The 57671-nt window shown below is 75.6% G+C and carries 20 protein-coding genes and 1 pseudogene (1 of these 21 running past the window's edge); 10 read left to right on the top strand and 11 right to left on the bottom strand.

Annotation, left to right across the window (positions count from 1 at the left end; genetic code table 11):
- From ACFWIC_RS26875 to ACFWIC_RS26855, 5 genes are all read left to right on the top strand, one after another.
- A protein-coding gene (locus ACFWIC_RS26875) for a non-ribosomal peptide synthase/polyketide synthase (protein ID WP_380520191.1) crosses the window boundary here: on the top strand, nucleotides 1-6469 show its 3' end. It extends 8798 nt beyond the left edge of the window; the window shows 6469 of its 15267 coding nt (coding positions 8799-15267); its start codon lies off the left edge, out of view; the stop codon is at nucleotides 6467-6469.
- 72 nt (nucleotides 6470-6541) lie between these two features.
- Nucleotides 6542-6748, top strand: a complete 207-nt coding sequence (locus tag ACFWIC_RS26870; protein WP_329881456.1) for an MbtH family protein — start codon at nucleotides 6542-6544, stop codon at nucleotides 6746-6748.
- Between the two features lie 91 nt (nucleotides 6749-6839).
- Complete coding sequence (locus ACFWIC_RS26865; protein WP_380361359.1) at nucleotides 6840-8336, top strand: MFS transporter; 1497 nt, start codon at nucleotides 6840-6842, stop codon at nucleotides 8334-8336.
- A gap of 126 nt (nucleotides 8337-8462) precedes the next feature.
- The gene (locus ACFWIC_RS26860) at nucleotides 8463-9518 is read left to right on the top strand and encodes a MupA/Atu3671 family FMN-dependent luciferase-like monooxygenase (protein ID WP_329948502.1); all 1056 of its coding nucleotides are present in this window, start codon (nucleotides 8463-8465) and stop codon (nucleotides 9516-9518) included.
- Nucleotides 9515-10066 (top strand): NAD(P)H-dependent oxidoreductase, encoded by a 552-nt coding sequence (locus ACFWIC_RS26855; RefSeq protein ID WP_329948501.1) that lies wholly within the window; start codon nucleotides 9515-9517, stop codon nucleotides 10064-10066. Before ACFWIC_RS26860 ends, ACFWIC_RS26855 begins: the two co-directional genes overlap by 4 nt.
- Nucleotides 10067-10197: 131 nt before the next feature.
- Here ACFWIC_RS26855 and ACFWIC_RS26850 read toward each other — a convergent pair whose 3' ends face one another.
- The 8 genes from ACFWIC_RS26850 to ACFWIC_RS26815 all read right to left on the bottom strand — a co-directional run bounded on the left by ACFWIC_RS26850 (nucleotide 10198) and on the right by ACFWIC_RS26815 (nucleotide 46408).
- On the bottom strand, nucleotides 10198-10398 hold the full coding sequence (locus ACFWIC_RS26850; RefSeq protein ID WP_380520190.1) for an MbtH family protein: 201 nt from the start codon (nucleotides 10396-10398) through the stop codon (nucleotides 10198-10200).
- Nucleotides 10399-10466: 68 nt separating this feature from the next.
- Nucleotides 10467-11210 (bottom strand): 3-oxoacyl-ACP reductase FabG, encoded by a 744-nt coding sequence (gene fabG, locus ACFWIC_RS26845; protein WP_329948500.1) that lies wholly within the window; start codon nucleotides 11208-11210, stop codon nucleotides 10467-10469.
- Nucleotides 11207-22282 carry an amino acid adenylation domain-containing protein gene (locus ACFWIC_RS26840; protein ID WP_380520189.1) on the bottom strand — a complete coding sequence of 3692 codons (11076 nt, stop codon included), beginning with the start codon at nucleotides 22280-22282 and terminating at the stop codon, nucleotides 11207-11209. The genes fabG and ACFWIC_RS26840 overlap by 4 nt, the downstream gene beginning before the upstream one ends.
- A complete protein-coding gene (locus ACFWIC_RS26835; RefSeq protein ID WP_380520188.1) occupies nucleotides 22279-28284 on the bottom strand; it encodes an SDR family NAD(P)-dependent oxidoreductase in 6006 nt (2001 codons plus the stop codon). The genes ACFWIC_RS26840 and ACFWIC_RS26835 overlap by 4 nt, the downstream gene beginning before the upstream one ends.
- Nucleotides 28285-28292: 8 nt before the next feature.
- Nucleotides 28293-31646, bottom strand: coding sequence for an amino acid adenylation domain-containing protein (locus ACFWIC_RS26830; RefSeq protein ID WP_380520187.1), 3354 nt, complete (start codon nucleotides 31644-31646; stop codon nucleotides 28293-28295).
- Nucleotides 31639-35145: a type I polyketide synthase gene (locus tag ACFWIC_RS26825; protein WP_380520186.1), complete on the bottom strand. Its 3507-nt coding sequence runs from the start codon at nucleotides 35143-35145 to the stop codon at nucleotides 31639-31641. Before ACFWIC_RS26825 ends, ACFWIC_RS26830 begins: the two co-directional genes overlap by 8 nt.
- Complete coding sequence (locus ACFWIC_RS26820) at nucleotides 35142-40061, bottom strand: beta-ketoacyl synthase N-terminal-like domain-containing protein (RefSeq protein WP_380520185.1); 4920 nt, start codon at nucleotides 40059-40061, stop codon at nucleotides 35142-35144. Before ACFWIC_RS26820 ends, ACFWIC_RS26825 begins: the two co-directional genes overlap by 4 nt.
- 5 nt (nucleotides 40062-40066) lie before the next feature.
- Nucleotides 40067-46408: an SDR family NAD(P)-dependent oxidoreductase gene (locus ACFWIC_RS26815; RefSeq protein WP_380520184.1), complete on the bottom strand. Its 6342-nt coding sequence runs from the start codon at nucleotides 46406-46408 to the stop codon at nucleotides 40067-40069.
- Nucleotides 46409-47136: 728 nt separating this feature from the next.
- On the opposite strand from ACFWIC_RS26815, the gene ACFWIC_RS26810 reads away from it, so the two are divergent.
- On the top strand, nucleotides 47137-47742 hold the full coding sequence (locus ACFWIC_RS26810) for a response regulator transcription factor (RefSeq protein ID WP_329881444.1): 606 nt from the start codon (nucleotides 47137-47139) through the stop codon (nucleotides 47740-47742).
- A 165-nt stretch (nucleotides 47743-47907) separates the two neighbouring features.
- On the opposite strand, the gene ACFWIC_RS26805 is transcribed toward ACFWIC_RS26810, so the two are convergent.
- The 3 genes from ACFWIC_RS26805 to ACFWIC_RS26795 all read right to left on the bottom strand — a co-directional run bounded on the left by ACFWIC_RS26805 (nucleotide 47908) and on the right by ACFWIC_RS26795 (nucleotide 53730).
- Nucleotides 47908-48900: a LuxR C-terminal-related transcriptional regulator gene (locus ACFWIC_RS26805; protein ID WP_329881443.1), complete on the bottom strand. Its 993-nt coding sequence runs from the start codon at nucleotides 48898-48900 to the stop codon at nucleotides 47908-47910.
- Between the two features lie 1347 nt (nucleotides 48901-50247).
- Nucleotides 50248-50826 carry a hypothetical protein gene (locus ACFWIC_RS26800; protein WP_380520183.1) on the bottom strand — a complete coding sequence of 193 codons (579 nt, stop codon included), beginning with the start codon at nucleotides 50824-50826 and terminating at the stop codon, nucleotides 50248-50250.
- A gap of 102 nt (nucleotides 50827-50928) precedes the next feature.
- Entirely contained in the window at nucleotides 50929-53730 is a 2802-nt protein-coding gene (locus ACFWIC_RS26795; RefSeq protein ID WP_380520182.1) for a hypothetical protein, read from the bottom strand.
- Nucleotides 53731-54272: 542 nt separating this feature from the next.
- Here ACFWIC_RS26795 and ACFWIC_RS26790 point away from each other — a divergent pair.
- From ACFWIC_RS26790 to ACFWIC_RS26775, 4 genes and pseudogenes are all read left to right on the top strand, one after another.
- Nucleotides 54273-54737, top strand: coding sequence for an NUDIX hydrolase (locus ACFWIC_RS26790; RefSeq protein WP_380356650.1), 465 nt, complete (start codon nucleotides 54273-54275; stop codon nucleotides 54735-54737).
- A 168-nt stretch (nucleotides 54738-54905) separates the two neighbouring features.
- Nucleotides 54906-55166: a hypothetical protein gene (locus ACFWIC_RS26785; RefSeq protein ID WP_380520181.1), complete on the top strand. Its 261-nt coding sequence runs from the start codon at nucleotides 54906-54908 to the stop codon at nucleotides 55164-55166.
- 70 nt (nucleotides 55167-55236) lie between these two features.
- Nucleotides 55237-56691, top strand: a complete 1455-nt coding sequence (gene lysA / locus ACFWIC_RS26780) for a diaminopimelate decarboxylase (protein WP_380520180.1) — start codon at nucleotides 55237-55239, stop codon at nucleotides 56689-56691.
- 190 nt (nucleotides 56692-56881) lie between these two features.
- Nucleotides 56882-57334 (top strand): annotated as a pseudogene (locus ACFWIC_RS26775) (SRPBCC family protein); the annotation flags it as partial.
- Nucleotides 57335-57671 lie beyond the last annotated feature (337 nt).

Raw genomic sequence — 57671 nt, 5'->3', positions numbered from 1 at the left:
CGGCACCGTCCCGCTGCGCATCGACGCCGGGCTCCACCGCCGGATCCAGGAGGTGGCCCGGGAGAACGGCGCCACCGTGTTCATGCTGCTCCAGACCGCGCTGGCCACCCTGCTCACCCGGCTCGGAGCCGGCGAGGACATCCCGATCGGCAGCCCGATCGCGGCCCGCACCGACGACGAACTCGACGAGCTGGTGGGCTTCTTCGTCAACACCCTGGTGCTGCGCACCGACACCTCCGGCGACCCGGCCTTCACCGAGCTGCTGGACCGCGTCCGCACCCACGACCTCGCCGCGTACGCCCACCCGGACCTGCCGTTCGAGCGGCTGGTCGAGCTGGTCAACCCGGCCCGGTCGCTGGCCCGCCACCCGCTGTTCCAGGTGATGCTGGCCTTCCAGGAGAGCCTCACCGCCGAACTCGACCTGCCGGGGCTGACCGGTCGCGCCGAGATCGTCCCGCTCGGACTGGCCAAGTTCGACCTCGCACTCGACCTGGTCGAGCGGCGCGGCACGGACGGCCTGCCGGCCGGGATCGAGGGCGTCGTCGAGTACAGCGCCGACCTGTTCGACCGCGGGACCGCCGAGCGGTTCGCCGGACACCTGCTGCGCCTGCTGGAGAGCGCGGTCGCCGACCCCGGCCGCCGCATCGGCGAGCTGGAGGTCCTCGGCACCGACGAGCGGCGGCTGCTGCTGCACGGCTGGAACGACACCGCCCGCGAGGTCCCGGCCGCGACCCTGCCGGAGCTGTTCGAGGCCCAGGCGGCCCGCACCCCCGACGGCGACGCCGTGGTCTTCGGCGACACCGTGGTCTCGTACCGCGAGCTCAACGAACGGGCCAACCGGCTCGCCCACCGCCTGATCGGCCTCGGCGTCGGCCCCGAGCAGTTCGTCGCGCTCGCCGTGCCCCGCTCGGTCGAGATGGTCGTGGGACTGCTCGGCGTGGCCAAGGCCGGCGCCGCCTACCTGCCGATCGACCCCGGCTACCCGGCCGACCGCATCGCGTACATGCTGGCCGACGGAGACCCGGCGCTGGTGCTCACCACCGGGGCCGTCGCTGACCGGCTGCCCGCCGCGGACCGCCCGGTGATCGTCCTCGACCACCCGGAGGAGGACCGGTCGCAGCCGGCCGTCGACCCGACCGACGCGGACCGCACCGCGCCGCTCACCCTCGACCGGCCCGGCTACGTCATCTACACCTCTGGCTCCACGGGCCGCCCCAAGGGCGTGGTGGTCACCCACCGCGGCATCGCCTCGGTGGCCGGCACCCACGTCGACCGGCTCGGGCTCGGCCCCGGAAGCCGCTTCCTGCTGGTCGTCTCGATCAGCTTCGACGTGTCGATGGCCGACATCGTGATGACGCTCTCCTCGGGCGCCGCCCTGGTGGTGCCCGGACCGGACCAGCAGGCCGCCGGCCAGGAGCTGTACGACCTGATCAGCCGGCACGGCGTCACCCACACCGACCTGGTCGCCCCGATGCTGGCCTCGCTGCCCGACGGCGACCTGCCCACCCTGCGCGGCTTCGTGGTCGGCGGGGAGGCCCTGCCCGCCGACATGGTCGAGCGCTGGTCCCCGGGCCGCACCGTGATGCAGGTCTACGGCCCCACCGAGACCACCGTCGTCGCCACCATGAGCGACCCGCTCAGCCCCGCCCCGCAGGCCCCGCCGATCGGCCGCCCGATCTGGAACACCCGCACCCACGTCCTGGACGCCGGCCTGCGGCCCGTCCCGGTCGGCGTGCCGGGCGAGCTCTACATCGCCGGATCCGGCCTGGCCCGCGGCTACTGGCAGCGGCCCGGCCTGACCGCCGAGCGCTTCGTCGCCGACCCGCACGGCCCGGCCGGCAGCCGGATGTACCGCACCGGCGACCTGGTGCGCCGACGCCTGGACGGCAACCTGGAGTTCCTCGGCCGGGTCGACCACCAGGTCAAGGTGCGCGGCTTCCGGATCGAGCTCGGCGAGATCGAGACCGCACTGGCCCGCCACCCCGGCGTCGCGGCGGGCGCCGTGGTCGTCAGCGAGGGCGCCGGCGGCGTCAAGCGGCTGGTCGGCTACGCCGTCCCCGCCACCGGCGCCGGCCTCGACCCGGCGGAGGTGCGCGCCTTCCTCGGCGGCGCCCTGCCCGACTACATGGTGCCGACCGTCGTCGTGGTCCTGGACGCGCTGCCGCTGACGCCCAGCGGCAAGACCGACCGCAAGGCCCTGCCCGAACCGGACTTCGGCACCGCCGTGTCCGGCCGGGAGCCCCGCACCCCGCAGGAGGAGGCGCTCTGCACCCTGTTCGCCGACCTGCTCGGCCTGCCCAGGGTCGGCATCGACGACAGCTTCTTCGACCTCGGCGGCCACTCCCTGCTCGCCACCCGGCTGGCCGGGCGCATCCGCACCGTCCTGGGCGTGGAGGTCGGCATCCGCACGCTCTTCGCGGCGCCGACCGTCGCCCGCCTGGCCGAGGAGCTCGGCGCCGCCGAACAGGCCCGCCCCGCGCTGACGGCCGGCCCGCGCCCGGAGGTCGTCCCGCTCTCCTTCGCCCAGCGCCGGCTCTGGTTCCTCAACCGGCTGGAGGGACCGAACGCCACCTACAACATCCCGCTCTCCTTCCGGCTGCGGGGTCCGCTGGACCGCGCGGCGCTGCGGGCCGCCCTGGCCGACCTGACGGACCGTCACGAGAGCCTGCGCACCGTCTTCCCCGACCACGACGGCACCGCGCGCCAGCACCTGCTGGCGCCCGCCGACGCCGCCCCGGACCTGGAGGTCCTCGGGACCGACGAGGACGGGCTCGCCGGCGCGGCCCGCGCCGCCGCCGCGCACGCCTTCGACCTGGCCACCGAGATCCCGCTGCGGGCCACCCTGTTCGCCCTCGGCGACCAGGACCACGTCCTGCTGCTCACCCTGCACCACATCGCCACCGACGGCTGGTCGATGGCCCCGCTGACCCGCGACCTCGCCACCGCCTACGCCGCGCGCAGCGCCGGCCGGACCCCCGGGTTCGCACCCCTGCCGGTCCAGTACGCCGACTACACCCTCTGGCAGCAGCGGGTGCTCGGCGCCGCCGACCGGCCGGGCAGCGTGCTCGCCGGCCAGCTCGACCACTGGCGGCGGGCGCTGGACGGCCTGCCGGAGGAGCTCGCGCTGCCCACCGACCGGCCCCGGCCGGCCGTGGCCGGCCACCGCGGCGAGGGCCTGGACTTCCGGGTCGACGCCCCGCTGCACGACGCCCTGGCCCGCCTGGCCAGGCAGCAGCAGGCGAGCCTCTTCATGGTCCTGCAGGCAGGTCTCGCCACCCTCTTCGGCGCCCTCGGCGCGGGATCGGACATCCCGTTCGGCACACCGATCGCCGGGCGCACCGACGAGGCGCTCGACGACCTGGTCGGCTTCTTCCTGAACACGCTGGTCCTGCGGACCGACACCTCGGGCGACCCGACGTTCCGCGAACTGGTCGACCGGGTCAAGGAGGCCGACCTGGCCGCCTACGCCCACCAGGACCTGCCGTTCGAGCACCTCGTCGAGGCCCTCAACCCCGTCCGCTCGCCCGCCCGGCACCCGCTGTTCCAGGTGCTGCTGACGGTGCACAACAACGCCGAGCCGGCCTTCGAGCTGCCCGGCCTGCGCACCGAGCTGTACGACACCGAGCAGAGCGGTGCCAAGTTCGACCTCGCCGCGCACTTCAGCGAGCGCTTCCACCCGGACGGCACGGCGGCCGGACTGGACGGCACCCTGCAGTTCGACGTCGACCTCTACGACCGCGCCACCGCCCGCGGGCTGGTCGACCGGCTGATCCGGCTGCTGACCCAGGCCGTCGCCGCGCCCGACCGGCCCGTCGGCAGGCTCGACGTGCTGGAACCGGTCGAGCACGAGCTGCTGCTCCACGACTGGAGCGGCGGCGAGCGGCCGGTGCCCGTCGTGCCCGTCCCCGAGCTGTTCGAGGCGCAGGCCGCCCGGACGCCCGACCGCCCCGCCCTGCGGGTCGCCGGGCAGACCCTCACCTACGCGGAGCTCAACGCCCGCGCCAACCGCCTCGCCCGGCTGCTGGTCGAGCGCGGCGCCGGCCCGGAGCGGCTGGTCGCCCTGGCCCTGCCGCGCTCGGCTGAGCTGGTGGTGGCGCTGCTCGCGGTCCTCAAGTCCGGTGCCGCGTACCTGCCCGTCGACCCCTCGCACCCCGAGGACCGGATCGCCTACACCCTGGAGGACGCGGCACCGACCCTGCTGCTCACCACCCTGGAGGTGGGCGCCGGACTGCCGGTCGTCGACGGCCCCGAGGTCTGGGAGCTGGACCGGCCCGACGTGACCGGCCTGCTGTCCGGCCAGCGGGACACCGACCTGACCGACGCCGACCGGCTCGGCCGGCTGACGCCCCGCCACCCCGCGTACGTCATCTACACCTCGGGCTCCACCGGCCGCCCCAAGGGCGTACTGGTCGAGCACCGCTCGGTGGCGGACTACCTGGGCTGGACGGCGGCCGACTACCCGAGCGCCGGCGGCGCGGCTCTGGTGCACTCGCCGGTCTCCTTCGACCTGACGGTGACCGCGCTGTGGACCCCGCTGGTGGTCGGCGGCTGCGTGCACCTGGCCGCCCTGGAGGAGGACCCGCTGACCTCGGCCGCGCTCGCCGAGCAGCCGGTGACCTTCCTCAAGGCGACCCCGAGCCACCTGCCGCTGCTGGCCGCGCTGCCCGACGCGTTCTCGCCCGCCGGGGAACTGCTGCTCGGCGGCGAGGCGCTGACCGGCGCGGTGGTCGCCGACTGGCGGCGCCGGCACCCGGACGCCACCGTGGTCAACGTGTACGGGCCGACGGAGGCGACGGTCAACTGCACCCAGTACCGGATCGCCCCCGGCGAGCCGCTGGCCGACGGCGCGGTGCCGATCGGCCGGCCGTTCGCCAACACCCGGGCGTACGTGCTCGACCCGCAGCTGCGGCTGGCCGCCCCCGGCGTCTCCGGCGAGCTGTACGTCGCCGGTGCCAGCCTGGCCCGCGGCTACCTCGGCCGCCCCGGGCTGACCGCCGAGCGCTTCACCGCCGACCCGTACGGCCCGCCCGGCAGCCGGATGTACCGCACCGGCGACCTCGCCCGCTGGACCGCGGACGGCCAGCTGGTCTACCTCGGCCGCGCCGACGACCAGGTGAAGCTGCGCGGCTTCCGGATCGAGCCCGGCGAGATCGCCGCCGCGCTGACCGGCCGTCCGGACATCGTCTCCGCCGCCGTGGTGGTGCGCGAGGACGTCCCCGGTGACCAGCGCCTGGTCGGCTACGTCGTCCCGGCGGCCGGCCCGCTGGACGGCTCCGCGATCCGGGCCGCGCTCGGCCGGACGCTGCCCGCCTACATGGTGCCGTCCGCGCTGGTCGAGCTGGAGCGCCTGCCGCTCACGCCCAACGGCAAGCTGGACCGCCGCGCCCTGCCCGTACCGGACGCGGCCCCGTCGCTGCCCGGGCGCGCACCGCGGACGGCGCTGGAGAAGGAGCTGTGCGCCGCCTTCGCGGAGGTGCTCGACGTCCCGGTGGTCGGGGTCGACGACGGCTTCTTCGACCTCGGCGGCCACTCCCTGCTCGCCGCCCGGCTGATCGCCCGGCTGCGCGGGACCACCGGGGCCGACCTGGGCATCCGCGCCCTGTTCGAGGCGCCCACCGTCGCCCGGCTGGCCGAGCGGGTCACCGCCGGCGCGGCGGGGACGCTCACGCGGTCGGACGACTTCGCCCCGCTGCTGCCGCTGCGCGCGGAGGGCACCCTGCCGCCGCTGTTCGCCGTCCACCCGGCGGCCGGCATCGCCTGGGTGTACTCCGGCCTGCTGCGCGAACTGGAGCCCCAGCGCCCGCTGTACGGCCTCCAGGCCCGCTCGCTGACCGGACCGGACGGCGCGCCGGCGACGCTCGCCGAGATGGCCGAGCAGTACCTCGCGCTGATCCGCGAGGTCCAGCCCGAGGGTCCGTACCACCTGCTGGGGTGGTCGTTCGGCGGCACGGTCGCGCACGAGATCGCCGTCCGGTTGTGCGAGCGGGGCGAGCAGGTCGCGCTGCTGGCCCTGCTCGACAGCTACCCGGCTCCGCGCCCCCAGGGCGGCCTGACGGATGATCAGCAGGCGCTGGCGGATCTTCTTGACTCGCTAGGTCACCCGGTGCAGACTGGCGCCGTTGAGGCGCTCACGCCAGAGCGGGCGCTGGACCTGCTCAGGGCGCGACAGAGCCCGCTCGCCGAGCTGACGCCCGGACAACTGGTGGACCTGGCCCGCGGGTTCGTCCGGAACCTGGACCTGGCGAGCCGGTTCACGCCCCGCCGGTTCGACGGCGACCTGCTGTTCTTCACCGCCACGGCGGACAAGTCGGCCGACGACCCGACCGCCCACGACTGGGCGGCGCACATCACCGGGACGGTCCACGACCACCCGGTGGACTGCGAGCACGGCGCGATGACCCGTCCGCAGCCGATCGGCCGGATCGGCTCGGTGCTCGCCGCCGAGCTGCGCCGGACCGCGACCGGCTGAACCCCGCAACCCGCCGGGCCGGTCACCCGCGGCCGGCCCGGCTCCGCCCCGCTCCACCGAGAGGAACGCCCGATGAGCACCAACCCGTTCGAGAACGCCGACGGCAGCTACCTGGTCCTGGTGAACGAGGAGGGGCAGCACTCCCTCTGGCCGGTCACCGTGGCGGTCCCGGCCGGCTGGGACACCGCCTTCGGCCCCGACAGCCGCCAGTCCGCCCTCGACCACATCGAGGCCAACTGGACGGACCTGCGCCCGCGCAGCCTGGCCGAGCACGCCTGACCGGCGGACGCCCGACCGGCGCACGCCCGGCCCGCACGAGGGGCCGGGCCACCGAGGAGAGAACGATGAGCGAGCGAAACGAGGCCGGCCGATGAGCGCCACCGACACCGACCCGGAGACCGGCCGACCCGGCGTGCCGGAGCGGCTGCGAAACCCGTGGGTGGCGATGTTCGCCATCTGCTTCACCCAGGCGGTGGTCCTGCTGGACACCACGGCGGTGAACGTGGCCGTGCCCTCGCTGGCCGAGGGCCTGGGCGCAGGCGTCGACCAGGTGCTCTGGATGATCAACGCCTACCTGCTCTCCTACGCGGTGCTGCTGGTCACCGGCGGCAGGCTGGGCGACCTGTACGGCCCGCGCAGGATGTTCCTGATCGGCCTGGCCGTGTTCGTCCTCTCCTCGGCGGCCTGCGGCATCGCGCAGACACCCGGCCAGGCGATCGCGGCCCGCGTCCTCCAGGGTGTCGGCGGCGCGCTCCAGACCCCGCAGGCGATGGCCGTCATCACCCGGATGTTCCCGGCCGACCGGCGCGGCGCCGCGATGGGCGTCTGGGGCTCCTTCGCGGGGATCGTCGCCGCCGCGGGACCCACCCTCGGTGGCTTCCTGGTCTCCTGGCTCGGCTGGCGGGGCATCTTCTACATCAACATCCCGGTCGGGGTGATCGGCGCGATCCTGGTGCTGACCTTCGTCCCGGCCCTGGAGCCGAACCGCAAGCACCGGATCGACGTCCTCGGCTCGGTCCTGCTCACCGTCGCCGTGTTCTGTGTGGTGTACGGCCTGATGGAGGGCGAGTCCCACCACTGGGGCCGGCTCTGGGGGCCGCTCACCGTGCCGATGCTGATGGTGATCGGCGTGGTGGTGCTCGGACTCTTCCTGGTGGTCGAACGGGGCCGGCAGGACCGCGACCCGCTGGTGCCGTTCGCGATCCTGCGGGACCGCAACTTCACCGTGATGGCCGTGGTGGTGGGCGCGCTGCCGTGCGGCCTCGGCGGCATGCTCCTGCTCACCCCGCTCTACCTCCAGGAGGTGCAGGAGTTCAGCGCCTTCCAGGCCGGTCTGCTGATCGCCGTCGCCCCGCTGGTCTCGATCTTCGCCGCGCCGTACTCCGGCCGGTTCTGCGACCGCTTCGGCGGCAAGTACGTGATGGTGGCGGGTCTCACCCTCTTCGCGGTCGGGATCGCGCTGCTGGCGGCCCTGATCCGCGCCGACTCCGGCTGGACGGCGCTGCTGCCCGGCCTGGTCTTCGTGGGCCTCGGCATGGGCGTGGCCTACGCCCCGGCCGGGGTGGTCGCCTTCGAGAAGATCGAGCCCGCCATGTCCGGCGCCGCGTCGGGCCTGTTCAACACCACCCGGCTCTGCGGCAGCCTGCTCGGCAGCGCCTCGGTGGGCGCGCTCCTGCAGGCCCGCCTCGTCGGCGGCGACACGACCGGCGCCGTCCGCGCCACCTACCTGCTGCCGGTCGGCTTCCTCGTGGCCGGTGCGCTGGTCACCCTGCTGGTCCGGCGCTCGCGGCCGGCGGCCGCGGACGCCGGCGACGGTCCCGCCGGCGCGGCGCCTGCGCGGGCCACCAGCGGGAGCGGCAAGTCCTGACCGTCCGGCACCGCCCAAGCACGACCGACTTCCACCGGAGCTCCAGGCTCCACCGGAGCTCCAGGCTCCGCCGGGCCACCGGCACCCGCCCGGGCCCGCATTCACCTTCGCCAGGGGGGCAAGGCAGTGCACTTCAGTCTCTTCTACTTCGCGGACGGCCAAGGTCGTGGACGGGAGCAGTACCGGCTGCTGCTGGAGGGCGCGCGGTTCGCCGACGCCCACGGCTTCAGCGCGGTCTGGACGCCGGAGCGGCATTTCCACGAGTTCGGCGGCCAGTACCCCAACCCGGCGGTCATCGGCGCGGCGCTGGCCTCCGTCACCGAGCGGATCGGCATCCGGGCCGGCAGTGTCGTGGGCCCGCTGCACCACCCGGTGCGGATCGCCGAGGAGTGGTCGGTGGTCGACAACCTCTCCGAGGGCCGGGTGGGCCTCTCCTTCGCCTCCGGCTGGCACGCCAACGACTTCGTCCTGCGCCCGGAGAACTACGCCGGCCGCAAGGAGGTGCTGATCGAGACCATCGACACGGTCCGGCGGCTGTGGCGCCAGGAGGAGGTCACGCTGCCGAACGGTGACGGCAACCCGGTGGCCGTGCGCAGCTACCCCGCGCCCGTCCAGTCCGAGCTGCCGGTGTGGCTCACCAGCGCGGGCAGCCCCGACACCTTCCGGCAGGCCGGTGAGCAGGGCCTCGGCCTGCTCACCCACCTCCTCGGCCAGGACCTGGAGGACCTGGCCAAGAAGATCGCCGCCTACCGCGCCGCCCTGCCCGGGGGCGCCGGGGGAGCGGCGGGCCAGGTGGCGCTGATGCTGCACACCTTCCTCGGCACCGACCGCGACGCCGTCCGGGAGACCGTCCGCCGGCCCTTCACCGACTACATCCGCAGCTCGATCGGCCTGATCATGAAGGCGGCCGGGGACATCCTGCCGGGCGTCAACCCGGACGAACTCGACGCGGACGACCTGGAGTTCCTGGTCGAGCGCTCCTTCGACCGGTACTTCGACACCGGCGGCCTGTTCGGCACCGTCGAGGACGGCCTGGCCACCCTGGAGCGCCTCGACGCGCTCGGCATCGACGAGGTGGCCTGCCTGATCGACTTCGGGGTGGACCCCGACCAGGTGCTGGCCGGACTGGAGCACCTGGACCGTCTCAAGGACGCCTGGGCCGCGCGCGGGGCGGGATCGTGAACCTCCTGCTGGTCACCGGCACCGTCGCCGGAACGTCCAGCTGCCACGCGCTCACCCGGCTGATCGGCGAGCGGGCCGAACTCACCGGACAGCTCACGGCCGGTGAGCTCGACCGGTCGCTGCTGGCGCTGCCCCCCCTCGACGCGGACCGCTACCGCAGCGGCGAACTGCTGCGGGAACCGGCGGTCGACCGGCTGTACAAGGAGGTGGCCGCCGCCGACGCCGTCGTGCTGGCCACGCCGGTCCAGCACGGCAGCCTCTCGGGGGTGCTCAAGAACCTCCTGGACCACCTGCCGGACGGCTCGCTCGCCGACCGGCCCGTCCTGGTCGCGGCCACCGCGACCAGCCTGCACAACGCCTCCGGCGCCTGCGACCACCTGCGGACGGTGGTCCGGGCCCTGGACGGCTGGGCGGTGCCCACCCACCTGGTGGCGCAGCGCAGCGACCTCGCCGACCCGGTGGCCCGTGCGGCGCTCACCGCCCGGATCGACGTGGCGGTGGCCGAACTGGCCCGGTTCGCCTCGGCCCTGGGGCCGGCGGTCCGCTGACCCCGGGGCCGTGCGCCCGTACCGCGTTCACCGGCCGGTGCCGGGGTCGAGAGGACCCCGGCACCGGCCGGATCGCCGTCCGTCCTTCGCCGTCCGTCCTTTGCCGCCCGCCGCCCGCTGCCCGCCCCGCTCTAGGACGGCCCCGGGCGGCGCAGGCTCAGCGGACGGAGATCGGTCCAGTGCGCCTCGACGTAGGACTCGCAGGCGTCCTCGGTGCCGGTGAAGCCGGCCGGGTGCCAGCCGGCGGGCACGGGGAGATCGGCGGGGAAGAACCCGTGCTGCAGCTCGTCGTTGACCAGCACGGTCCAGTGCGCGGCGGGGCGGTCGTCCACGGGTGCTCCAGGCGAAGTCGGGGAGTCGGGCGGGTCGGGGGGCCGGGAATCGGGGGCCGGGCGGGTCGTCAGCGGAAGCCGCCGTCGATGCGGAGGACCTCGCCGGTGATGTAGGCGGCCCGGTCGGACACGAGGAAGGCGATCAGCTCGGCGACCTCCTCGGGACGGCCGAGCCGGCGCAGCGAGACCTGTTCGAGGGCGCGTCCGACGGCCTCGTCCGGCAGCCGGGCCACCAGATCGGTGTCGATGTAGCCGGGGGCCACCACGTTCGCCCGGATGCCGAACCGGCCGACCTCCTGGGAGAGGGACTTGGTGAACCCGATGATGCCGGCCTTGGTCGCCGCGTAGTTGCTCTGCCCGGCGTTGCCGCAGATGCCGGCGACCGAGGAGAGGTTGACGACGGCGCCGGACCGGCGCAGCACCATGCCGTCGATCACCGCACGGCAGGCGTGGTAGACGCCGCTGAGGTTGACCTGGAGGACGTCCTGCCAGTCCTGGTCCTCCATCAGCAGCAGCGGTGCGTCCCGCAGGATCGCCGCCGAGGTCACCAGGGCGGTGATCGGGCCCAGCGCGTCCTCGGCGCCGTCGACCAGCGCGCCCACCGCGGCGGCGTCGGACACGTCGGCCCGGCGGACGTAGGTGTTGCGGCCGAGGTCCAGCAGCTCCTTCTCCAGGGCCCGGGCGGACTCCGCGTCCGCCCCGTAGCACAGGGCGACGTCGAAGCCGTCCCGGGCCAGCCGCAGTGCGGTGGCGCGGCCGATCCCACGTGTCCCACCGGTGATCAGAGCCACCGGCCCGGCCGTCCTGGTCATCGTGTTCCCCTCTCCTGTCGGGTGCGGTGCTCGGTCTGCCCGGCCGAGTCCGGGGCGGGGGGTGGCGGTGCCGTGCGCTGCCGGACCAGGCGCCTCAGCTCGGCGATCCCGAGCTCCGGCCGCTGCGCCAACAGTTCGAGCAGGAACGGCCACTGGCGCATCATCACGGCCATCGCCCGCGGCTCGATCCGCGCCGGGGAGTACAGCCACAGGCCGCGCAGGCCGCCGTCGGACTCGTGCATCATCAGGTACAGGTCGGCGTTGTGCGGCCGCATCTCGGTGATCAGCTCGGGGATCACCCCGTCGTCGCCGACGTTCAGGTTCAGCGGCGCCGACTTGAGGCCGTGCAGGTCCAGCGGCTCACCCGCGACGTTGAGCAGGTTGAACAGCAGCCGCAGCGGGTTGCGGTCCTCCCCGGCGTCCCGGCGGAGCCGCCGCAGCGGCACCTCCTGGTGCAGGTGGGCGTCCAGCACGCCCGCGCGGACCGCGGTGATCAGGTCCCGGACGGTCGCGTCCGGCGAGGGCCGAGGGCGCACCACCACCGGGTTGATGAAGAAGCCGATCATCTGCTCGGTCTCCGGGTGCTCCCGCCCGGCCAGCGGGAAGCCCACGGCGAGGTCGCCGTCCGCCACCCCGCCGTCCGCGCCGCCGCCGTCCGGGCCGCCGTCGGCGTAGGTCTGGAGCAGCAGGTGGAACGCCGAGAGCAGCACGATGAAGAGGGTGACGCCCTCCCGCTGCGCGGCGTCCCTCAGAGCCCCGGTGACGGCCGGCTCCAGGACGAAGCCGGTGGTGAACCCCTCCGCCGCGCCGGCCTTCTGGTGCTCCGGCGCCTCGAACCTCGGCAGCGGCGGCAGACCGTCCAACAACCGCTCCCAGTAGGCGACGTGCTCGTCCAGCGCGCCGTCGGCCAGCCGCCGCCGCTGCCACGCCGCCCAGTCCGGGTACTGGACCACCGGCTCGGGCAGCGTGGACTCCCGGCCCAGGACCCGCGCGGCGTACAGCTCGCGCAGTTCGCGCCCGAGCAGCGCGTAGGACCACAGGTCGACCACGATGTGGTGCAGCACCAGCACCAGCACCCACTCGTCCGGGGCGGTGGCGACCAGGGTGCCCCGGACCAGCGGCCCCCCGGCCAGGCTGAACGGGCGGCTCACCTCCGCCTCGACCAGCCCCCGCAGCTCCTCCTGCCGGGCCTGCTCCGTCCCGGCCCTCAGGTCCGCGGTGGCCAGCGGCCAGCCCCCGACCGGATCGACCAGCTGCCGCCACTCCCCGGCGCCGTCGTCGACGATCCTGGTCCGCAGCGCCTCGTGGCGCCGCACGATCTCGTCCAGGCCGTGCCGCAGCGCCTCCCGGTCGAGCTCTCCGCTCAGGACGGTCGCGGTGATGACGTTGTGGTGCGCCTCGTCCGGGTCCACGGGCTGGTACATGATGTCCAGCTGGGCGAAGGACAGCGGGACGCCCCCGCGCCGGTCGGCCGGCGGGACGGCGCCGCCCCGCCGGTCGCCCCGGCCGAGGTGCCGGTTCCGGCGCCGGTCCGTCGGAGCGGGCCGGGCGGCCGGCGGACCGCCCGCCCCGGGCAGGGCGGCGCAGGCGGCGACCGCCCGCAGGGCGGCGAACCAGGTCCCGGCCAGCTCGCGCACGTCCCGCTCGTCCAGCAGGTCGTCCGCCCAGGTCCAGCCGGCCGCCAGCTGCGGGCCCCCGGGGCCGTCGTAGGTGACCGCGTTCAGCTCCAGCGGGTGCGCGAGCAGGGTGACCTCCGCCTCGTCCCCGCCCGGGGCGGCTCCGGCGTCGGCCGTGACCGGTGCCCAGGGCGCGCCCTGCCCGGTGCCGGTGAAGCGCCCGAGGTAGTTGAAGGCGACCTCGGGGACGGGGAGCGCGGCCAGCGCGGCGGCGGTGTCCGGATTGAGGTGCCGCAGCAGGCCGAACCCCAGACCGTCGCCGGGCAGGGCGGCCAGCTGCTCCCTGATCCGGACCACGGCAGCGGCCAGCTCCGTCCCGGACTCCTCCACCTGGGCCCAGCCCAGCGGGCCGGAGGCGAGCCGGACCGGCTGGACGCCGGTGAACCAGCCCACGGTGCGGGACAGGTCGACCCCGGGCGCGAGGTCCTCGTGCCGGCCGTGGCCCTCCACGTCGACCAGCACCCCGCCGTCCGGTGCGCCGGGGCCGGGCCCGCCCCGGCGGTGGCGCCACTCCTCCAGGGCGATCCCGAAGGCGGCCAGGAGCACGTCCTGGACTCCGGTGTGGAAGGCCCCGGGGACCCGCCCCAACAGGGGCGCGGTGTCGTCCGGCGGCAGGGTCAGGACCAGCCGCCCGATGCCGGTCCCGGCCCGGGCGACTGGTCGGTTCCCGGCGGGTCGGTTCCCGGCGGGTCGGTTCCCGGCGGGTCCGTTCCCGGCGGGTCCGACGGCGGCCGGTCCGCTCCCGGGCAGCGCGTTCTCCGGCCGGCGAGCCAGGAGCGGCGGGGCGCCGGCCAGCAGCCTCGTCCACTCCGGGAGCTCGGCGACGCGGTCCGGGGCGACCGCGTCGGCGGCCAGCAGACCGGCCCAGCGGCGCACCGAGGTCCCCACGGGAGCCAGCACCACCGGCCGCCCCGCGAGCACCGCCTCACCGGCGACCCGCAGGTCCGGCAGCAGGATCCGCCAGGACACCCCGTCCACCACCAGGTGGTGGAGCACCAGCAGCAGCCGCCCCGGTTCGCGCGGCCCGGCGTCGAACCAGACCGCCCGGAGCACCACCCCGGCGACGGGGTCCAGCAGCCCGCGGGCCACGGCCGCGTGTCCGGCGACCCGCGCCCGCAGCCCTGCCTCGTCCGGTACGGTCCCGCCCGGCCCGGTGACGTCCACCCGGTGCAGCCGGTCCTCGACCCGCACCGAGCCGTGCGGCCCGGCCAGGAGCGACCAGCTGCCGTCCGGCCGGACGGTCAGCCGGGAGCGGAGCACGTCGTGGTGGTCGACCAGCGCCTGCAGCACCGCGGTCAGCTGCCCCCGGCCGGTGCCCGGGGGGACCGCGACCACCGCCTCCTGGCTGAACCCGTCGATCGGGGTGTCCAGCCCGCGCAGCCACTCGACGATCGGGGTGGGGGCGATCTCGCCGGTCCCGATGTCCTCGGGACCCTCCGCCGCCTCCGCGTCGGTGGCCACCGTGGCCAGGCCGGCGACGGACTGGTGGGCGAACACGTCCCGCACGGTCACCGTCAGCCCGGCGGTCCGGGCCTGGGAGACGACCTGGATCGCCTGGATGCTGTCGCCGCCCAGGTCGAAGAACCTGTCCCCGGTCCCGACCTCGGGAAGCCCCAGCACCTGCGCGTAGATCCCGCACAGGGTCTCCTCGACCGGCGTGCGGGGCCGCCCGGAACCGGGCGCCGCCGGGAAGTCGGGAGCCGGCAGCCGCTCCCGGTCCACCTTGCCGTTGGCGGTGAGCGGCAGGTCGTCGAGGACCACCACCGCGGCCGGGACCAGGTACGGCGGCAGCCGGCGGGCGAGCGCGGCCCGTACGGCCGCGGGATCCGGCCGCGCCGCCGGGCGCGGGACCACGTAGCCGACCAGGATCCGGGTGCCGGGCCGGTCCTCACGGACCGTCACCACGGCCCGGGCGATCCCCGGCAGGGCGGCCAGGGCGGTCTCGATCTCGCCCGGCTCGATCCGGAAGCCGCGCACCTTCACCTGGTGGTCGGTCCGGCCGAGGAAGTCCAGCTGCCCGTCCGCCCGCCACCGCACCAGGTCCCCGGTGCGGTACATCCGCGCCCCGGGCGGCCCGTACGGGTCCGGGAGGAAGCGGCGTGCGGTCAGGCCGGGCCGGCCCAGGTAGCCCCGGGCCAGCCCGGAGCCGGCGACGTACAGCTCGCCCGGGACACCGACCGGCACCGGCCGCAGCCCCTCGTCCAGGACGCGCACCCGGGTGTTGGCGATCGGCCGGCCCACGGGCGGGACGCCGCCGCCCGACAGCGGCCCGGTCATGGTGGCGCACACGGTGACCTCGGTCGGGCCGTACGCGTTGACCATCCGGCGCCCGGCCGACCAGCGGGCGGCCAGCCCGGCCGGGCAGGCCTCGCCGGCGACCACCAGGGACAGCCCGGCGGGCAGTCCCCCCTCCGGTACGGCCGCCAGCACGCTGGGCGGCAGGGTCACGTCCGTGACGCCGTACGCGGCGCAGGTCCGGGCCAGCGGCTCGCCCGGGAGCAGCTCCTCCTTCGGGAGCACGATCAGCGCGGCGCCGGACAGCAGCGCGTCGCACCGCTCCGCCACCGAGGCGTCGAAGCTCGGCGAGGCGAACTGCAGCAGCCGGCTGCGCCCGTCCAGCCCGAAGCCCTCGGTCTGGGCCGCGACCAGCGCGGGGATCCCGGTGTGGGTGACCACCACGCCCTTGGGCGTCCCCGTCGAGCCGGAGGTGTAGATGACGTACGCGGCGTGCGCCGGGGTCAGGGGTTCCGCGCGGTCGGCGTCCCCGGGCGCGGTGGCGGGGCGGGCGTCGAGCTCCCGGAGCACCTCCGGCCGGTCCAGGAGCAGGAGCGGGACGCCGGTGTCCGGGAGCACGCCGCTCAGCTCCCCGGTGGTGAGCAGCAGGACCGGGCCGGCGTCCCGGAGCAGGAGGGCGATCCGCTCCGGCGGGTAGTCCGGGTCGACGGGCAGATAGGCGGAGCCCGCCTTGACCACGGCCAGCATCGCGACCACCGACCGGCCCGAGCGGGGCAGGGCCACCGCCACCGGCCGGTCCGGACCCGCGCCGCGGTCGATCAGCAGCCGGGCCAGGCGGTTGGCCTCCGCCTCCAGCCGGGCGTACGTCAGCTCCCGCTCGGCGTCGACCACCGCGGTGCTGTCCGGGGTGCGGGCCACCTGGGCCTCGAACAGCTGCGGCAGGGTGGCCGACGGCAGGTCGCGGTCGGTGTCGTTCCACTCGGTCAGCAGCCGGTGCCGTTCGCCGGGGGTGAGCAGGTCCACGGCGCCGATCGGCACGTCCGGGGCGGCGCAGACCGCCAGCAGCAGACGGCGAAGCCGGTCGGCCAGGACCTCGACGGTGTCCGGGTCGAAGACGTCGGCGTTGTACTCGACCACGCCGTCGATCCCGGCCGGTGCGCCGGCGCCGGGGCCGCGTCGCCCGGTCAGCGCGAACACCAGGTCCATCCGGGCGGTGCCGGTGCTCACCGGCACGACCTCCTCGGCCAGGCCCGGCAGGCCGAGTTCGGCGTCGGGGAGGTTCTGCCAGGCGAGCATGACCTGGAAGAGCGGGTGGTGCGCGGTGGACCGGGCGGGCCGCAGCGCGTCCACCAGGAACTCGAACGGGACCTCCTGGTGGGCGAACCCGTCCAGGCTGCGTTCCCTCACCCGGGCGAGCAGCTCCCGGAAGGTGGGGCGGCCGGACGCGTCCACCCGCAGGACGAGGGTGTTGACGAAGAAACCGACCAGGTCCTCGGTGGCGGCGTCGGTGCGGCCGGCGACGGTCGCCCCGATCGGGAGGTCGTCCCCGCCGCCCAGGCGGTGCAGCAGGGCGGCCAGGGCGGCGTGCACGACCATGAACTCGCTGGTGTCGTGGCGGCGCGCCAGGGCGGCGACGGCGTCGTGCAGTCCGGCGTCCCAGTGGAACGCGACCGTGCCGCCGCGGTGGCTCGCCTCGGCCGGGTGCGGCCGGTCGACGGGCAGCGCGATCCGCTCCGGCAGGCCGTCGAGCGCCCGCCGCCAGTGGTCGAGCTGCCGGGCCCGGACGCTGTCCGGATCCTCCGGGCCGCCGAGGAGCCGCCGCTGCCACAGCGTGTAGTCGGCGTACTGGACGGGCAGCGGTGTCCAGTGCGGCGGCCGGCCGGCCAGGCGGGCGGTGTAGGCGGTGGCCAGGTCGCGCCCGAGCAGGGCGACCGACCAGCCGTCCGCGGCGATGTGGTGCACCACCAGGACCAGCGTGTGCCGCTCCGGGCCGTGGACCAGCAGTTCGGCGTGGAGCGGCGCCTCGCGGGCCAGGTCGAAGCGGTACCGGGCGGCGGCGGCCACCGCCTCGTCCGCGCCGGGGCCGGGGACCTCGGTCACGGCCAGCCCGGGGCGTCCGGCCGCGGGGTCGAGGACGTGCTGGCGCGGCGCGCCGCCCGTGTCGGGGAACGTGGTGCGCAGCGGCTCGTGTCGGTCGGTCAGGTCCGCCAGCGCCGCCCGCAGCGCGTCCACGTCCAGGGCGCCGGTCAGACGTACCGCCATCGGGATGTTGTAGGTGGCGGAGGGGCCCTGGACGCGGTCCAGGATCCAGAGCCGCTGCTGGGCGAAGGAGAGCGGCAGCTCGGCGGGCCGCGGCCCGGGCCGCAGCGCGGGGCGGGGTTCGGGGCGCGGCGCCGGGGCCGCGCCGTCGTGTCCGACGACCTCGGGGTCGGTGCCGTCGGCGTCGGCGGCGAGGCGGTGGGCCAGGCCGGCCACCGACGGCGTCTCGAACAGCGCGCGGACCTGGACCTCCACGCCCAGGGCGGCCCGGATCTGCGAGACCAGCCGGGTGGCGAGCAGGGAGTGGCCGCCCAGGTCGAAGAAGCTGTCGTGGACGCCGACCGCGGGCACCCCGAGCACCTTGGCGAAGAGCTCGCACAGCGCCTCCTCCCGCGCGTCGCGCGGCGCGACGAAGGCCGGGCCCAGGTCGCGGCGGTCGCCGTCCGGCGCGGGCAGGGCCCTGCGGTCGGTCTTGCCGTTGGGCGTCAGCGGCAGGGCGTCGAGGAGGACGAAGACGGACGGGACCATGTAGGCGGGCAGCCGCGCGGCCAGGGCGGACCGCAGGACGGGGGTGAGCCGGCGGGCCAGGCGGCGCCGGGCGCCGTTGACGTGGCGCGCCGGGTCCTGGTCGCCGGGCGGCGGCCCGGCCGCGGGCGGCAGCCCGACGGCGGGCTCGCCGTCGGCGCCGACGCGGCGGGCGACGAGGTCCAGGGCGCCGTCCGGGCCGTGCCCGGACCAGTCGAGGTCGATCCGGTACCCGGTCCGGTCGGCGAGGGACCACAGCTCCTCCGGGTCCACGGCCCCCTGGGCCGGGGGGACGGGGGAGGCCGGAGGGTCCGCCGGGTCGCCGGCGGGCGCGGCGCCGAGCCGCCCGAGGGCGTCGGCGAGCGCGCGCACGCGGGCGTTGGGCACCCCGCGGACGGCGAGCAGGGACGGCCGCTCCGACGCCAGCCGGTCCTGCAGCGACGCCACGGTGAGCCGCTCGGCCTCCCAGTCCAGCCACGCGAAGTCCGCCGGCGGGGCCGCCTCTGCCTGCGCCTGGGCCTCCGCCCGGGCCCGGGCCTCCGCCGGCGGGTCCGTCCGTGCGGTGGTGAGGACCACGTCGTAGCGGAAGCGGGTCAGCTCGTTGTCGCAGTCGGCCCGCTTGGGCAGCACGCGGACCTCCTCGACGGCGGGGAACCGCCCCGGCAGGGAGGTGAACAGCCGCGGGTCGATCACGAGTTCCTCGTCCTCGTCCACGTGGCGCCGCACCCGCGCGAGCAACCGGTCCGCGGGGAGCCCGGGTTCGGCACGGGACAGCTGGACCGAGAGGTGGAACGACTCCAGCAGCGGCAGGCTGCGGACGTCGCCGAGGAACACCGACCCGCCCGGTGCGAGGCGGGCCAGCGCGGCTTCGACCACCCGCAGCAGGTACCGCTCGTCGGGGAAGTACTGCACCACCGAGTTGAGCACGACCACGTCGAAGAGCCCGTCGGGCAGCCGGTCCAGCCGGTCGGCCGCGCAGCGGTGGAGTTCGACCCGGCCGAAGGGGTGACCGGGGGCGTCGACGGCCGTCCTCAGGCCCGCGAGCGCGACCTCGGAGATGTCGGTGCCCCAGTACCGTTCGCAGTGCGGCGCGACCCGTTGCAGGATCAGCCCGGTGCCGCACCCGATCTCCAGCACCGAGCGGGGACGCAGGCCGAGCACGCGCTCCGCGGTGCGGTCGGCCCACTCGCGCATCTCCCCGGCCGGGATCGGTTCGCCGGTGTAGCTGCTGTTCCACCCGCGCAGGTCCTCGACGGGGATCGGCGCCGGTGCGGGGGAGCCGGCGCCCGCGAGGCCGGCGGGGGAGCGCCCGGGGCCGTCGGCGCCGGTGGGCGGCCGGCTGCCGTCCTCCTCGTCGTAGGCGGTGTCCCAGATCCGGCGCCACTCGTCGACCTGGTCCGGCCACTCCTCCGCCGGGCCGGAGCCGTCGTCGACGGCGGGCACCACGTACGCCACCAACCGCTGGTCACCGGGGACGTCCTCGCGGACCGTCACCACCGCGACCCCGACCTCCGGCCGTCGGGCCAACTCGCTCTCGACCTCCCCGAGTTCGATCCGGAACCCGCGCAGCTTCACCTGGTGGTCCAGCCGGCCCAGGAACTCGATGCCGCCGTCACGCCGCCGGCGCACCAAGTCCCCGGTGCGGTACAGCCGCTCCTGCGGCCCGGCCCCGAACGGGTGCGGGACGAACCGTTCGGCGGTCAGCCCGGGCAGACCCAGGTAGTCCCGGGCCAGCCCGGCGCCGCCGATGTACAGCTCACCGGGGACACCGGCCGGCACCGGACGGCCCCGGTCGTCGAGCACGTGCAGTTCGGTGTTGGCGATCGGCTCGCCGATCGAGATCGGGCCCTCGCCCACCTCGGCCACCGCCGACCAGATCGTCGTCTCGGTGGGGCCGTACATGTTCCACAGCGTCACGCCGGTGGCCAGTAGCCGCCGGGCCAGCTCGGCCGGCAGCGCCTCGCCCCCGGCCAGCACCCGCAGACCCGGTGCGCCCGGCCAGCCCGAGTCCAGCAGCATCCGCCAGGTGGACGGCGTCGCCTGCATCACGGTGGCCCCGGAGGCGGTCAGCAACCGGGACAGCCGCTCGCCGTCGGCGACCGCCTCGCGTTCGGCGACCACCACCCGCGCGCCCTCGGCCAGCGGCAGCAGCAGCTCCAGCAGCGAGATGTCGAAGGAGTGCGTGGTGACCGCGAGCAGCGTCTCGTCCGGTCCGATGCCCGGCCGTTCCGCCATCGAGTACAGGAAGTTGCCGAGCGCCCGGTGCGGGATCCGGACCCCCTTCGGCTGCCCGGTCGAGCCGGAGGTGTAGATCACGTAGGCGAGGTCCTGCTCGGCCACCGGCTCGTCGAGGCCGTGCTCGGGCTCGACGAGGAGCCCGTCGTGGAGCTCGTCCAGGCACAGCACCTCGGCGCCGGTCCCGGGCAGCCGCTCCGCGACCGCCCGCCGGGTGAGCAGCACCGGCAGCCCGGAGTCGGCCAGCACGAAGGCGATCCGGTCCGGCGGGAAGTCCGGATCCAGCGGGACGAAGGCACCGCCGGCCTTCAGCACGGCCAGCATCGCCACCACCAGCTCGACCGAGCGCTCCGTGCAGATGCCGACCGGCACGTCCCGGCCGACACCGTGCCGCTTCAGCCGGTGGGCCAGCCGGTTGGAGCGCCGGTCCAGTTCGGCGTAGCTCAGCGCCTCCCGGCCGCAGCGGACGGCCTCGGCGGCCGGGGTGCGGGCGGCCCGGTCTTCGAAGCGACGGTGGGCGAACCCCGGGTCGGGCCACTCCCGGCGGGTGTCGTTCCACCCGTCGCGCAGCCGCCGCTCCTCCTCCGCCGCGAGCATCGGCACCTGCCCCACCGGGAGGTCCGGATCGGCGAGCAGGTTCTCGACCAGCAGCCGGAGGTGGCCGGACAGCTGGTCGACGGTGGCCGCGTCGAACAGGTCGCTGTTGTAGTCGAACCGCCCGCTCAGACCCTCCGGGCGGTCGAACACCTGGAGCTCCAGGTCGAACCGGGCGGCGGTGCTGTCCACCTCCAGCGGTTCCAGGCGCAGCCCCGCGGCGTCGAAGGAGGGCATGGCGATGTTCTGGAAGACGAAGGAGACCTGGAAGACCGGGGAGCGGGACAGGTCCCGCTGCGGGTGCAGCTCCTCCACCAGCCGCTCGAACGGCAGCTCCTGGTGCGCGAAGGCGCCCAGGCACACCGGCCGTACCCGGCGCAGGAGTTCCCGGAACGTCGGGGCGCCCGACAGGTCCGTCCGCAGCGCCAGCGTGTTGGCGAAGTACCCGATCAGCCGCTCGACCTCGGGACGGCCCCGGTTGGCGACCGGCACCCCGACGACGACGTCCTCCTCGCGGGTGTAGCGGTGCAGCAGGACCTGGAAGGCCGCGAGGAGCGTCATGAAGGGCGTGACCCCCTCGCTCCGGCTGAACGACCGCACCCGGTCCATCAGGTGCGCGGGGAGGGCGAACGGCCGCGAACCGCCCCGGGTGCTGCGGACGGCGGGCCGGGGGCGGTCGGTGGGCAGCTCCAGGGCCGCGGGCGCCCCGGCGAGGGCCTGCTTCCAGTACTCCAGCTCGGCCGCCGCCCCCTCGCCGTCGAGCCGCCTGCGCTGCCACACCGCGTAGTCGGCGTACTGGACCGGCAGTTCGGGCAGCGCGGCCTCGGTGCCGGTGGCGTACGACCCGTAGAGGGTGACCAGCTCGTCGAGGAAGACCGAGGTGGACCAGAGGTCCCCGGCGATGTGGTGGATGGTGAGCAGCAGGACGTGCTCGTCCGGGGAGAGGCGCAGGAACCGCATCCGCAGCAGCGGGCCGGCCTCCAGGTCGAACGGGCGGGAGAACTCCTCCTGGGCCAGGGCGCGGATCCCCGCCTCCCCGTCCGGCCCGTGCAGGTGCTCGCAGGGCACGACGGTGAGCTCGGGCGCGGAGCCCTCGGTGACCACCTGCACGGGCTCGCCGTCCACCTCGCGGAAGGTGGTGCGCAGTGCCTCGTGGCGCCGGGCGATCTCCCGGACGGCGCGCTGCCAGAGGTCGAGGTCCAGCGGGCCGCGTACCCGGGTCGCGCCGGAGACGTTGTAGGCGGTGTCCCCGGGCGTCAACTGGTCGAGGAACCACATGCGTTGCTGCGGGAACGACGCGGGGAAGCGGTGCTGCCGCCGCCTCGCCGCCGACGGCCGGGCGGTCTGCTGGGGAGTGGTCCGGTGCGGGGCGGTCTGCTGCGGCGGTGCGGCCTGCTGGGGGGCGGGCCGCTGCCCGGCCTTCCTCCGGCGCAGGTGCTCGGCCAGCAGGGCCCTCTTCTCGGCGGCCGAGAGGGTGGCGGGGTCGGGGGTGGTCATCGCGCGTCCGTCCTCGTGTGTCCGGTGGCCGGCCTGCTCTCGCTCGCTCATGCCCGGTCCTCCCGGGCCCCGAGGTCGTCCGGCTCCTCGGCGAGCAGTGCCCGGAGCTGCGCCTCGACCTCGTCGTCGGACAGGTCGTCCAGCCCGTCCAGCTCGTCGAGCTCGTTCAGCCCGTCCAACTCGTCGAGTGCGTCCGGTTCGTCGAGTGCGTCGAGGTCGCCGGGCCCGGTGAGGTCCGCCTCGTCGCGGCTCAGGATCTCGATCGCGTCCCCGTCGCGGCCGTTCCCCGCGCCCTCGCCGCCGGTCGCGGCCAGCAGCCCGACGGTGTGCGCGACGGTGGGGGTCTGGAAGAAGTCCCGCAGGTCGAGTTCGGTGCCGAACCGGCTCTGGATCCTGCTGTTGATCTGCACGGCCGCCAGCGAGTGGCCGCCCAGGGCGAAGAAGTCGTCGTCGACGCCGACCTCCTCGACGCCCAGGACCTCCCGCCAGACCGCCGCGACCGCCTCCTCCTGCTCGGTGGCCGGGGCCAGGAACGGGGTGGGGAGGTCGGGCCGCGGATGGGTGCCGCCCAGTGGCGCCAGCAGGTCGATCTCCCGCGCGAGGAGGGCGGGGGTGATCGACCGGGCCAGCCGGCGGAGCGCGCCGAAGTCCTTCGGCGTGACCACCAGGTGGGCCGGGAGTACGGGTTCCGCGAGGATCCGGGCGAAGGCCGCCCGGCCGTCCTCCTCGGCGAGGCCCTCGCCGAGCGCCCGCAGGGTCCCCGCTCCGGCGGGTGCCTCCCCGGGGCCGGCCGCCGAGGGGCCCGCCGTCGAGGCGTCGGCCGGCCCGGCCGTCGGTCCGGTGCCGGTGTCGGCGCCGGTCTCCGTCTCCGCCTCGGCCTCCGCGACGGTCTGCCGGAGCTGCTCCAGCAGGGCCTCGACGTCGTTGATCCGCTTGACCGTGAAGTCGGTCACCTGGACCAGCAACCGGCCGTCGGGGTCGAGGAGTTCGAGGTCGCAGGTGAGGGTCTCGCCGGACGACCCGTCGGGTTGCCGGATCTCCACGCCGACCAGCACGGTACCGGTCAGCGGGTGCAGGACCCGCAGGCTGCGGTAGGTGAGCGGGAGGTAGTACGGGTCCTGCGCGTGCAGCCGGAAGACCCCGCCCGCCATGTCGAGCAGGGCCGGGTGCAGCGGGTAGCCGTCCAGGTCGGCCAGGAAGGCGTCGTCCAGCCGGAGGGTGGCGAGCATCCGCCGGCCGCCGGTCCGGATGGTCTTCAGCACCTGCCAGCGCGGCCCGAACCAGAACCGGAGCGGTCCGCCGCCCTCCTCGAAGCGCTCCACCCCCAGCCGGCCCCGGATCTCCTCCTCGGTGGACAGGACCTCGGTGACCTCGCAGCGGGCCAGCACCTCGGCCAGGTCGCGCACGGTGTCCGGGCCGCGGTCGTGGAACGTCGCCCAGCCGACGGCGTGCTCCCGCCACCGCGCGCCGTCGCCGGTGCGGCTCCGGACCGTGAAGTGCGGCCGGCCGTCCCGCTCCTCGATCGTGGTGTAGATCGTCCTGGTCCGCCCGTCGGGCACGATCACCGGCGTCATGAACAGCACGTCGTGGAGTTCGATCTCCCGGTCGGCGGCCTGTTCGGCCAGTGCGGCGCGGACCAGTTCGAGGTAGGCCGTGCCCGGGACCAGGCCGTGGCCCATCAGCCGGTGGTCGGCGACGATCCAGTGGTCCGCGGTGTTCAGGTCCGTGGCGTAGGTCCGGGTGGTCCCCTCGGACCCGACCCGGCGGAGCAGCGGGTGTCCGGTGTCCTGCCCGGCCGGGTCGACCGTGCCCGGCCGGGAGAGGAGCCCGGCCGCCATGCCGACGCCCTCCCAGGTGCCCCAGGCGACGGAGGTCACCGGCCTGCCCTGCTGCCGCCTGCGCAGGGCGAAGGCGTCGAGGAAGGCGTTGGCTGCGGCGTAGTCGCTCTGGCCCGGTCCGCCCAGGACGGCGGTGACGGAGGAGCAGAGCAGGAAGAAGTCCAGCGGGTCGTCCTCGCAGAGCCGGTCCAGCAACAGGGTGCCGCGGGTCTTCGCCGCCAGCACCCGGTCCGCGTCCTCGCGCGTCTTCCGCGCGATCATCCCGCTGGACGGGGCTCCGGCCGCGTGCACGACGCCGTTCAACGCGCCGAACGCGGACCGCAGTTCGTCGATCCGGGCGGCGGTCTGCTCCGGGTCGGTCACGTCGGCCCGCAGCACGGCGACCCGGGCGCCGAGCTCCCGCAGCCGGGACAGCCGCCGGATCCGGACGCCGGTCGGGTCCTGCTCCCCGTGCGTCTCCAGCCACGCGGCCCAGTCCTCCTCGGCGGGGAAGTCCGACCGGCCGAGCAGCCCCAGCACGGGAGCCTCGACGCTGCGCGCGAGCTGCTCGGCGAGGGCCAGGCCCACTCCGCCGAGTCCGCCGGTGATCAGGTAGACGCCGCCGTCGCGCAGCGGGGCCACGGCCGGCCGGCCGGCGGTGTCGTCGGAGCCGTCGAGAGCCTCGGAGTCGTTGGTGTCGTCGGGGTCGTCGGAGCCGTCCGCCCCGAGCCGGAACGCATCGAAGTCGCGGACCCACCAGTGCCGTCCGCGCAGGGCCAGTTCGCGTTCCCCGGTGCCACGGACGAGCAGGTCGTGGACGGCGCGGACCGATCCGTCCGGCGGGGCGGCCGGGTCGGTGCCGGTGATGTCCAGCAGGCGGCACTCGACGTCCGGCAGCTCCTGCGGGACGACCGTGCAGGGGCCGGCCAGGGTGGCGTTCTCCGGCTGCAGCGGCTCGTCCCCGGTCACGCTGTGGACGCCGCGGCAGAGGACGTCGATGGTGATCGGCACCGACGGGCGGGCGTCCTCGATGCCCTGGGCCAGCGCGATCAGGCTGTCGAAGCCGACCCGTCGTGCCTCGTCGAGCCGGGTTTCGTCGAGCCGGGCCCCGTCGAGCGCGTCGGCCGGGCCGCCGCCCAGGCTGAACAGGTGCACGATCCGGAGTGCTGCCGCGCCCCGCAGGTCCGGTGAGCGGAGGAGCTCGGCGAGGTGGTCACGGTCGGCCGGGTCCAGGGACCAGGACCGTTCGCCGCGGGAGCGGAGCCCGTCGTCGGCGCCGACCCGGACGACGGAGGCGCCCCCGTCCTCCAACCGCCGGGCCAGGGTGCGGCCGAGACCGAGGTCGTCGCCCAGCACCACCCAGAGCGGCTCCGGGCCGTCCCCGGGCCGCCGGCCGGTGCTGCGCGGTGCGAGGCGCCGCCAGCCGGGGGTGCGGAACCAGTCGCCGAGCGGCACGGCGGCGCCGTCCGCCGTCCCGTCCGCAGGGGTCGTGGTGGCGGTGGTGGCGACGGGATCGGGGTCCACCCAGTACCGCTGCCGCTGGAAGGCGTAGCCGGGCAGGCGCAGTACCCGGCGGCCCTCGGACGGCCGGACGGCCGCCCAGTCGACCGGGACGCCGGCGCTCCACAGCGAGCCCAGGGCCTCCAGCAGCCGTACCCGGTCGTCCGTCCGTTCGTGCGGGTGGCGCAGCGAGCCGGTCACGGTCCGGTCGTCGCGCCAGGCGCGGTGCTCGCGCACGAAGTTGCCGAGGGTGTGGCCCGGGCCCACCTCGACCAGGACCCGGGACGGGTCGGCCAGCAGCAGTCCGGCGGCCTCGGCGAAGCGCACGGGCTGCCGCAGGTGACGGCCCCAGTACTCCGGGCTGGTGGCCTGCTCGTCGGTGATCCAGGTGCCGGTCACGTTGGAGCAGAAGGGGATGTGCGGGGGGTTCAGCCGGACCTTGCGGACCTCCTCGACCAGCGGTCCGACGGCGCCGTCCATGGTGGCGGAGTGGAAGGCGTGCGAGGTGTGCAGCCGCCGGCAGGGGATGCCCGCGGCCCTGAGGCGGCGCTCCAGCCCGTCCACCGCGCCGGTCGGGCCGGAGACCACGCTCAGGGCGGTGGAGTTGACCGCGGCCAGGGCGAGGGCGGGACCGTCGCCGTCGTCGCCCAGCCAGGGCGCCAGCTCGTCCTCGGAGAGGAACACGGTGAGCATCGACCCGGCGGGCATCGCCTGGACCAGGCGGCCCCGTGCCGCCACCAGGCGGACGGCGTCCTCCACGGAGAAGACGCCCGCGAGGCAGGCCGCGACGTACTCGCCGACGCTGTGGCCGACCATGGCCTGCGGGTGGACGCCCCAGGCGGACCACTGGCGGGCGAGGGCGTACTCGACCAGGAACAGCGCCGGTTGGGCGAACTCGGTCCGGTTCAGCCGGGCTTCGGCCTCGGCCGCTCCTCCGGGCCGGGGGAAGAGCGAGTCGCGCAGGTCCGAGCCCAGCTCCGCGGCGAACAGCTCGGCGCAGCGGTCGAGTTCGGCGGTGAACACCGGCTCGTGCCGGTACAGGTCGCGGGCCATGTCGACGTACTGGGTGCCCTGGCCGGGGAACAGGAAGGCGACGGGAGCCTCGTCGGCCGTCCCGGCGGTCCCGGCGGCGGTGACGGCGCGCAGTGCGGCGACGGCCTCCGCCCGGTCCCGGCCCACCACGGCCCGGCGCCGACCGAACGCGCGCCGCCGGCGGGCCAGCGTGTGGGCGACGTCGTCCAGGGGTGTGCCGGGGTGTTCCTCCAGGTGGTCGGCGAGCCGGTGCGCGGCCTGCTCGACCGCCTCCGGGGTCCTCCCCGACAGCGGCAGCAGGACCGGACCGGCGGGGGCGCCGGACTCGCGGGAGGGCGTGCGGCGGTCCTCCGGGCCGGCCTCCGCGTCGGCGTCCGGGCTGGGCCGCTCGGCGGGGGCCTCCTCCAGGACCAGGTGCACGTTGGTGCCGCCGATGCCGAACGAGCTGACCCCCGCCCGGCGCGGCCGGGACCCGCGGGGCCACGGCCGCAGCCGGTCGTTGACGAAGAACGGGCCGGACTCCAGGTCGAGTTCGGGGTTGGGCTTGGTGAAGTGCAGCGACGGCGGAATGGCCTCCTGGCGGAGCGCCAGCACGGTCTTGATGAGCGCGGCGACCCCGGCGGCGGCGTCCAGGTGTCCGATGTTGCCCTTCACCGACCCGACCGCGCAGTAGCCGGTGGCCGCGGTGTCCTCCCGGAAGGCGCGGGTCAGCGCGGCGATCTCGATCGGGTCGCCGAGCGGGGTGCCCGTGCCGTGGGCCTCCACGTAGTCGACGGTGTCGGCGCCCACCCCGGCCATCGCGAGCGCCTCGGTGATCACCGAGGACTGTCCGTCGACCCCGGGCGCGGTGTAACCCGCCTTCAGTGAACCGTCGTTGTTGACCGCGGAGCCCAGGATGACGGCATCCACGGTGTCGCCGTCGCGGCGGGCGTCGGCCAGCCGGCGCAGGACCACGACGCCGGTGCCGTTGCCGGGCACGGTGCCGCCCGCCGCGGCGTCGAAGGGGCGGCAGTGCCCGTCCGCCGAGAGGATGCCGCCGGGCTCGTACAGGTGGCCCTGGCGCAGCGGCGAGCCGACCGAGACGCCCCCGGCGAGTGCGAGGTCGCACTCGCCGCCCAGCAGGCTCTGGCAGGCCAGGTGGACCGCCGTGAGGGAGGTGGAGCAGGCGGTCTGCACGGTCAGTGCCGGGCCCGTCAGGCCGAGCTTGTACGCGACCCGGGTGGTGAGGAAGTCCTTGTCCCCGGCCAGCAGCGTCTGGTACGGCCCCGCGGCCTCGAAGACCCGGCGGTTGGCCGTCACGTTGTACAGCAGGTAGCTGTTCATGCCGGCCCCGGCGAAGACCCCGATCCGCCCCTCGAAGTCCTCCGGGACGCAGCCGGCGGACTCCAGGGCCTCCCACGCGCACTCCAGGAACACCCGGTGCTGCGGGTCCATGATCTCGGCCTCGCGCGGGCTGTAGCCGAAGAAGGCGGCGTCGAAGCGGTCGGCGCCGTCCAGCGCGCCCTTGGCCCTGACGTAGCCGTCCTGGCTCAGCAGGGCGGGGCTCACCCCCTCGGCCAGGAGTTCGTCCTCCGAGAAGACGGTCACGGACTCCCGGCCCTGTTCCAGGTTCCTCCAGAACGTGTCGACGTCGGGGGCCCCGGGGAAGCGGCCGGCCATACCGACGATGGCTATCTGGTCGAGCTCTTCGGACATCTCCGACATCGGGTCACCTATCGCTCTCGGGAACGGGCGCGGCGTCCGGCCGCCTGTCGCCGCCGGGCGTCGGCCCGCCGGCGGTTCTCCGCGCGCTGGCGCGCATCGGGCCCGGGGGTCGCGGCCGGACCCTCCGGTCGGCTCAGGTACGCGGCCAGCGACGCGACCGTGGGGTGCTGGAACAGCTCGACCATCGAGACCCGGTGTCCGGCGTCCGAGGCGAGCAGCGACCGCAGCTCGGCCATCAGCAGCGAGTGCCCGCCGAGGTCGAAGAAGTTGTCGTGGGCGCCGACCCGCTCGACCCCCAGGACCGCGCACCACAGTCCGGCCAGGGTGTGCTCCAGGCCGGCCGCGGGCGCCGTGAAGCGGGCCCCCGGCTCCGGCCGGCCGCCGCTCGGCTCGGGCAGGGCCGCGCGGTCCACCTTGCCGTTGGGCGTGAGCGGGAGGGCGTCCAGCACCTCGAAGACGGCGGGCACCATGTACGCGGGCAGGTGGCGCCGCAGGTGGCCGGCCAGCTCCGCGGGGTCGGGCGCCCCGGGGCCCCGCGCGGTGAGGTGGGCCACCAGCCGGAGGTCACCGCCCCGGTGCGGGCGGGCGGTCACCACCGCCTCGCGCACGGCGGGGTGCGCGGTCAGCACGGCCTCGATCTCGCCCGGCTCGATCCGGAAGCCGCGCAGCTTGACCTGGTGGTCCAGCCGGCCCAGGAACTCCAGCGCGCCGTCCTCGCGGAAGCGGGCGAGGTCCCCGGTCCGGTACAGCCGGGCTCCCGGGTCCGCGTCGAACGGGTCCCGGACGAACCGTTCGGCGGTCAGTCCGGGCCGGTTCAGGTAGCCGCGGGCCAGACCCCGCCCGCCGAGGTGGAGCTCCCCGGGCACCCCGACCGGCACCGGCCGCAGCGACCCGTCCAGCACGTACACCCGGGTGTTGGCGATCGGCCTGCCGATCGGCACCGGCCGGCGGCCGTCCTCGGGCGTGCAGGTCCAGTGGGTCACGTCGACGGCTGCCTCGGTCGGGCCGTACAGGTTGTACAACCGGGCCCGGCAGCGGGCCAGGAAGCGGTCCTGGAGGTCGCGCGGCAGCGCCTCGCCGCTGCAGACCACCCGGCGCAGGGTGGTGCACTCCTCCACCGGCTCCTGGAGGAAGACCTGGAGCATCGACGGCACGAAGTGCACCGTCGTCACCCGCTCCTCCCGGATCGTGCGGGCCAGGTAGCCGCCGTCGCGGTGACCCTCCGGGCGGGCGACCACGAGCGTGGCGCCCGTCGTCAGGGGCCAGAAGAACTCCCACACCGACACGTCGAAGGAGAACGGGGTCTTCTGCAGCACCCGGTCGGTGGCGTCCAGCCCGTAGGCGTCCTGCATCCACAGCAGCCGGTTGCGGATCCCGGCGTGCACGTTCATGACGCCCTTGGGGGTGCCGGTGGAGCCGGAGGTGTAGATCACGTAGGCCAGGTCCTCGCCGTCCACCGCGACCTGCGGGTCGTCGTCCGGCTCGCCGCCCGGTGCGGCCTCGAACTCCTCCACGCACAGCACCTCGGCCTCGGCGGCGGGCAGTCGCCCGAGCTCCTCGCGCCGGGTGAGCAGCACCGGGACCCGGGCGTCCCGGACCATGTGCTCCAGCCGGGCGGGCGGGAGGCCGGGGTCCAGCGGCAGGTAGGCGCCGCCCGCCTTGAGCACCGCCAGCAGCGCCACCACCAGCTCCGGCGACCGTTCCAGTCCGACGCCCACCACGACGTCCCGGCCGACCCCGAGCCGCAGCAGCCGGTGGGCGAGCCGGTTGGCCCGCCGGTTCAGTTCCCCGTAGGTCAGCCCGCGGCCCTCGAAGCGCACCGCCTCCGCCCCGGGGTGCCGTCGCGCCTGCTCCTCGAAGTCCTCGTGGATCCAGCCCCTCCCGGCGGGCCACTCCCGCGCGGTGGCGTTGAACTCCTCCAGGACCCTGCGGCGTTCGTCCCCCTCCAGCAGCTCCAGCCGGTCGACCGGGCGGTCCGGGTCCGCCACCACCTGTTCCGCCAGACGGCGGAAGTGGGCGGCGATCCGGGCCACGGTGGCCTCGTCGAAGAGGTCCCGGTCGTACTCGAACCAGCCGCTGAGCCCGCCGTCGCGGTCGAACGCCTGGAGTTCGAGGTCGAAGCGCGCGCCCTCGCTGCGGACCGGTAGGCGGTCCAGCTCCGCGCCGTTCAGGGTGAGCTGCGGCACCGCCTCCCGGCCGTAGGCGAAGCTCACCTGGTAGACCGGCGGCCGGCCGAGGTCGCGCGCGGTGTTCAGCTCCCCGACCACCAGCTCGAACGGCACCTCCTGGTGCTCGTAGGCGCCGAGGCAGGCCGTCCGGACCCGGTCGAGCACCTCGCCGAAGGACGGTTCCCCGCCCAGGTCGGTCCTGATCGCCAGGGTGTTGACGAAGTAGCCGATCAGCGGCTCCAGTTCGGGCCGGTCCCGGACGGCCATGGGCACGCCCACCACCACGTCCTGCTGCCGGCCGTACCGGGACAGCAGGACGGTGAAGACGGCCAGCAGCGCCATGTAGGTGGTCGCGCCGCTGCGGTGGGCGAGCCGGCCCAGCTCCCGCATCAGCGGTTCGGGGAGCTCGAAGGGCAGCGTGCCGCCGTTGAAGCCCTGGACCGCGGGGCGGGGCCGGTCCGTCGGCAGCTCCAGGACCGCCGGGGCCCCCGCCAGGCGCTCCCGCCAGTAGGCCAGCTGCTCCGCCCACCGTCCCTGGTCCCGCTGTTCCCGCTGCCAGACGGCGAAGTCCCCGTACTGGACCGGGAGGTCCGGCAGGGGCGAGGGCCGGCCCGCGGCGAACGCCTCGTACAGGGCTGCGAGTTCGGACAGCAGCACCCACACCGACCAGCGGTCCGAGACCAGGTGGTGCAGGGCCAGCACCAGCACCGACTCGTCGTCGGCGGTCCGCAGCAGCGTCATCCGCACCAGCGGCCCGGTCTCCAGGTCGAACGGCTCGCCGATCGCCGCCGCGGCGATCCGCTCGTCCAGCGCCGTCCCGGTGAGCCGGTCCTGCCGCAGGTCGATCTCGGGCAGCTCCACCGTGAGCCGGGGCCGGACCAGTTGGGCCGGCCGGCCGTCGAGCAGCCGGAAGGCCGTGCGCAGCGCCTCGTGGCGCCGGACCACCTCGTTCAGTGCGTCCCGCAGGACCTCGGCGTCCACCGCCCCGCGGACGCGGACCGCGCCCGGCACGACGTACGCCGGGTTGCCCGGCCGGACCTGTTCCAGGAACCACATGCCCTGCTGGAACACCGAGAGCGGGAAGGCGTCCTCGGTCGTTCCGTCCTCCGCGAGCCGGCGGTCCGCGAGCAGTTCCGCGAGCCGCGCCCGCTGGGCCGGGGAGAGTTCGGCCAGCCGCCGTTCGAGGTCAGTCATCGGCCCGCTCCGCCCGCTCCGGGGCGCCCGCCCCGCCCCCGGACGCCCGGGCTCCGGGCGCCTCGTCCCCGGACACCTGGTCCAGGAGGGCCAGCAGCTCCGCCGTCCGGTCCCCGGCCCGCGCCACCCGCCGGATCGTCGGCACCTCGCCGCCGCCCGCCGTCCCCTGCCCCGCCGGGCGGCCCGCCAGCTCGCCGGCCACCTGCTCGGCCAGGCCGCGGACGGTCGCGCCCTTGAGGAAGTCGGCCACGGTCACCTTGATCCCGAGTCGGCCCTGGACCTCGTTCCTGAGCTCCACCGCCATCAGCGAGTCCAGCCCGAGACCGGACAGCGGCGCGTCGGGATCGACGGTGGCCGCCCTCGAACCCAGGGCCGTCCGCACGCTCGACGACAGCCGCTCGACCAGCGTGCCGACGCGTTCCCCGGCGGGCACCCGCAGCAGCTCCTCGGCCGTGGGGAGCCCGCTCGCCGCGGACCGGCCCGGCGCGCCGGGGATCCGGTGCGGCGCGGTCTGCCGGGCCGGCCGTTCCTCGACGCGCCGTTCGTCGACGCGCCGTTCCTCGCCGGTCCGTGTCTCGGTGCTCCGGCCGGGGCCCGGCCGCTGACCGCCGGGGCGGTCCCCACCGTTGTCGCGGGCTCCGCCGGGGCGGGCCCGGCCGGCCCCGGCCGGAGCACCGCGGTCGGTCACCGGCGCCCCGCCGCCCGGTTCGTGCCAGCAGCGGGTGGCGGCGAAGGGATAGTGCGGCAACGGCGCCCGGGAGCGGGCGTAGTCACGGTCGAAGCCGGCCCAGTCGACCTCGGCGCCGTCGGCGTACAGCCGGCCGAGGCTGCCGAGGAGGACCTCCCAGTCGTCGTACGAGGGCCGCAGGCTGGGCAGCGTCCGAACGTCGTCGCCGGTCAGGACCTCGCGCACCAGGCCCAGCAGGGTCGGCGCCGGACCGATCTCCAGGAAGGTGCGGTACCCCAGGTCGTACAGGGCCCGGACCCCGTCGGCGAAGAGCACCGGCTGCCGGGCGTGACGGAGCCAGTAGCCGGTGTCCAGGGCTTCGTCCCACGGCCACAGCCGGCCGGTCAGGTTGGACAGCAGCGGGATCCGGGGCGCGCCGAAGGAGACCTCGTCCAGGGCCTTGCGCAGCGGTTCCAGGACCGGTTCGACCAGCGGGGAGTGCGACGAGGTGGAGATGCGCAGCCGCTTGACCTCCGCGCCGCGGGCGGTGAACGTCCCGCAGACCGCGTCGACCACCTCCCGCACGCCGGAGACCGTGGTGTTGGCCGGGCCGTTGACGGCGGCGACCGAGATCAGGGCGGCGTCGTACCGGGCGAGCTCCTCGGCGACCTCCTCGACCGGGGCGGAGACGGCCGCCATGGCGCCCGACTCGGCGAGCCGCTGGAGCAGCCGGCCGCGCTCGGCGACCAGCCGCAGGCCGTCCTCCAGGGACATCGCGCCCGCGAAGCAGGCGGCGGTGTACTCGCCGAGGCTGTGGCCGATGACGGCGGCCGGCTCCACCCCCCACGAGCGCCAGAGCTCCGCCAGGGCGTACTCCACGGCGAAGAGGCCGGGCTGGGCGTACTCCATGGTGTTGATCAGGTCGGACTCGGCGGGCGGCCCGGGCCGCTCGGGGTGGAGGACGGAGAGCAACGGCACCGGCAGGACGTCCCGCAGGATCTCGTCACAGCGGTCGAGGGTCCGCCGGAAGGACGGCTGGGTCTCGTACAACTGCCGTGCCATGCCGGCCCGTTGTGGGCCCTGGCCGGTGAAGAGGAAGACCGTGTCACCGGTCGCGGTGCCGGCGCCCCCGGCCGGGCCCGGCACCAGACCCTCCGCGGGGTCGTCCCGCACGAAGTCCGCGAGCCGGTCCGCGATCTCCCGGGGCGAGGCCCCGACGGCGGCGAGCCGGTGCGGGAAGTGCGAGCGCCCGGTGTTGGCGGAGAAGCACAGGTCGGCCGCAGCCTCCGGCTCCGCCGTCGCCAGCCGGTCCTGGTAGCGCCGGGCCAGCTTGAGCAGGGAGCTCCCGCTCTTCGCGGACAGGGCCAGCACCGAGAGGGGGCGCCGCCGGTCAGGTCCGGGCGCCGGGCGCTCCGGGGCCTGTTCCAGGATCAGGTGCGCGTTGGTGCCGCTGAACCCGAAGCTGCTCACGCCCGCCAGCCGCGGCGTCCCCTCCCCGGTCGGCCACGGGGTGAGGCCGGTCGGCACGGCGAAGGTGGTCCCGTCGAAGGAGATGTGCGGGTTGAGCTCGCCGAAGTGCAGGTTGGGCGGGATCAGGCCGCGGTCGAGGCAGAGCGCGGCCTTGATCAGCCCGGCGATCCCGGCCGCCGCCTCCAGGTGGCCGAGGTTGGTCTTCACCGCGCCCAGGTAGAGCGGCGCGCCCTCCGTGCGGCCGTAGACCTCGGCCAGCGCCGCCACCTCGATCGGGTCGCCCAGCTTGGTGCCGGCGCCGTGCGTCTCGATGTAGCCGAGCCGCTGCGGATCGACCCCGCCGGCCGCCAGCGCGCGGCGGAACAGGTCGCGCTGCGCGGCTCCGTTGGGCGCGGTCAGGCCCGAGCTGCGTCCGTCCTGGTTGACCGCGGAGCCGCGGATCACCGCGAGCACCCGGTCCTCGTCCCGCAGCGCGTCCGACAGCCGCTTGAGCACCACCACGCCGCAGCCCTCGCTGCGGACGAAGCCGTTCGCGGCCGCGTCGAAGGTCTTGCAGCGGCCGTCGTCGGCCAGCATCTCGGGGAACTGCGAGAAGGAGATGGCCGCCTCGGGCGACAGCACCGCGTTCACCCCGCCGCTGATCGCCAGGTCGCACTCGCCGAGCCGCAGGTTCTGGCACGCCTGGTGCACGGCGACCAGCGACGACGAGCAGGCGGTGTCCACCGAGACGCTCGGCCCGCGAAGGTCCAGCAGGTAGGACAGGCGGCCGCTGGCGATGCTGTGCGCGATGCCCGTGCTGGCGTGGGCCGTGATGTCCTCCGGCTCCCGGAAGAGCAGGCCGGCGTAGTCGTTGCTGCAGATCCCCAGGAAGACCCCGGTCCGGCTGCCGGCCAGCGCGTGCGGGGCCTGCCCGGCGTCCTCCAGGGCCTCCCAGGCGACCTCCAGCACCAGCCGCTGCTGCGGGTCCATGGACACTGCCTCGCGCCGGGAGATGCCGAAGAACTCGTGGTCGAAGCGGTCGATGCGGTCCAGGAAGCCGCCCCAGCGGGTACTGGTCCGCCCCGGGCGGCGCGGCTCCGGGTCGTAGAACGCGTCCACGTCCCAGCGGTCGGCCGGCACCTCGCCGATCGCGTCGGTGCCGCCGCTCAGCAGCTCCCAGTACGCATCGGTGTCGGTCACCCCGCCGGGGAACCGGCAGCCCACGCCCACGACGGCGATCGGCTCGGACCGGGCCTGCTCGTAGGCGTCGATCCGGTGCTGCATCCGCTCCATCGTCAGATAGGCGCGTTTCATCGCCGTCATCGACGCGGACCCGCCGTCCCGCGTGGTCCCGTCCCGGTCGGTCTCGTCCCGTGTGGTCATCGTCCCTGCCCCCGCTCGATCGGATCGGCACTGGCGTCGAACTGCTCGGTCCTGGCGAGGAGGAGCGCTTCGAGCTCGCGCTCCGAGAGCTCGTCGAGATCGAGCGCCGGGTCCGGACCCGGACGGGGCCCCGTCGTGGCGGCCGGGGTGTTCCCGGGCTCCCGGACCGGTGGCGGTGCCGCCGCGGCGGCCTCCAGCGCGATGCCCATCCGCTCGGCGAGGAAGGGCACCAGCGCGTCGAGCGTGGGGTACTGCCAGCCGAGCGTCGACGGCAGCGCGACCCCGAGCGAGAGCTCCAGCCGCGAGCGCAGCTCCAGGGTGCGCAGCGAGTCGAAGCCGAGGCCGGCCAGCGGCGCCGTGCCGTCGATCGCGGCGGCGTCCGGGGCGGCCCCCTGTTCCCCGAGCACCCGGGCGGCGACGTCCCGGCAGTGCCCGGCCAGCAGGGCCCGGCGGCGCCGGCCCGGCTCGACCGCCAGCAGCTGCCGGCGGATCGCGTCGGCGTCGTCCGGGGCCGGTGCGTCGCCGTCGGGCCGGACCCGGGCCACCACGGCCCGGCTGCCCAGCAGCCGGCCGAGGGCGGCGACGCCCTCGCGGTCGACGCTCAGGGCGGGCAGTCCGAGGGCCCGGCGGTGTGCGGCCAGGGCGTCCAGGAAGGCGCCGACCGCGGCCTCCCGGCCGGGCGGGGCGGTGGGGGAGCACAGCACGAAGAAGTCCAGTTCCCTGGCGGCGGTGGCCAGATGGAGCTGCCACGCGCCGGCGGCCCGGGCCGCGGTGGAGCGCAGGAGCGCCTCGGCCGCCGGCACCGCGCCGTCGTGCGAGCCGTCCGCCGTGCCGTCCGCCGTGCCGTCCGCACCGCCGTCGTCCGTGCCGTCGTCCGTGCCGTCGTCCGGGGCGTCCCCGGTGTGGACGACACCGGCCAGTGGCGGCCCCGAGGCGTCCAGCCCGGCCAGGAGGTCGGCCACCTCCTCGGCGCGGGACAGGTCCACGACCGGCCGTGCGATCTCGACGCCCCGGGACCGCAGTTCGGCCAGCACCCCGGCCGCTCCCGCGGCACCGGCCGAGGCCCGGGCGTCCGGCTCGCCGTCCCCGCCGGGGGAGGGCGCCCCGACCAGCACGATGCGGCGGGCACCCCGGTCGGCGAGCTGCCGGGCGGCCTCCAGGGCCGCGGCCGACGCCCCACCGGTGACCAGGTACGACGCCTCCGCCCGGACGGTCCGGGCCGGGGGCACCGCGATCTCCGGTGCCTCGTCCGGCCGGAGCACCAGCTTCCCGGTGTGCCGGGCCCGGGCCATCCGGGCGAAGACCTCCCGGGCCTCGGAGAACGGGTGGACCGTGACCGGGAGCGGCTCGAACTGCCCGTTGTCGAAGCCCCGCACCACCTCGTCGAACAGTTCGGCGAGCAGCGCCGGCTGCTCGTGGAAGGTGTGCTCCAGGTCGACGGCGAACAGCGAGCGGTTCCGCTTGAGGAAGCCGAGGCCGACCGGACTGTCGTCGTGGATGTCGCGCTTGCCGAGCTCCACGAACCTCCCGCCCGGCGCCAGCAGGGCCAGGCTGCGCCGCAGTGCCTCGCCGGTCAGCGAGTTGAGCACCACGTCGACGCCGCGGCCGTCGGTGAACCCGGTGATCTCGTCGGCGAAGGCCAGTGACCGGGAGTCCATCACCCGCGCCACGCCCAGGTCGCGCAGGAACCGCCGCTTCTCCTCGGTCCCGGCCGTGGCGAGGACCTCGGCGCCGCACCGGCGGGCCACCGCCAGCGCGGCCAGGCCCACGCCCCCGGACGCCGAGTGGATCAGCACCTTCTCGCCCGCCCGCAGCCGGGCCAGGTGGCAGAGCCCGTACACGGCGGTCAGGAAGGCGACCGGGGTGGCTGCCGCCTGCTCGTCGTCGAGCGCCGCCGGTCGCGGCGCCACCAGGTGCGCCTCGGTGGTGGTGTACGCCGCGAGCGCGGACGGGACCACCGCCATCACCGGGTCGCCGACCCGCAAGCGGTCGACGCCCTCGCCCACCGCGCTGATCCGGCCTGCGCACTCGACACCCAGCGGGACCGTCCCGGTGGCGCCCGGGTAGGCGCCCATCGCCTTGAGGACGTCGCTGAAGTTGAGCCCGGCCGCCGTGACCTCGATCTCGACCTGGCCCGGCCCCGGCGCGGCCCGTTCCCACCGGGTCGGCGTCAGGCTCTCCAGGATGCCGGGCCGCACGGCCAGGATCCGGTGGTTGGGATCGCGCCGAGGGTCGAACGGCCGCCGCGGCCACGCCGCTTCGGTTCCGTCCGGGGTGACGTGCGGGACCGGGACGGGGGAGTGGCGGGCCGGGCCGCGCAGGGCGGTCCACGGCTCGTCACCGGGGCGGATCAGCAGGTCGAGCAGCAGGTCGAGCAGCCGGGCGGCGTCGTCCCGGGTCGGCTCCGGGTCGAGGTCGACGACGACGGGGCGGAGGCCGCCGAGCGCGGCGGCGGACGCCACGGCCGGTCCCGTCAGCAGCGCCCGGGCGGGCACGGGAGCCGGGTCACCCTCGACCACCCGCTGGGCGCCCCGGGTCAGCAGCGCGACGCGCGGGCCGCCCGGCAGGCCGTCACGGGCGAGCTCCTCGATCAGCCGCAGGGCCGGGAGGGCGACGCCCTCCCGTTCCTCCGACGGCGGGAACGGTCCGGGGCCGCCCGGGGGCGGGCCGCCGGCGGTGTCCAGGCCCCAGGCGTACACCAGCCCGGTCAAGGGCTCGTCCCCGGCGGCGCGCACCTCCTTCAGCAGCGCGGTGAGGTCCTCCGGGCGCAGCGGGTCGATCTCGTGGTGGAGCGGGTCCACCAGGTGGTGGCGCGGCCCGGGGGTGACGGTCACGCAGCTGCCGCCGCGGGCGGTGATCTCGGCGCGCAGCGCCTCGCCGACCCCCGTGCCGTCGGCGAACAGCAGCCATCGGCCGGGCGGGCCGGCGGGCGGCGCGCCGGCGTCGTCGTCCCGCCGTGCCCACTCCAGGGTGACGAGGGGAGGGTCGGCCGGCCGCTCCCGCCCGGCCGCCGGGGCGGTCGCCGGGTCGGCGGCCGTCGCCCCTGCGGCGGCCCCGCCGACGGCGGACCCGGCGGGGACCGGCCCGGTGACCGGTAGGGGCCCGTCCGCCGGCTCGGGTGCGTGACGCCGCCGCTGCCAGGGGTAGTTCGGGAGGTCGACGACGGCCCGGGGCAGGGCCCGGGAGCCGTCGTCCGCGCCGTCCGCGTCGTCCCGGCCCGGGTCCCGCTCGGCGAGGACCACGCCGGGCGGCGACCCGCCCTCGGCGAGCCCGTGGAGCGCCCGCAGCGCGGACGCCCGGTCGGGTGCGGTGACCCGCGCCTGCCAGCGGTGCCGTGCACGACCGGCACCCACCGTGTACGCGAACGCCGGGTAGTGGCCGTCGTCCGGCAGCGCCGCGAGGCTCCGGTGGAACCCGGCCGCCAGGGCGCGCACCGCCTCCGGCGTCCGCGCCGAGACCACGAAGCCCCGGACCGGCACCGCCGCGACCGCAGCACCGGCCGGGCCGCCGCCCGCGTTCCCGCCTGCGCTCCCGGCCTTGCCCCCAGCCGTGTTCCCGGCCGTGTCCTCGGCCGCGCCGAGGACGACATGGGCGTTGGTCCCGCCCATCCCGAAGGCACTGACCGCGGCGTGGCGGCCACCGCGCTCCGGCCACGGCCGCAGCGCGGTCGGCAGGGTGATGCCGGTGCCGTCGAGGTCGATCAGCGGGTTCAGCGTGGCGAAGTGCACCAGCGGCGGCACCGCGCGCCGTTGCAGGCACAGCACCGCCTTGACCAGCGCGACGACCCCGGCGGCGGACTCCGGGTGGCCCAGGTTCGCCTTGACCGAGCCGACCACCAGCTCGGCCCCGCCGTTGCGGCGGCCCAGCGCGGCGGCGATCGCCTCCATCTCGATGGTGTCCCCGAGCGGGGTGCCGGTGCCGTGCGCCTCCACCAGGCCGATGTCGGCGGGGGCGAGCCCGGCGTCCGCCAGCGCCGTCCCGATCAGCGCGGCCTCCGACAGCACGTTGGGAGCGGTGAAGCCCGTCGAACGGCCGGTCTGGTTCACCGCCGAACCGTGGATCACGGCGTGCACCCGGTCACCGTCGCGCCGCGCGTCCTCCAGCCGCTTCAGGACCAGCACGCCGCAGCCCTCGCCCCGGGTGAAGCCGTTCGCCCGGGCGTCGAAGGGGCTGCACCGCCCGTCCGGGGACAGCGTGCCCGCCAGCCGGTGCAGCCGGGTCGCGCGCGGCGAGAGCACCAGGTTCACCCCGCCGGCCAGCGCCACGTCACACTCCCGGCGGGCCAGCGCCTGCCGCGCCAGGTGGACCGAGACCAGGGACGAGGAGCAGGCGGTGTCCACCGTGACCGCCGGACCGGCCAGCCCCAGTGCGTACGCCAGCCGGCCCACCGTGAAGCAGTGGCCGTTGCCTGCGGCCCAGTGGGTGTCCGGCTCGCCCCGGTTCCAGTCCCAGTACTCCTGACCGGTGATGCCGACGAACAGCCCGGTCCGGGCGGCGTCCAGCCGGTCCGGGGGGAGCGCGGCGTTCTCCAGGGCCTCCCAGGCGACCTCCAGCAGCAGCCGCTGCTGCGGGTCGACCCCGCAGGCCTCCTCGGCGCTCATCCCGAAGAACTCCGCGTCGAAGTCCATGACCTCGTCCAGGAAACCGCCCACGTGGGGCAGCCGCTCCCACTCGGCGGCGAACGGCCCGCGCCGCCCTTCGGGCAGCGGACGCACCAGGTCGCGGCCCTCCGCCAGCGCGCTCCAGTACCCGTCCAGGTCGGCGATGCCGCCCGGGAGCCGCAGGCCGATCCCGACGACGGCCAGCGGGCCGGTGCCGTTCGCGGCGTCGAGCTGCGCCCGCAGCTTCCGGACGGTGTCGAGCGCCCTCGTCAGCGGCGTGGGCGCGGCCGCGGTGATCTCGCGCTGTGCCTCCACGGCCCTCAGCCCTCGCCGTCCGTGGCGGCGTCCTCGCCGGCCGCCGGGTCACCGAGCAGCCGCTCGACCAGCACCGTGGAGAGCGTCCGGGCGGTGCCGTACGTCCACAGCAGGGTCGGCGACAGCCGCAGCCCGAACGCCGCCTCCAGCCGGTTGCGCAGTTCGAGCCCCATCAGTGAATCCAGCCCGAGCGACTTGAACGGCGTGTCCCGGTCGATCGCCCCGGCGTCCAGCCGCAGCACCCGGCCGGCCAGTTCCTGCACCTTGGCCTCCAGGAGTTCCTGCCACCGGTCCTGCGGGACGGACCGCAGCTCGGCGAGGAACGCCGCACCGGCCGTCGTGGTGCTCCCGTGCCGGGCCAGCTCCCGCAGTGCGCCCCAGCTCTCCAGGGTCGCGGTGTCCGGGTACGCCTCCAGGTACTGCCGCAGGTCGATCGGCACGTACGCGACGACCTGCTCGTCCCCGCCGAGGAACCCCTCCAGGGCCCGCCACGCCTCCCCGGTGGTGAAGCCGGCCATCCCGCGTTCCGCCAGCCGGGCACCCCGGTTGTCCTCCCGGGCGGCCAGACCGACATCGGTGAACGGGCCCCACTGCACGCTCAGCGCGGGGAGTCCGCGCCGGCGCCGGGCCACCGCGAGCGCGTCCATGAAGGCGTTGCCCGCCGCGTAGGCCGCCTGCCCGGCGTTGCCGAACAGCGCCGCCGCCGACGAGAACAGCAGGAAGAAGTCCAGCGGGTCGCCCTCGGTGGCCGCGTCCAGGTTGAGCGCGCCGTCCACCTTGGGCGCCAGCACCCGCCGCAGCTGCTCCGGCGTCAGGTTCTGGACGGTGGCGTCGTCCAGCAGACCGGCCGCGTGCACCACCCCGCGGAGCGGCGGCAGCTGCGCCCGGACCCGGCGCACCGCCTCCGGGTCGGCGACGTCGGCCCGGAAGGTCTCCACCTCCACGCCGCGCGCCCGGACGGCCTCGATCCGCGCCACCGCCTCGGCCGACGGGGCCGAGCGCCCGACCAGCGCCAGCCGGCCCGCTCCGCGCTCCGCCAGGAACTCCGCCAGCGACAGGCCGAGGGCGCCGAGGCCACCGGTGAGCAGATAGGTGCCGTCGCCCCGGAAACGGCCGTCCCGCAGCGGTTCCGGGGCCACCGAGGTGACCGTGGCGGGGGCCGACAGCACGAACTTGCCGATGTGGTTGCCGCGTGACATCTCGCGCAGCGCCTCGGGGGCCTGCGCGAAGGTGTACCGCAGCAGCGGGACCGCCCCCAGCTCGCCCGCGCCGACCCGCTCCCACACCTCGGCGAACAGCCGGGTGAACAGCGCGGGACGGCGGGCGATCACACCGGCGAGGTCCAGCGAGGCCAGACCGATGCCCTTGCGGAACGCGCCGAGGCTCAGCGTGCGCCCGCCGTAGATGTCCTGCTTGCCCACCTCGACGAAGCGCCCGCCCTCCGCCAGGACCTCCAGGCCCAGCGGAATCGCCGCGCCGGTCAGCGAGTTGAGGACGACGTCCACGCCGCGTCCGTCGGTGGCCGCGCGCACCTTCTCCGCCCAGGAGAGGTCCCGGGAGTCGAAGACGTGCCGGATGCCGAGCTCCCGGAGCCGGCGGCGCTTCTCCTCGCTGCCCGCCGTCGCGACGACCTCGGCCCCGAGCAGCCGGGCCACCTCGATCGCCGCCAGACCCAGCCCCCCGGCCGCCGAGTGGATCAGCACCGTCTCGCCGGGGGCCAGCCCGGCGAGGTGCCGCAGCCCGTACCAGGCGGTGATGGTCACCGCCGGGATCGCCGCCGCGGTGGCGTCGTCCATCGACTCCGGCACCGGGTGGGCGTGATCGGCCCGCACCGTCTGGTGCGAGGCGAGCGACCCGCCGGCGGTGCACGCGACGACCCGGTCGCCGGGGGCGAAGCGCGACACCCCCTCGCCCGTCCGGGTGACCACGCCCACACCGTCCAGGCCGAGCAGCCGGGCGTCGGCCGTCGGGTCGGGGTAGGTGCCCATCACCTTCATCACGTCGATGAAGTTCAGCGCGGCCGCGCTGACCGCGATCTCGACCTCCCCGGGGCCGGGCGCGCGCCGCTCCAGCGGACGGAACGCCAGCCCGTCCCAGGTGCCCTGGTGAGAGGGCGCGAGCCGGAAGGGCTGCTGCTCCACGGAGCGCCAGGCCGGCTGCGCCGGGTCCTGCCCGGCGTCCTCCGGCGTACCCGCTCCCCGCACCAGCCGGCCGACCAGCCGCTCCCCACCGCGCAGCACCACCTGGTCCGCGCCCTCGGCCGCGAGCAGCTCCGCGGCGCAGTCCGCCGACCAGCCGCCGTCCGCGGACCCGACGTCGACGAGCACGGACCGCAGCTCGGGGTGCTCACGGCGGAGCACCCGGCCGAAGCCCCAGTAGAGGGCCGCCCCGGGGTCGCAGTCACCGGCCACCGCCGGCACGGGCTGCGCGTCGGCCGTGACCACGGCCAGCCGGGGGACCAGCGGGCGGGACGTGCAGGCCCGGACCAGCGCGGCCAGCGCCGCCAGGCCCTCGCGCCGGGCCCGCGGTCCGGCGTCGGCGCGCGGGGCCAGGAAGACCACCCCGCCCAACTCCTCGACCGAGCCCAGCTCCTGCGCCCACGCCTCGGTCCGCGCGGCCTCCTCGCCGGTGACCGTGCGGACCACGGCGCCGCCGCCCCGCGCACCCAGGGCCCCGACCAGCTCCCCGGCCGCCGGGTCACCGGGTGCGCCGGGTGCGCCGACCGTGCAGACCGCCCAGCGGCCGGTGAACCCGGCGGCCCCGCCGCCCTCCGCGTCCGCGCGGGCCTCCGGCCGGTACTCCAGCCGGTGCACCCGGTCGGCGTCCGCGACGGACGGGTCGGCCGTCGCCGCGAGGGTCTGCATCCGGAGCCCCTCCAGCGTCATCAGCGGCCGGCGGTCCGCGTCGAACAGGAACAGGTCGACCCTGCTCCGGTCGCGCCGCACCGCGTGCGACCACAGCGCGGTGACCGGCCCGGCCAGGTCCTGGTGCAGGTGGACGCGGTGCACCCCGACCGGGACGGCCGCCTCCTCGCCCGGGTAGAGCGGGACGGAGGCCTGGAGCGCGCCGTCCCACAGCGCCGGATGGAGCCGGTGCGGGTGGCCGCCGGCCAGGCAGCCGTCCGGCAGCCGGACCTCCGCCAGGCTCTCCTCCGCACCACCGCGCAGCTCCACCACGCCCTGGAACGCCGGACCGTAGTTCAGCCCCCGCGCCGCGCAGTCCGCGTAGAACTCCGCGGCCGGCACGGCGGCCAGGCCCAGCAGCTGCCCGGGGAAGGCCGGCACGCCCGTGGCCGTGTCGTCCGCCAGCACCCGCGCCGAGGCGTGCCGCACCCAGCCGTGCGCGCCCGCCTCCAGCGAGGAGAGGGTGAAGCTGCCGCCGCCGGTGAGGTCGTCCCGCCAGCCCAGACCGACCGTCACCGGTTCCTCGGTGAGCGTCAGATCGCTGTGGAAGGAGACGTCCGCGAGCGTGCGGTGCGGGCCGCCGGTCCGCGCCAGCGCCGTCCGCAGCGCCAGCTCCAGCATCCCCGTGCCGGGCAGCACCACCGCGTCGTACACCCGGTGGTCGCGCACCCAGGGGATGTCCGCCGGGGCCAGCTCCAGCGTCCCGTTCCAGGCGCCCTGCTCGGCCATCGAGGGGATCAGCACCAGGTCGTCCCCGGCGCCGTGAGCCGTGCGCCGCCGGACCGTCTCCACCCAGTGGGAGGTGCGCTGCCACGGATACGGCGGCACCGGCGCCCAGGCGTCCCGCGGCAGCCCGTGGAACGGTTCGAGACCGCTGACGTAGGCCCGGGCCAGCGCCTCCCGGACCAGCTCCGACGAGCTCCGGTCGCGCCGCAGGGTCGACAGCACCTGCGGCGGGACCGGACGCTGCGCCGCCAGCTGTTCCAGGGACGGGGCGAGCACCGGGTGCGGGCTGATCTCCACGACGTGGGTGACACCGGTGTCGAAGAGGCGCTCCATCGCGTCGGCGAACATCACCGGCCGGCGCAGGTTGTCCATCCAGTACCGGGCGTCCAGCTCGGGGCCCTCCACCGAGGCCACCCGCACCGTCGACATCAGCTCGACGTCGCCCCGGCCCGGACGCACCGTCCGCAGGGCCGCCAGCAGGTCGTCCTCCAGCTCGTCCATCTGCGGGCTGTGCGAGGCGTAGTCCACGTTGACCAGGCGGCAGAACGTCCCCTCCGCCTCCAGCAACTCCTGGAGCGCCAGGACCAGTTCGGTGTCCCCGGAGAGCACGCAGCTGTTGGGCCCGTTGTTCACGGCGAGGGACACGCCCTCCTCGAACCCGGACAGCGCGGCCTTGGCGGCGTCGAGGTCGAGGTCCACCGCCAGCATCCGGCCCCGGCCCGAGGTGCGCCGGGCGATGGCGCTGCGGCGGGCCACCACCATCGCGCCGTCCTCGTACGACAGGATGCCCGCCGCCGTGGCCGCGGTCACCTCCCCCTGGCTGTGGCCGATCACCACGTCCGGGACCACGCCCGCCGCCCGCCACACCTCGCACAGGCCCAGCGAGACCGCCCACAGGGTCGGCTGCAGCATGTCGATCCGCGACAGCCACTCCTCGCCGGCCTCGCCCGACACGACCCGCGCCAGGTCCCAGTCGACGTACGGCTCCAGGGCCTCGGCGCAGCGGTGGATCACCGCGGCGAACACCGGGTCGGACGCCAGGAGTTCACGGCCCATGCCGTGCCACTGCGAGCCCTGCCCGGGGAAGACGAAGGCGGTGCGGCCCCGGTCCGCGGCGCGCCCGGTGAACACCTCGGGCCCGGGGGAGCCGGGGTCGGCGGCGAGCCGGTCCAGCTGCGCGACGGCCTCGGCGGCGTCCGCGGCGGTGAAGGCCGCCCGGACCGGGAGCTGGTCGCGCTGCCAGGCCAGCGTGCCGGCGAGCGCCGGGAGCGGGTGGGCGCCGGAGGCCAGCGCGTCCCGGAGGTCCCGGGCCCGCTGCGCCAGCGCCGGTTCCGAGTGTGCCGACAGCGGCAGCAGGACCGGTGCGCCCGGCCCGGGGGAGGAGGCGGAGGAGGCTGACGAGGGCGCGGGGTGCTCGGGGGCGGGCGCCCGGGTCAGCACCACGTGGGCGTTGGTGCCGCCCCACCCGAAGCTGCTCACCCCGATGAAGGCCTGGTCCCGGGCCGGCAGCGGCAGGGGCTCCCGGACGACCCGCAGGTTGAGTTCGTCGAACGCGATCTCGGGGTTGAGCTCGGCGGAGTGCAGGCTCGGCGGCACGACCCCGTGCCGGAGCGAGAGCAGGGCCTTGAACAGCCCCGGGATGCCGGCGGCGGCCTCCAGGTGGCCGATGTTGGTCTTCACCGACCCGATGGGCAGCGGGCCCGCGTCCGCGCTGCGGGCCTGCCCCAGGACCCGGCCGGCCGCACCGGCCTCGATGGGGTCGCCGAGTGCGGTGCCGGTGCCGTGCGCCTCCAGGTACGCCACCCGGTCGGCCGGGATGCCCCAGTGCCGGTAGGCGTCGCGGAGCAGCTGCTCCTGACCCCCCGGGCTCGGCGAGACGACGCTCTGCCCGCCCCCGTCGTTGTTGACGGCGGTGCCCGCGATGACACCGTGGATCCGGTCGCCGTCCGCCAGCGCGCGGGCGACGGTCTTCACGTACAGGGCGCCGACGCCCTCGCCGCGCACGAAGCCGTTCGCCCCGGCGCCGAAGGCCTTGCAGCGGCCGTCCGGCGACAGCCCGCCGAAGTGGGTGAGGCCGATCGACGCGGTCGGATCGAGCATCAGGGCGACGCCGCCCACGATCGCGGCGTCGACCTCGCCGGCGCGGAGCGCCTGGGCGGCGAGGTGCGCCGCCACGAGCGCGGAGGAGCATCCGGTCTCGACGACCAGGCTGGGCCCGGTGAGCCCGAGGAAGTAGGAGACCCGGGCGGCGATCATGTCGAGCGCGTAGCCGGGGGCGGTGTGCTGGGTGACGCCGCTGCCGCTCTTCCGGCCGACGTGCTCGTAGTCGTGCCACCCCGCGCCCACGTAGACGCCGGTCCGGGTGCCGGCCAGCGTGCGGGCGGGTGTCCCGGCGTCCTCCAGGGCCCGCCACGCGGTCTCCAGCATCAGCCGCTGCTGGGGGTCGAGCATCTCGGCCTCCCGGGGGGAGATGCCGAAGAAGGTGGCGTCGAACCGGTCGACGTCGTCGAGGAATCCGCCGACGGCCTGGATCTCCCGCTGCGGGTCGAGTTGCGCGGTGGCGTCCCAGCGGGTGGCGGGGACGGGGCGGATGGCGTCGCCCTCTTCCAGCAGCAGGCGCCAGAAGCTCTCGACGTCCGGGGCTCCGGGGAACCGTCCTGCCATGCCGATGACGGCCAGGGCCTGGGTCGGGTCCTGGACCACGTGATCTGCGTGCATGTCCTCTTCCTCGGCATCCGTGGTGAGCCGGCTCGGTCGGGAGCCGGCTCCCCGGGCGGCAGGTGCGCGGGCGGGCAGGTGCGTGGGTGAGCGGGGTGCGTGGGCATGGAGGCGTCCGTCGGACGGGTGTCCGGGCGGGCACGTGTCGGCTCGCTCCGGGGGCGATGGGCCGGGGACGGGCCGGGGACGGTGAGGTCGCCCGGCCCGGGCGGGTGAGGCCCGGAGCGCGTGCGGCGGGTGAGGGTCGTCGCGTGCGGGGAGAGGCGGCCCGGTCGGGCCGGTCGTGCGGTGCCTGGGGGGCGGACGCCGGGGGGCCGGCGTACCCGTGCGGGGCAATGCGGACGGCGGTGAGGGGTCACGGGGCGGACGACGGACCGGCGTCGGCGCGGACGCACACCGCGACGGCCGTCGATCACCAGTGCGCATGGTGGTCCGGGCCGGTTGCGGCGGACAAGGCTTTGACCTGCTTTTACTGACACTTGTCACGTCCATGCGCCGGGAAGGTCGGGTCGGCGGGGGAGCCGGGATACGTTGAAGGGTCACCAGTGACACGCGTAGACCCGCAAAGGTCCAGCAGGCAGGCCCCGGATCCGCCAGTCCTGCTGAGGACATGTCCGCTCGCGGACGTCCGGATCCGTCGACGGGGCCGGAGGGCCGGCCACACACTGGGCGCGGACCGGATCGATCACCATGAGTTCCGTTCACGGGATCCCAGGGGGGACCTAGTGATGACCATCCGTGTGTTGATAGCCGACGAGCACCTGCTTCCCCTGGAGGCGATCGCCGAGGTGCTCGCGGCCGTGTCCGACTTCGAGGTCGTCGGCGCGGTGAGCAGGAGCTCGCTGATCGTCCCGATGGCGGTGCGCCGGCGGCCCGACGTGGCCGTGCTGGGGATGGGCACCGCGCAGGGCGGCTTCCGTCTGGTGCGGGAGCTGGGCAAGCGGCTGCCCGATTGCCGGGTCGTCATCATGACGGCACGGCCCACCAGGGCTCTGGTGGACCGTGCCGTGTCGGCGGGGGTCCTCGGGGTCATCCCGAAGCAGACGAGGATCCCCCGCCTGGTCGACGCCATCCGGGCCGCCGCCGCGGGCGGCCGGGCGACCGCGTCCGCGCAGCCGTCCCCCCGGGCGCCGGTCGCCGATCAGGTCCTGAGCAACCGCGAGCGCGAGATACTCCGGCTCACCGCGACGGGCGCCTCGGTGAAGGAGGTGGCCCGCGAGCTCTATCTGGCGACGGGAACGGTTCGCAACCTCACCTCGTGCGCGATGAGGAAGCTCGACGGGAGGAATCGGTTCGACGCCGCGCGGATCGCCTTCGAACGGGGACTGCTCTGAGGGCGTTCGTCTCCGGAACGTCCGTCTCCGGAACGCCCCTCCCGGGGCCGGACTTTTCCGGAACGGCTTTTTCCGGAAGGAGGATTTCCGGAAGGGAACTTTCCGGAACGGGAGTTTCCGCCGAATGGCGACTGCCGCGGCCGGAAGCGGGGAGGCACCCGGATTTCACGGCGCCATTGCTTCCTGTTCGAGAAGTCCGAGTCGGGTGGCCCGCACCATGCCCGTGAGTCTGTTGTCGGTCTCCAGAACGCGGAGGATGTCGGCGACGAAACGCCGCACCGTCCGGTCGGAGTACCCGAGATGACGGGCGATGGACTTGTCGGTGGCCCCGGCGGCCATCATGCGCAGCACCAGCCTGTGGGTGTCGGTGAGGACCGGCGCCGAACCGGTGGTCCTGCGCCGGCGGGTGTACGGTGCGGCGGTGGACCAGCTGTGCTCGAAGACCCGGGTGAAGATCTGGGCCAGCAGGCCGCCGTTGATCACCACGTTCCGGCGCAGCCCTTCGAGGTGCGACTGGGTGGCGACCTTCTCCCGGTCGAGGATGACCAGGCGCAGCGGCAGCGACTCGGCGGTCCTGATCTCGGCGCCGGACTCCTGGAGTGCACTCACGTACGCGGTGGCGGCCGGGCTGTCGAGGGCCGAGGACGGCGCGATGAGCCGGTAGCGGACTCCCCGTCTGAGCAGTTCGACGTCCTCGCGGAGGCAGAGTTCCAGGGACTCCTGTTCGGTCAGCGTCGGCAGCATCAGCGACACCTCGTACCTGCTGGACGCGTGCAGGTCCCCCAGTCTTCGGCGCAGTTGGTCCCTGGACGCGATGACCTCGACCGCCAGGCCCTCCCGCTCGGACGCCGGCATGGTCAGGAACCCGTTCGTCAGGTCGGCGATCAGGTCGTTGGTGCGGGTGAGCTCGGTGATGCGTTCCTGCTGATCGGCGAACAGGCGTCTCAGGACGCTCTGCGGGGTGGCGACCGGGGTGGTCGAGTCCCGGTCGAGGAGGCCGTTCCCGGTCAGCCACTCCACGGCTTCGTGGACCTGGTCGAGTTCGAGGCCGAGGTTATCGGCAATTTCTTCGTGGCATATGCCGCCGTTCTCGGTGCGGAGAAGTGAGTGGTAGACGCGGTACGCGAAGCGAGCGCCGATCTCGGTTGCCGCGGTCATCGCCGTGTACTCCAGCCGTAGATACGGATCATGAGCGGGGACGCGTGGTTGAGCACGAAAGAAATCCGGAGCGCCTGGCCCCGGCTGGCGACATTACTTGAACCACTTGACCGCCGGTCAAGGGGGCGCGGACGCGGTACCGGTCGTGCGACGGGCGACAGAAAGGCCGCCCGTCGGGAGGGGCCCCAGGTCAGTGGCGGCCCGCGGGGGACGGTGCCGGAATCAACAGGGTGTTGTTCGTGCGCCGCCGGAAACCACGAGGGGTCGCGGTGGCCGGATCCGTCGACGGGCCCCGTGCGGTCGGTCCCCGCCGGGGATGCCCGGCGGGCCCGTCGGGGCCCTGGGTCGACGGCTGGTGCGGCCGGCCGCCCGAACCCCGCGAGGTCGGGGCCGCGATGCCGCCCCTCGTTCCTGCCGCTGCCGCTCGTGCACCGTCTCCGGACCCACCCTCGCCTGCGGACGACCCTCATGGTGGGACGCCTCCGGCGAACGGTCCGGCCGCCTCGCGGGCGGGCGTCGGGGTGGCCTGGTCCGTCGGGCCGAATCGATCCGTCGTCTACGAACTCTCGTGCCGGATGCGGATCTTTTCGGGGCGCGCCCGCCGAAGCCCTCCGAATGGTCCACCGTGGAATTTCGGCCGGCCGGTGCGAATGTCCCGGTGCCTCGCGGCGGCCCCTTCCTCGCCCGGTTTCCCCGCCGTGCTCCACGCGGACCCACGAGCGCGTCATCGACGTCGTCCGTGTCCCGGCGCCGCACCGGTTCCCGCCTCACGGCACCCGGACCGGGCCGGATCCGGGGGCTGTCGGCCGGCACGGCCTGCGCCTGTTCCGGGAGGCCCGACCGGACAATCCGTCGCGGCCGTGAGCCCGTGCGACGGAATTCGTGCACCGGGCGGACCCGGATGCGCCCTTGTCGGAGTAACCTGGAAGGTGCCGGAGAACTTACCGGAAGGACGCAATCGCGAGGAGGATCATGTGCAGACTAGTGGAGCAGGAGCCCTGATTCTGCGACTCGTGATCGCGAAATCCCAGCCCAGCCGTTCGGCCGGGAGATGACGGGATTACCGAGATGTCGGGGGGCGCAGGTGACAAATCCTGTTGTTCAGCGTAAATGCAGGGTGTGGGCCGTTTTCGCAGAGATGCGAAGGCGGCCTTTTTGTCGTCCGTCCTCCGGTGGGCGCAGCGGGACCCAGCACGCAGCGGGACCCAGCAGGGGGAGCCGGGAGAACGTCGCCTGCTCCGAGGGGCCCCACCGAGGTCGAGGCCGTCGGCCGACTCCGGGGACACGGCAACGCCGGCATCGCGCTGTTCGGCGGCGCGGGTGTCCGGCCCGGGCCGGCGCTGACGGTCACCGGTCGCGGTGGGCCTCGGAGGGCTCACCGACCGCGGTGCGCACCCAGTCGTGAGCACGGCCGGGGTCGAGGGTGGCGAGAAACTCCGTGAGAGATCCGTCCCAGCAGTCCTTCGCGCGTTCGGCGGCTGCCGCGGCGATCAGGCCCCGCGTCTCCGCGTCCTTGCAGCGCACCAGCGCGATGGCGGCGCGGGGACCGGCCTCCACGAGGATGCTGTGGATCCTCTGCGCGTCGGATCCGACGTGCCTCTGGCGCACTCCGGCCGCGTGGGCCCCGACCTTCGCCCCTTTCAGGGTGGAGACCAGACCCATGAACCCGACCGTCCAGGCGAGGGCGACGCGGAACAGCGCGTCCGTGAGGCCGCCGGCCGTCAGCACGCGGGACTGGTTCAGCCTCAGCGAGCCGTCGGCGTTCCCCCGGATGACCACCGCCGTCGTGCCCACCCGTGCGGCCTTCTTGCGGAAGCCCCGCCCGAGCGAGGCCAGCATGCGTTCGGCGTGCTGGTGGGTGTCGAAGCTGGCGACGACCACCGAGTCCTGCCCGGATGGCGCGACCGAGGCGGTCTCCGACGTCATGGGGTGCCCTTCGAAGCCGGGTGACCGAGATCAGGACCGACCGGCAGCACAGCCGGACCAGCTCGTGGGTGTGCTGTCCCATTTTAGCCGTGCAGGGGCCCGCTACTCCGTCGGCCGGTCTCCCGCCCTCAGCTCGGTGGCGATCTGACGCCGGCCGGACACGAACGCCTCCAGGACCACCCCCGCACAGATCAGCAGGGCCAGGCCCGCGGTGGGCAGCAGCACCGGCATCAGGAGCGGGGTGAGCGAGCCGCGGGCCTCGGAGCCGACCAGCAGCGACAGGTCGAACGCCGGGCCGAGGAGTCCGACCGCCGCCGCCGCGACCACCCCGCCGCAGACCGCCGCCGCCAGGGTCTGCGGGATCGTCTCGGTGATGATCAGTGCCAGCCCCTGGCGGGGGCGCAGGCCCATGGTGCGCAGCCGGGCGAGCAGCCCGGCGCGGTCGGGGGACGCCCGCAGCAGCGTCAGCAGGACGGCGAGCAGCGCGAATCCGGCCCCGGCGGCGACCGCGGACCGGAACAGCCGCGCGGCGGAGCGCTGGAGCGGGTCGGCGGCGAGTTCGGCGTCCACCTCGCCGCTGGTGCGCACCGTGTACCCGGCGGGCACCTTGTCCGGGTCCTCGCTGACGGCCCGGGCCTCCTCGCGCAGGAGTCCGGCCACGCCGGTCACCTCGGTGAGGCCGCGCTCCATGACCAGGGACCTGAGCCGGCCCGGGTCGATGTCGCCGGCGGCGAGCCAGCTGGTGGCCCCCGCGAGCGCGGGAACCCGTGCGACGGAGGGTCCCGCGGGCACGACGACGAACGCGCGGACGGCGTCCGGGATCGCGGGAGTGGCGTCGACGCGACCCGCGACGCCGGTGAGCAGTTCGCCGCCGGGGACGCGCAACCGCTGCGGGCCGTCGGACAGTTCCCCGGCGAGGCCCGTGCTGATCAGCGCGGGCACCGGGGTGTCGGGGCCGCCGTGCGGGCCGGCCAGCACGGCGGGGTCGAAGGTGCCGGCGCCGGTCGTCCGGGCGATCTCGGCGTACGCGGTTGGCTCGGCCACCACCAGGGTGACCTGGAGGGCGGTCCGGCCGGAGCGCAGGACGTAGGTCTGCCCCTCGACCCGGACCGCGGTCGAGGCCCGCACGCCCGGCATGGCCGAGGCGGCCGAGGTGAACGCCGCCGGGAGGGTGGCGTCGAGCGGGACGGACACCGCGGCATCACCGCCCACGGCCGTCCGGGCCGCCTGCAGCCGGACGCCGTCGAGGGTGGCGAGCACGGTGGTTCCGAAACCGGCGGTGCTGACGGCCAGCAGCAGGGCGAGGGGTGCCAGCACCGCCGGCCGGTGGCGGCCCGAGGCGTCGCGGGTGGCCCGGGCGAGGCCGAGGAAGCCGGTCAGGCCGCGGCCGTGCCGGGCGAGCAGGGCCAGCCGGCCGGCCACGAGCGGTTGGACGCGGGCCAGCAGCAGGCCGCCGGTGAGCGCGAGCAGCAGGGGCGCGGTCACCAGCAGCGGGTCGGTGCCGGTACCGGGGGCGAGGCCGCGCCGGCGGACCTCGACCACGGCCGCGACGGTGACGGCCAGGGCGGCGAGTTCGCCGACGATCCGCCGCCGGCCGTTCCCACCGGCGGCGGTGCGGGCCCGGCCCAGGGGGAGGACGGCCCGGACCGGGAAGGCCAGGACCGCGAGCAGGGTGGCGGTCACGGCCGCGAGTACGGACGCGCCCCACCGGGGGGTGGGCAGCAGCGTCAGCGCGAGTGCGGTGGCGACGACGGCGGCGGGCAGGACGGTCACCGCGCCCTCGCCCAGCAGCCGCAGCAGGATGCCCGGGCGTGAAGCGCCGCGGGCCCGGAGCAGCCGGACCTCGGCGGCGCGCCGGTCGGCGGCGAGGGCGGCGGCCAGGCAGAGCACCACGGTGGCGACGCCCGCGACGCCGGCCGGGCCGATCGCCGCGAGCGGGGCGGCGGCCTCGTACCGGGTGGTGGCGCCGGCGAGGACCTCGGTCAGGAAGGTGCTGAACTGGAGCTCGGGCCGGTCGGTCACCTCGGCGACCTTGAGGGAGCCGGGCCCGGACAGGTACGAGGCGAGCGCGGAACGCGTCTCGGCGAGCCGGTCCGCGCGCAGGGCGTGGGGGTCGATGGGCAGGCGCCAGAAGTTCTCCCCGCCCTCGCCCCAGGCGGCCAGCGCGGACAGGTTCTCGCCACCGGTGAACCCGCTGGTCACCCACCGGATGCTGCCGTCCTCCCGGATCTTCAGGCAGGCGCGTTCCGGGCAGGTGAGGACCTCCCAGAAACGGTCGTCGGGGTCGTCGGCGCGGTAGAGCCCGACGATCCGGGCGCGGGCGGGGCCGCCGTTGTCGACGAGGTCGCCGATCCCGGCGTGGACGGTCTCGGCGGCGGCCCGGCTGAGGACGACGGGCAGGGGCTCGCCCGGTGCCGAGGGGCCGGGCCAGACGCCCTCGGTCAGGGTCGCGTGCTCGGCCAGGCCGTGCAGGTAGAGCACGGAGAGCACGGGGGCGTCGCCGTGCGGGCGGTCGTACCCCTCGTTCAGCATCGGCCGGTCGATCCGGGCGCGGGTGCCGTAGTTCTCGCCGTCCCGGGTGAGCGGGAGGTTCGGGGTGATCTGTTCGACCAACCGGTCGCGCAGGGCGTCGAGTCGGGCGCCGTCCTCGCCGGGCCGCGGAGCGACGCCGGCCTGCAGGGTGGTCCCGTTGACGCCGCGGTCCAGGACGAACTGCCGCAGCGCGCCGTCCGCGCCCCGGTCGGCGGCGCGCGGGAGGGCCACCGCGAGGAAGACGGTGAGGAGCGTGAGCACGGCCGTGAGCAGGGAGGCGACGGGGGCCGAGCGCAGCCGGGTGCGGACCCAGGGCGCGGGCCGGTGGGCGTCGGTCGGGACGGGCGCGGTGGCGCCGGCCTTGGTGGTCACATCTCCTCCACGGGGCGCCGCCGGGCGGCCACGTTGCGACGGCGGCGGCCCCGTCCGGCAGGGGCGCACGGCACAGCGGTCACCGGATAGCGGACGATCTTTTCAGACGCGGTCCGGGAACGGAAGGCGTGTGCGTGAAGGGGTAGGCAGGTCTGAATTCCCCGCACGGGCGCGGCTGCACCTTCGGGCATCGGGCATCGGGCGTCCGGTACGTCGCGCGAGGACGCCGGACGCCGGACGCCGGTCGCCTCACGCCGGGCCCGGGCGGCGGCCTCGGCGCCTGGCCCTGGTCCGCGTCCGACCCCACCGCGCACCCCGGCGCACCCCCGTGCGGTGCCTCCGGTGCGTCCCCGCTCCTGCCCACGGCCCCGCGGGTAGCCACTACCGCCCCGCGCGCGGATCCGGGATGATCGGCGAAGGCGAACCGACGGGGGGCGGCGGCGCACATGGCACGGCGACGGCACACGGGCGGGCGTTCCGGCGCAGCGGACCTCGACGGCCCCAGGCCCTGGGCCCGACCGGCGGAGACCGGCGCGGAATCGGTGACGCCGGAGGAGCGGGCCGGGACCGACACCCAGCGACACACCGGCACCGAGCGGCGCGCCGCGGACGGGGCCGACGCCCCCGACGCGGGGATCCTGTACCCCGTCGTCGGTGTGATCGTCACCGACCCGGAGGGACGGATCCTGCTCGTCCGCCGCTCCCCGGACGAGATCCCGGCCGGGATCTGGGAGATCCCCGGCGGCAGCGTCGACGAGGGCGAGGACGTCGAGGACGGCGCCCGGCGCGAACTCGCCGAGGAGACGGGCATCGCCGGTGCCGAGTTCACGGGATACGCCGGGGCCGTCGACTTCACGACCGTCCACGGCCTCCGTGCGCGCCGGCACGTCTTCACCGCCCGGGTCCCCGCCGGGCAGCCGGTCGCCCTCAGCGACGAGCACGACCGCTTCACCTGGGCGGCACCGGGCGACGAACGGGTCGCCGCGCTCCGCACCCCGCGCCCCTGACCGGCGGCGGCGCACCCGTCCGCGCCGCAGGGCGTCAGGAAGGCGTCAAGGACGGGCCGGTGGGCGTAGACCGTGCGTCAAGGGGGCGGCGCCCGGCCCGCGGCGGGTCTCCACTGGAACTGCGGGCGCCCGACCGGTGCCCGCGACCCCACCGGAAGGACGCCCCCCATGAGTGAGATCCAGGCCGTCGCCACCGCCGTCACCGTCGCGAGGCCGCCGTACGGGACCGGCCGGAACGTCCCGGCGCGCCGTGCCGACCGGGCTCCGGTCCGTGAGATCCGCCCGGTCCGGGGCGAGGGCGAGGGCGAGGGCGCGGGCACGGGCGCGGGGCCGACGTCGGGTCCGGGCGCGGACGAGGCCGTGGACGCCGACCGGCGGCCGCGCGGGCGTGCGGCGCACTGCCGGATCGCCATGTGGTACGTCGACTGACGCCGTCCGCAGCCCCCCGCGAGGCCCGCCCCGCCGCACCCCGAGACCCTGACAGCAGGAGCCGTACGCCATGACGAAGCAGGTCACCGCCCCGTTCACCGCCCCTGCCACCGCCCCGTTCGCGGTCCCGCTCGCGGCCCTCCCCGCGCCCGGCGCCGCTCCCACCGCCGCTCCCGTCCGACCCTCCGGCCCCTCGGCGGTCGGCCGGACGGGAGCGGCCGAAGCGGTCGGCACCGGACCCTGGCCGGCCTCGGCGCGCCCGGGACGCGGCGGGGACCTGGCGGTCGGGGGCGTGTCCCTGGCCGAGGCCGCCGACCGCTTCGGCACCCCCCTCTACGTCCTGGACGAGGCCGAGGTGCGTGCCCGTGCCCGCGCCTTCCGGCAGGCCCTGCCGCAGGCCGACGTGCTCTACGCGGCCAAGGCCTTCCTGTGCAGCGCGATGGCCGACTGGGTCTCCGAGGAGGGGCTCGGGCTGGACGTCTGCTCGGCCGGTGAGCTCCGGCTGGCGGTCGCGGCGGGCTTCCCGGCCCGGCGGATCGTGCTGCACGGCAACGCCAAGACCCCGGAGGAGCTGAGGCTCGCCCGCCGCCTCCGGGTCGGCCGGATCGTCATCGACGGGCCCTCGGAGATCTCCCGGCTGGCGGCCCTGGTGGCGGCGGACACCCCGCAGCGGGTGCTGGTCCGCGTGGTCCCCGGGATCGCCGCCGGTCACCACGAGGCCGTGCGCACGGGCGTCGGCGGCCAGAAGTTCGGCTTCCCGATCGACGGCGGCGACGCGGCGGACGCCGTCGCCCGGGTGCTGGCCCAGCCCGGCCTCGACCTCGCCGGCCTCCACTGCCACCTGGGTTCCCAGATCACCGAGGTCGAGCCCTACCTCGCCGCCGTGGACACCGTCGTGCGGTTCCTGGCCGGGGTACGGGCCCGCCACGGCGTCGAACTGCCCGAGCTGGACCTCGGCGGCGGCCACGGCATCCGGTACCTGCCGGGGGACGACGAGCTCGACCCCGCGGACTTCGCCGACCGGGTGACCGCCCGGCTGGCCGCCCGCTGCGCCGAGTCCGGCCTCGCCGTGCCGCGTCTGGTGGTCGAGCCGGGCCGCGCGATCGTCGGGCCGGCCGGGGTGGCGGTCTACCGCGTGCTGTCGGTGAAGCACACCGCCGACGGCCGGGTCTTCGCCGCCGTCGACGGCGGCATGAGCGACAACCCGCGGCCCTCGCTCTACGGCTCGCGCTACACCGTCCGGCTGGTGGGCCGGTCCTCCGACGCCCCGCCGGCCCGGGCCGACGTGGTCGGTCGGCACTGCGAGGCGGGCGACGTCCTGGTCCGGGACGCCCGGCTGCCCGCCGACCTGCGCGCCGGTGACCTGCTGGCCGTCCCGGCGGCCGGCGCGTACCAGCTCTCGATGGCCTCCGGCTACAACCTGGTCGGCCGCCCGGCCGTCGCCGCGGTCCGTGACGGCCGGGCCCGCCTGCTGATCCGCCGGGAGACGGTCGAGGACTTCCGGGCCCGTGAGGTCGGCCGCTGACCTGCGGGCCGCGTGCCTCCGCCGCCGTCCCGGGACCCCCCGTCTCCCGGGCGGGAGCGGCCCGCTGCCGTCGCCTCCTGGGCCGGTCCGGTCGGGCGACATCGGATTCGTCTGATTACCAGCCCGATCAGCGGGCAGGCGCTCCGACGGTACGGAACTGCTGTGCCGCTCGATTCGGAAGGAGACTGTTGTGAGCACCGTGAAGGAGTCCATCGACGTGGACGTCCCGCTGCACAACGCCTACAACCAGTGGACGCAGTTCGAGGAGTTCCCGCGCTTCATGGACGGAGTCGAGGAGGTCCGCCAGACGGACGACCGGCACTGCCACTGGACGACGAAGGTCGCAGGCGCCCGCCGCGAGTTCGACACCGAGATCGTCGACCAGCTCCCCGACGAGCGGATCGCATGGCGCACGGTGGGCGGTGACGTCCAGCAGATGGGCGTCGTGACGTTCCACCGCATCGACGACTCGCACACCACGGTGAGTCTGGCCATGGAGTTCGAGCCGCACGGCATGGCCGAGAAGGCCGGCGCGATGCTCGGCGTCCTGGACCGGCAGGTCAAGGGCGACCTGAAGCGCTTCAAGGGCTTCATCGAGGAGCGGGGCCGGGAGACCGGCGGCTGGCGCGGCCGGCTTGCGCCGGACGGCAGCGGCGGCCCGGTCGGCGGCGCGGACACCCCGGCCGCCGGTGGCGGCCCGGTCGGCGGGATCGGCGACGCGCCCGTGCGGGAGACGCCTCAGGCCCGGATGACCGGCGAGGGCGCACCGCCCGCGCCCGACGGCCGGGACGACCCCCGCCGGGGCTGACGCCGCGGCGTCAGGACACCCGCGCCCGCACGACCACGTTTCCAAGGGCGGACGGGGGCCCCCCCGAGGGGGGCGCCCCGCCCCGCAGGTCCGGGGGGGGGGGGGCGCGGTAGGCGCCCCCCCCCCCCGGGGGGAGGGGGGTCTTTTAAAAAAAAGAAGCAGCCCACCCGTG

This window comes from Kitasatospora sp. NPDC127035, assembly GCF_042726075.1.
Lineage (GTDB): Bacteria > Actinomycetota > Actinomycetes > Streptomycetales > Streptomycetaceae > Kitasatospora.
This window is presented reverse-complemented; position numbering and strand designations above follow the sequence as displayed.

What these genes read in the sequence shown, in the direction of transcription:
- ACFWIC_RS26785 (WP_380520181.1), top strand. Translation starts at nt 54,906, where the DNA reads ATGAGTGAGATCCAGGCCGTCGCCACCGCCGTCACCGTCGCGAGGCCG.
- ACFWIC_RS26840 (WP_380520189.1), bottom strand. Translation starts at nt 22,282, where the DNA reads ATGAGCGAGCGAGAGCAGGCCGGCCACCGGACACACGAGGACGGACGC.
- ACFWIC_RS26815 (WP_380520184.1), bottom strand. Translation starts at nt 46,408, where the DNA reads ATGCACGCAGATCACGTGGTCCAGGACCCGACCCAGGCCCTGGCCGTC.
- ACFWIC_RS26800 (WP_380520183.1), bottom strand. Translation starts at nt 50,826, where the DNA reads ATGACGTCGGAGACCGCCTCGGTCGCGCCATCCGGGCAGGACTCGGTG.
- ACFWIC_RS26825 (WP_380520186.1), bottom strand. Translation starts at nt 35,145, where the DNA reads ATGACCACACGGGACGAGACCGACCGGGACGGGACCACGCGGGACGGC.
- ACFWIC_RS26830 (WP_380520187.1), bottom strand. Translation starts at nt 31,646, where the DNA reads ATGACTGACCTCGAACGGCGGCTGGCCGAACTCTCCCCGGCCCAGCGG.
- ACFWIC_RS26870 (WP_329881456.1), top strand. Translation starts at nt 6,542, where the DNA reads ATGAGCACCAACCCGTTCGAGAACGCCGACGGCAGCTACCTGGTCCTG.
- ACFWIC_RS26810 (WP_329881444.1), top strand. Translation starts at nt 47,137, where the DNA reads ATGACCATCCGTGTGTTGATAGCCGACGAGCACCTGCTTCCCCTGGAG.
- ACFWIC_RS26835 (WP_380520188.1), bottom strand. Translation starts at nt 28,284, where the DNA reads ATGTCGGAGATGTCCGAAGAGCTCGACCAGATAGCCATCGTCGGTATG.
- lysA (WP_380520180.1), top strand. Translation starts at nt 55,237, where the DNA reads ATGACGAAGCAGGTCACCGCCCCGTTCACCGCCCCTGCCACCGCCCCG.
- ACFWIC_RS26805 (WP_329881443.1), bottom strand. Translation starts at nt 48,900, where the DNA reads ATGACCGCGGCAACCGAGATCGGCGCTCGCTTCGCGTACCGCGTCTAC.
- ACFWIC_RS26865 (WP_380361359.1), top strand. Translation starts at nt 6,840, where the DNA reads ATGAGCGCCACCGACACCGACCCGGAGACCGGCCGACCCGGCGTGCCG.
- fabG (WP_329948500.1), bottom strand. Translation starts at nt 11,210, where the DNA reads ATGACCAGGACGGCCGGGCCGGTGGCTCTGATCACCGGTGGGACACGT.